Origin of the sequence: Halorubrum vacuolatum, assembly GCF_900188065.1 — an archaeon.
In the GTDB taxonomy this organism is placed as follows: domain Archaea; phylum Halobacteriota; class Halobacteria; order Halobacteriales; family Haloferacaceae; genus Halorubrum; species Halorubrum vacuolatum.
On sequence record NZ_FZNQ01000014.1, the window covers coordinates 1 to 54,762 of the forward strand.

Annotated in this window: 60 protein-coding genes and 2 tRNA genes; 39 read left to right on the top strand and 23 right to left on the bottom strand. The window is 65.8% G+C overall.

All coding sequences use genetic code 11. The annotated features are described in order from the left end of the window. Positions 1-223 precede the first annotated feature (223 nt). The 4 genes from CHB65_RS12045 (at position 224) to CHB65_RS12060 (ending at position 3,406) form a co-directional block, all read left to right on the top strand. The gene (locus CHB65_RS12045) at positions 224-883 is read left to right on the top strand and encodes a universal stress protein (protein WP_089385325.1); all 660 of its coding nucleotides are present in this window, start codon (positions 224-226) and stop codon (positions 881-883) included. Between the two features lie 224 nt (positions 884-1,107). Then, positions 1,108-1,932: an NAD(+)/NADH kinase gene (locus CHB65_RS12050; protein WP_089385396.1), complete on the top strand. Its 825-nt coding sequence runs from the start codon at positions 1,108-1,110 to the stop codon at positions 1,930-1,932. A 46-nt stretch (positions 1,933-1,978) separates the two neighbouring features. Further along, the gene (locus CHB65_RS12055) at positions 1,979-2,557 is read left to right on the top strand and encodes a hypothetical protein (RefSeq protein ID WP_089385326.1); all 579 of its coding nucleotides are present in this window, start codon (positions 1,979-1,981) and stop codon (positions 2,555-2,557) included. 30 nt (positions 2,558-2,587) lie between these two features. Beyond that, positions 2,588-3,406 carry a hypothetical protein gene (locus tag CHB65_RS12060; protein WP_394335416.1) on the top strand — a complete coding sequence of 273 codons (819 nt, stop codon included), beginning with the start codon at positions 2,588-2,590 and terminating at the stop codon, positions 3,404-3,406. A gap of 17 nt (positions 3,407-3,423) precedes the next feature. On the opposite strand, the gene CHB65_RS12065 is transcribed toward CHB65_RS12060, so the two are convergent. The 5 genes from CHB65_RS12065 to CHB65_RS12085 form a co-directional block, all read right to left on the bottom strand. Further along, positions 3,424-4,320 (bottom strand): DMT family transporter, encoded by an 897-nt coding sequence (locus tag CHB65_RS12065; protein ID WP_089385327.1) that lies wholly within the window; start codon positions 4,318-4,320, stop codon positions 3,424-3,426. After that, complete coding sequence (gene larC, locus CHB65_RS12070; protein ID WP_089385328.1) at positions 4,317-5,666, bottom strand: nickel pincer cofactor biosynthesis protein LarC; 1,350 nt, start codon at positions 5,664-5,666, stop codon at positions 4,317-4,319. Before larC ends, CHB65_RS12065 begins: the two co-directional genes overlap by 4 nt. A gap of 59 nt (positions 5,667-5,725) precedes the next feature. Next, positions 5,726-5,998, bottom strand: a complete 273-nt coding sequence (locus CHB65_RS12075; protein WP_089385329.1) for a ubiquitin-like small modifier protein 1 — start codon at positions 5,996-5,998, stop codon at positions 5,726-5,728. Positions 5,999-6,107: 109 nt separating this feature from the next. Further along, positions 6,108-7,508, bottom strand: a complete 1,401-nt coding sequence (locus CHB65_RS12080; protein ID WP_089385330.1) for a TrkA C-terminal domain-containing protein — start codon at positions 7,506-7,508, stop codon at positions 6,108-6,110. Beyond that, a complete protein-coding gene (locus tag CHB65_RS12085) occupies positions 7,505-8,746 on the bottom strand; it encodes a potassium channel family protein (protein ID WP_089385331.1) in 1,242 nt (413 codons plus the stop codon). The genes CHB65_RS12080 and CHB65_RS12085 overlap by 4 nt, the downstream gene beginning before the upstream one ends. Positions 8,747-8,887: 141 nt before the next feature. Here CHB65_RS12085 and CHB65_RS12090 point away from each other — a divergent pair, with 141 nt between their 5' ends. Beyond that, on the top strand, positions 8,888-10,060 hold the full coding sequence (locus CHB65_RS12090; RefSeq protein WP_089385332.1) for an NAD-binding protein: 1,173 nt from the start codon (positions 8,888-8,890) through the stop codon (positions 10,058-10,060). 90 nt (positions 10,061-10,150) lie between these two features. Here the strand turns inward: CHB65_RS12090 and CHB65_RS17470 are convergent. Beyond that, a tRNA-Met gene (locus tag CHB65_RS17470) sits at positions 10,151-10,306 on the bottom strand. Positions 10,307-10,529: 223 nt separating this feature from the next. On the opposite strand from CHB65_RS17470, the gene CHB65_RS12100 reads away from it, so the two are divergent. Beyond that, complete coding sequence (locus CHB65_RS12100) at positions 10,530-11,711, top strand: DUF7115 domain-containing protein (RefSeq protein WP_089385333.1); 1,182 nt, start codon at positions 10,530-10,532, stop codon at positions 11,709-11,711. A gap of 211 nt (positions 11,712-11,922) precedes the next feature. Here the strand turns inward: CHB65_RS12100 and CHB65_RS12105 are convergent, their stop codons facing one another. Then, complete coding sequence (locus tag CHB65_RS12105) at positions 11,923-12,342, bottom strand: DUF5830 family protein (RefSeq protein ID WP_089385334.1); 420 nt, start codon at positions 12,340-12,342, stop codon at positions 11,923-11,925. Positions 12,343-12,437: 95 nt separating this feature from the next. On the opposite strand from CHB65_RS12105, the gene CHB65_RS12110 reads away from it, so the two are divergent. From CHB65_RS12110 to CHB65_RS12125, 4 genes are all read left to right on the top strand, one after another. Further along, the gene (locus CHB65_RS12110; RefSeq protein ID WP_089385335.1) at positions 12,438-13,199 is read left to right on the top strand and encodes a TVP38/TMEM64 family protein; all 762 of its coding nucleotides are present in this window, start codon (positions 12,438-12,440) and stop codon (positions 13,197-13,199) included. A 95-nt stretch (positions 13,200-13,294) separates the two neighbouring features. Next, positions 13,295-14,815 (top strand): heme-binding protein, encoded by a 1,521-nt coding sequence (locus CHB65_RS12115; protein ID WP_089385336.1) that lies wholly within the window; start codon positions 13,295-13,297, stop codon positions 14,813-14,815. 51 nt (positions 14,816-14,866) lie between these two features. Continuing rightward, on the top strand, positions 14,867-15,325 hold the full coding sequence (locus CHB65_RS12120) for a universal stress protein (protein WP_089385337.1): 459 nt from the start codon (positions 14,867-14,869) through the stop codon (positions 15,323-15,325). A 169-nt stretch (positions 15,326-15,494) separates the two neighbouring features. Next, positions 15,495-16,775: a DHH family phosphoesterase gene (locus CHB65_RS12125; protein WP_089385338.1), complete on the top strand. Its 1,281-nt coding sequence runs from the start codon at positions 15,495-15,497 to the stop codon at positions 16,773-16,775. A gap of 45 nt (positions 16,776-16,820) precedes the next feature. On the opposite strand, the gene CHB65_RS12130 is transcribed toward CHB65_RS12125, so the two are convergent. Beyond that, positions 16,821-17,999, bottom strand: a complete 1,179-nt coding sequence (locus CHB65_RS12130; protein ID WP_089385339.1) for a M24 family metallopeptidase — start codon at positions 17,997-17,999, stop codon at positions 16,821-16,823. Between the two features lie 157 nt (positions 18,000-18,156). On the opposite strand from CHB65_RS12130, the gene CHB65_RS12135 reads away from it, so the two are divergent. The 9 genes from CHB65_RS12135 to CHB65_RS12175 all read left to right on the top strand — a co-directional run bounded on the left by CHB65_RS12135 (position 18,157) and on the right by CHB65_RS12175 (position 25,208). After that, positions 18,157-18,558 (top strand): acyl-CoA thioesterase, encoded by a 402-nt coding sequence (locus tag CHB65_RS12135; protein WP_089385398.1) that lies wholly within the window; start codon positions 18,157-18,159, stop codon positions 18,556-18,558. A 145-nt stretch (positions 18,559-18,703) separates the two neighbouring features. Continuing rightward, a complete protein-coding gene (locus CHB65_RS12140) occupies positions 18,704-18,943 on the top strand; it encodes a glutaredoxin family protein (RefSeq protein WP_089385340.1) in 240 nt (79 codons plus the stop codon). Continuing rightward, positions 18,940-19,473: a cob(I)yrinic acid a,c-diamide adenosyltransferase gene (locus CHB65_RS12145; RefSeq protein WP_089385341.1), complete on the top strand. Its 534-nt coding sequence runs from the start codon at positions 18,940-18,942 to the stop codon at positions 19,471-19,473. The genes CHB65_RS12140 and CHB65_RS12145 overlap by 4 nt, the downstream gene beginning before the upstream one ends. A 128-nt stretch (positions 19,474-19,601) precedes the next feature. Next, on the top strand, positions 19,602-19,880 hold the full coding sequence (locus CHB65_RS12150; protein ID WP_089385342.1) for a DUF7553 family protein: 279 nt from the start codon (positions 19,602-19,604) through the stop codon (positions 19,878-19,880). A gap of 101 nt (positions 19,881-19,981) precedes the next feature. After that, positions 19,982-20,056, top strand: a tRNA-Val gene (locus tag CHB65_RS12155). Positions 20,057-20,298: 242 nt separating this feature from the next. Beyond that, positions 20,299-21,402: an ABC transporter substrate-binding protein gene (locus CHB65_RS12160; RefSeq protein ID WP_089385343.1), complete on the top strand. Its 1,104-nt coding sequence runs from the start codon at positions 20,299-20,301 to the stop codon at positions 21,400-21,402. A 6-nt stretch (positions 21,403-21,408) separates the two neighbouring features. Further along, the gene (locus tag CHB65_RS12165; protein WP_089385344.1) at positions 21,409-22,491 is read left to right on the top strand and encodes an ABC transporter ATP-binding protein; all 1,083 of its coding nucleotides are present in this window, start codon (positions 21,409-21,411) and stop codon (positions 22,489-22,491) included. Further along, positions 22,492-24,384 (top strand): ABC transporter permease subunit, encoded by a 1,893-nt coding sequence (locus tag CHB65_RS12170; protein ID WP_089385345.1) that lies wholly within the window; start codon positions 22,492-22,494, stop codon positions 24,382-24,384. Further along, on the top strand, positions 24,381-25,208 hold the full coding sequence (locus tag CHB65_RS12175) for a nitrilase family protein (RefSeq protein ID WP_089385346.1): 828 nt from the start codon (positions 24,381-24,383) through the stop codon (positions 25,206-25,208). The genes CHB65_RS12170 and CHB65_RS12175 overlap by 4 nt, the downstream gene beginning before the upstream one ends. Positions 25,209-25,223: 15 nt before the next feature. Here CHB65_RS12175 and CHB65_RS12180 read toward each other — a convergent pair whose 3' ends face one another. Next, positions 25,224-26,249, bottom strand: coding sequence for an NrpR regulatory domain-containing protein (locus CHB65_RS12180; protein ID WP_089385347.1), 1,026 nt, complete (start codon positions 26,247-26,249; stop codon positions 25,224-25,226). 220 nt (positions 26,250-26,469) lie between these two features. Between CHB65_RS12180 and CHB65_RS12185 the strand changes: the two genes are divergently transcribed. From CHB65_RS12185 to CHB65_RS12200, 4 genes are all read left to right on the top strand, one after another. Next, a complete protein-coding gene (locus tag CHB65_RS12185; protein ID WP_089385399.1) occupies positions 26,470-27,474 on the top strand; it encodes an agmatinase family protein in 1,005 nt (334 codons plus the stop codon). Between the two features lie 22 nt (positions 27,475-27,496). Further along, complete coding sequence (locus CHB65_RS12190; protein WP_089385348.1) at positions 27,497-28,663, top strand: pyridoxal phosphate-dependent aminotransferase; 1,167 nt, start codon at positions 27,497-27,499, stop codon at positions 28,661-28,663. A gap of 61 nt (positions 28,664-28,724) precedes the next feature. Beyond that, positions 28,725-29,330, top strand: a complete 606-nt coding sequence (locus tag CHB65_RS12195; RefSeq protein WP_089385349.1) for a LysE family translocator — start codon at positions 28,725-28,727, stop codon at positions 29,328-29,330. 49 nt (positions 29,331-29,379) lie between these two features. Further along, the gene (locus CHB65_RS12200) at positions 29,380-30,453 is read left to right on the top strand and encodes an aminopeptidase (RefSeq protein ID WP_089385350.1); all 1,074 of its coding nucleotides are present in this window, start codon (positions 29,380-29,382) and stop codon (positions 30,451-30,453) included. 24 nt (positions 30,454-30,477) lie between these two features. On the opposite strand, the gene CHB65_RS12205 is transcribed toward CHB65_RS12200, so the two are convergent. After that, a complete protein-coding gene (locus CHB65_RS12205; protein WP_089385351.1) occupies positions 30,478-30,822 on the bottom strand; it encodes a DUF5802 family protein in 345 nt (114 codons plus the stop codon). 140 nt (positions 30,823-30,962) lie between these two features. On the opposite strand from CHB65_RS12205, the gene CHB65_RS12210 reads away from it, so the two are divergent. Continuing rightward, positions 30,963-31,763, top strand: a complete 801-nt coding sequence (locus CHB65_RS12210) for a class I SAM-dependent methyltransferase (RefSeq protein WP_089385352.1) — start codon at positions 30,963-30,965, stop codon at positions 31,761-31,763. A gap of 48 nt (positions 31,764-31,811) precedes the next feature. On the opposite strand, the gene CHB65_RS12215 is transcribed toward CHB65_RS12210, so the two are convergent. Further along, positions 31,812-32,531, bottom strand: coding sequence for a 6-hydroxymethylpterin diphosphokinase MptE-like protein (locus tag CHB65_RS12215; protein WP_089385353.1), 720 nt, complete (start codon positions 32,529-32,531; stop codon positions 31,812-31,814). A 159-nt stretch (positions 32,532-32,690) separates the two neighbouring features. Then, positions 32,691-33,887 (bottom strand): dihydropteroate synthase, encoded by a 1,197-nt coding sequence (locus CHB65_RS12220; protein ID WP_089385354.1) that lies wholly within the window; start codon positions 33,885-33,887, stop codon positions 32,691-32,693. A gap of 126 nt (positions 33,888-34,013) precedes the next feature. Here CHB65_RS12220 and CHB65_RS12225 point away from each other — a divergent pair, with 126 nt between their 5' ends. Genes CHB65_RS12225 through CHB65_RS12250 form a run of 6 tightly spaced genes read left to right on the top strand, consistent with a single transcriptional unit; the run spans position 34,014 to position 39,828 of the window. Beyond that, complete coding sequence (locus CHB65_RS12225; protein WP_089385355.1) at positions 34,014-34,607, top strand: hypothetical protein; 594 nt, start codon at positions 34,014-34,016, stop codon at positions 34,605-34,607. Beyond that, positions 34,604-35,440: an RNA methyltransferase gene (locus CHB65_RS12230; RefSeq protein WP_089385356.1), complete on the top strand. Its 837-nt coding sequence runs from the start codon at positions 34,604-34,606 to the stop codon at positions 35,438-35,440. The genes CHB65_RS12225 and CHB65_RS12230 overlap by 4 nt, the downstream gene beginning before the upstream one ends. A gap of 55 nt (positions 35,441-35,495) precedes the next feature. Further along, entirely contained in the window at positions 35,496-36,170 is a 675-nt protein-coding gene (locus CHB65_RS12235; RefSeq protein ID WP_089385357.1) for an AzlC family ABC transporter permease, read from the top strand. 53 nt (positions 36,171-36,223) lie between these two features. Beyond that, a complete protein-coding gene (locus CHB65_RS12240) occupies positions 36,224-36,556 on the top strand; it encodes an AzlD domain-containing protein (protein ID WP_089385400.1) in 333 nt (110 codons plus the stop codon). Between the two features lie 42 nt (positions 36,557-36,598). After that, positions 36,599-37,873 (top strand): molybdopterin molybdotransferase MoeA, encoded by a 1,275-nt coding sequence (locus CHB65_RS12245; RefSeq protein WP_089385358.1) that lies wholly within the window; start codon positions 36,599-36,601, stop codon positions 37,871-37,873. Beyond that, positions 37,870-39,828 carry a molybdopterin biosynthesis protein gene (locus tag CHB65_RS12250; protein ID WP_089385359.1) on the top strand — a complete coding sequence of 653 codons (1,959 nt, stop codon included), beginning with the start codon at positions 37,870-37,872 and terminating at the stop codon, positions 39,826-39,828. Before CHB65_RS12245 ends, CHB65_RS12250 begins: the two co-directional genes overlap by 4 nt. A 20-nt stretch (positions 39,829-39,848) precedes the next feature. On the opposite strand, the gene CHB65_RS12255 is transcribed toward CHB65_RS12250, so the two are convergent. The 6 genes from CHB65_RS12255 to sdhC all read right to left on the bottom strand — a co-directional run bounded on the left by CHB65_RS12255 (position 39,849) and on the right by sdhC (position 44,620). Continuing rightward, entirely contained in the window at positions 39,849-40,484 is a 636-nt protein-coding gene (locus CHB65_RS12255) for a uracil-DNA glycosylase (RefSeq protein ID WP_089385360.1), read from the bottom strand. 44 nt (positions 40,485-40,528) lie between these two features. Beyond that, positions 40,529-40,756 (bottom strand): helix-turn-helix domain-containing protein, encoded by a 228-nt coding sequence (locus CHB65_RS12260; protein ID WP_089385401.1) that lies wholly within the window; start codon positions 40,754-40,756, stop codon positions 40,529-40,531. A 260-nt stretch (positions 40,757-41,016) separates the two neighbouring features. Further along, positions 41,017-42,846: an FAD-binding protein gene (locus CHB65_RS12265; protein ID WP_089385361.1), complete on the bottom strand. Its 1,830-nt coding sequence runs from the start codon at positions 42,844-42,846 to the stop codon at positions 41,017-41,019. A gap of 53 nt (positions 42,847-42,899) precedes the next feature. Then, a complete protein-coding gene (locus CHB65_RS12270) occupies positions 42,900-43,796 on the bottom strand; it encodes a succinate dehydrogenase/fumarate reductase iron-sulfur subunit (RefSeq protein ID WP_089385362.1) in 897 nt (298 codons plus the stop codon). 25 nt (positions 43,797-43,821) lie between these two features. Next, positions 43,822-44,193 carry a succinate dehydrogenase gene (locus CHB65_RS12275; protein WP_089385363.1) on the bottom strand — a complete coding sequence of 124 codons (372 nt, stop codon included), beginning with the start codon at positions 44,191-44,193 and terminating at the stop codon, positions 43,822-43,824. Position 44,194: 1 nt separating this feature from the next. Continuing rightward, entirely contained in the window at positions 44,195-44,620 is a 426-nt protein-coding gene (gene sdhC, locus CHB65_RS12280) for a succinate dehydrogenase, cytochrome b556 subunit (protein WP_089385364.1), read from the bottom strand. 187 nt (positions 44,621-44,807) lie between these two features. Here sdhC and CHB65_RS12285 point away from each other — a divergent pair, with 187 nt between their 5' ends. The 3 genes from CHB65_RS12285 to CHB65_RS12295 all read left to right on the top strand — a co-directional run bounded on the left by CHB65_RS12285 (position 44,808) and on the right by CHB65_RS12295 (position 47,258). Continuing rightward, positions 44,808-45,002 carry a cold-shock protein gene (locus CHB65_RS12285; RefSeq protein WP_089385365.1) on the top strand — a complete coding sequence of 65 codons (195 nt, stop codon included), beginning with the start codon at positions 44,808-44,810 and terminating at the stop codon, positions 45,000-45,002. 129 nt (positions 45,003-45,131) lie between these two features. Next, positions 45,132-45,899 (top strand): TetR/AcrR family transcriptional regulator, encoded by a 768-nt coding sequence (locus CHB65_RS12290; RefSeq protein ID WP_089385366.1) that lies wholly within the window; start codon positions 45,132-45,134, stop codon positions 45,897-45,899. Between the two features lie 15 nt (positions 45,900-45,914). Continuing rightward, positions 45,915-47,258 (top strand): MFS transporter, encoded by a 1,344-nt coding sequence (locus CHB65_RS12295; RefSeq protein ID WP_089385402.1) that lies wholly within the window; start codon positions 45,915-45,917, stop codon positions 47,256-47,258. Between the two features lie 53 nt (positions 47,259-47,311). Here the strand turns inward: CHB65_RS12295 and CHB65_RS12300 are convergent, their stop codons facing one another. Beyond that, positions 47,312-48,394 carry a type I restriction enzyme HsdR N-terminal domain-containing protein gene (locus CHB65_RS12300; protein ID WP_179213654.1) on the bottom strand — a complete coding sequence of 361 codons (1,083 nt, stop codon included), beginning with the start codon at positions 48,392-48,394 and terminating at the stop codon, positions 47,312-47,314. Between the two features lie 314 nt (positions 48,395-48,708). Between CHB65_RS12300 and CHB65_RS12305 the strand changes: the two genes are divergently transcribed. The 3 genes from CHB65_RS12305 (at position 48,709) to CHB65_RS12310 (ending at position 50,908) form a co-directional block, all read left to right on the top strand. After that, the gene (locus tag CHB65_RS12305; protein ID WP_089385368.1) at positions 48,709-49,185 is read left to right on the top strand and encodes a 50S ribosomal protein L11; all 477 of its coding nucleotides are present in this window, start codon (positions 48,709-48,711) and stop codon (positions 49,183-49,185) included. A gap of 349 nt (positions 49,186-49,534) precedes the next feature. Further along, a complete protein-coding gene (locus CHB65_RS16960; RefSeq protein WP_015320457.1) occupies positions 49,535-49,678 on the top strand; it encodes a DUF2080 family transposase-associated protein in 144 nt (47 codons plus the stop codon). Beyond that, complete coding sequence (locus tag CHB65_RS12310; RefSeq protein ID WP_179213655.1) at positions 49,679-50,908, top strand: RNA-guided endonuclease InsQ/TnpB family protein; 1,230 nt, start codon at positions 49,679-49,681, stop codon at positions 50,906-50,908. Positions 50,909-50,948: 40 nt separating this feature from the next. On the opposite strand, the gene CHB65_RS12315 is transcribed toward CHB65_RS12310, so the two are convergent. Next, positions 50,949-51,296: a carboxymuconolactone decarboxylase family protein gene (locus CHB65_RS12315; protein WP_089385369.1), complete on the bottom strand. Its 348-nt coding sequence runs from the start codon at positions 51,294-51,296 to the stop codon at positions 50,949-50,951. 183 nt (positions 51,297-51,479) lie between these two features. Here CHB65_RS12315 and CHB65_RS12320 point away from each other — a divergent pair, with 183 nt between their 5' ends. Continuing rightward, positions 51,480-51,896, top strand: coding sequence for a hypothetical protein (locus CHB65_RS12320; protein ID WP_089385370.1), 417 nt, complete (start codon positions 51,480-51,482; stop codon positions 51,894-51,896). Positions 51,897-51,915: 19 nt separating this feature from the next. On the opposite strand, the gene CHB65_RS12325 is transcribed toward CHB65_RS12320, so the two are convergent. Together CHB65_RS12325 and CHB65_RS17920 are read right to left on the bottom strand one after the other, a co-directional pair. Beyond that, positions 51,916-52,608 carry a carbonic anhydrase gene (locus CHB65_RS12325; protein WP_089385371.1) on the bottom strand — a complete coding sequence of 231 codons (693 nt, stop codon included), beginning with the start codon at positions 52,606-52,608 and terminating at the stop codon, positions 51,916-51,918. Positions 52,609-52,670: 62 nt separating this feature from the next. Further along, the gene (locus CHB65_RS17920; RefSeq protein ID WP_281251568.1) at positions 52,671-52,796 is read right to left on the bottom strand and encodes a hypothetical protein; all 126 of its coding nucleotides are present in this window, start codon (positions 52,794-52,796) and stop codon (positions 52,671-52,673) included. Between the two features lie 102 nt (positions 52,797-52,898). Between CHB65_RS17920 and CHB65_RS12335 the strand changes: the two genes are divergently transcribed. Next, a complete protein-coding gene (locus tag CHB65_RS12335) occupies positions 52,899-53,513 on the top strand; it encodes an AAA family ATPase (RefSeq protein WP_089385373.1) in 615 nt (204 codons plus the stop codon). Between the two features lie 110 nt (positions 53,514-53,623). Then, complete coding sequence (gene eif1A / locus CHB65_RS12340) at positions 53,624-53,908, top strand: translation initiation factor eIF-1A (RefSeq protein WP_089385374.1); 285 nt, start codon at positions 53,624-53,626, stop codon at positions 53,906-53,908. 40 nt (positions 53,909-53,948) lie between these two features. Here eif1A and CHB65_RS12345 read toward each other — a convergent pair whose 3' ends face one another. Next, entirely contained in the window at positions 53,949-54,554 is a 606-nt protein-coding gene (locus CHB65_RS12345) for a hypothetical protein (RefSeq protein WP_089385375.1), read from the bottom strand. Positions 54,555-54,762: the final 208 nt, after the last annotated feature.

Genomic DNA, 54,762 nt, shown 5'->3' on the forward strand with positions numbered 1-54,762 from the left:
TCCCGCCGTGCAGTCATCGGTGGTTTGCGTCATCTAGTGACGGCGCGTATCCCCGCCGTAAACGGCGAGGTTTTGCGCCTGCTCATCCGATAAACTCGATCGGGTGTGAGAGCGATATCCGGAACCAGTACGTCCCGCGCCGGGCAGGAACCTCGCGGAGAAACCCGGCGAGGATTTCGTTGGATCGATCACTATATACGGCGTCCGGACCGAGTGCATCTACATGGACACGAGCGACGTCGATGCCGCCGAGGCGGAAGACGGCGCAGGCAATCAGGAACGTGCCGGGGCAGCGGCGGTCCGGACGTTCGAGCTGTCGGATGTGGCCGTCACGGAGGTCGCCTCGTCGGTGCCGACCGTCTCGGAGGCGACCCTTAAACACCGAGCGGGCAGGGAGGCGTCCGAGACGCTCTCGTCGATCCTCGTCGGCGTCGGCGGCGGTCCCCACTCGGGGGCGACCGTCGACTTCGCGAGGGGACTCGCGGCGGAGGCGGACGCGTGGCTCGAGCTGTTTCACGTCGTCCCGGCGAGCGAAGGGAACGCCGAGACGTCGACCGCCGATGCCGACGAGGGGCGTGAAGCGACCGACGGCGACGCTCGCCGACCGATAGACGAACGGGGCGAACGTCTGCTCTCGGCCGCGGGAGATCGGCTCGACGAGTTCGACTGCGTCGACCGATGGATGGTCGAGGGCGAGTCGCCCGCGGACGCCATCGTCGAACAGTCGGCGTACTACGATGCGGTCGTCGTCGGCGCGTCGACGACCGGGGCGGTGGGCCGGTTCGTGTTCAGCTGCACGACCGACGTCGTCGTCGATAATGCCGCCGCCCCCGTGATCGTCGTCGAGGCCGACGGATCGACCGATCTCGTGGGAGATACATGATCGCCAGCCACATCGCTGTCGGGTCAAATATCGCCTGAGGACGAACTCCTCAGTTATATAATGACGGCGACGCGACCGGCTAGCATATAAAAAGCGACGGCGACGCGGTCGTCCGTATATAACTCAGATACATGAAAAGCGACGGCGACGCGGTCGGCGGTGACCGGGCGCGTCCGTCGACGACGATCGCACCCTTTTATTCACCGGCGGAGAACCGTTCCACCATGGAGGTCGGCATCGTCGCTCGAAAGGGAAATCCGCGTGCCGCGTCGCTCGCGAACGACGTCCACGACGCGGTCACTGAGCGCGGCGCCACGGCCTGGATCGACGAGGTGACCGCCGAGTCGCTCGGGATCGAGCCCGGTCGACCGGTCTCGGCGCTCTCCGGGTGTGATCTCGCCGTGGCGGTCGGCGGCGACGGGACGTTCCTGTTCGCCGCGCGCAACGCGGACGGCACGCCCGTCCTCGGGATCAACCTCGGCGAGGTCGGGTTTTTAAACGCGGTGCCGCCCGAGGAGGGAAAAGCGGCGGTGCTGACGGAGGTCGAACGCTTCCGCGACGGCGGGATGAACGTCCGCGAGACCCCCCGGCTCGCCGCGAGCGTCGGCGACTGGCGGTCGGTTCCGGCCGCCAACGAGGTCGTCGTCACGGGACATCGTCGCGGTCCCGGCGGCGGGATCGACTACGAGTTGCGCGTCGACGGGTCGCTTTACTCCGGTGGACACGCCGACGGCGTGCTGGTCGCGACGCCGGGCGGATCGACGGCATACAACCTCGCCGAGCGCGGCCCGCTCGTCCATCCCGCCGTCGACGGCCTCATCGTGAACGAGATGTGCGCATCGGGCGGGATGCCCCCGCTCGCCGTCGGACTCGACGCGACGGTGACGGTGACCGTTCCGGATCCGGCCGGCGCGGTCGTCGTGAGCGACGGCCGAAACCCCCACGAGGTCGACGGACCGGTGACGGTGGAGATACGCCGGACGGAACCGCCGATGCGGATCGCCGGACCCGCAGCCGACTTCTTCGAGGCGCTCGGCAAGCTCTCGTGATCCGAACGCCATCCGGGTTCGTGGTCGCCTTCGAGGTGATCGACCCGTGACGGAGGCGAACGGTCTCGAACCGTTCGCCGACCAGTCGCGCGGCGAACACGTGCTCACGGTTCTCGGTGGGGTCGTCGTGTGTCTCGTCGCCTACGTCGGGACCGCATCGCTCCTGTTCGGGCTCTCTGTCCTCGATCACGGCGCGCCGTTCGGCCCACGCGGTGCCGTCACCGCGATCGCCTCGCTCGCCGTGTGGGGGTACTACACCGGCGCGTTCATCCGTGGGAAGGGTGGTCCCCTGACGGACGTGCTCATCTATCCGACCGTGACGATCGCGCTCGTTCCCGTCGCGTTTCGGTGGCTCGTCTTCGGCCCCGATTGGGTGGGGCTCCGCGAGCGGTTCGCCTTCGTTATCTTCCGCCCGGGATTCATCCTCGATATCGTGATTCACGTCCTGCCCGGCGTGCTCTTTTCTGGACTCCTGTTGGCTCTCTGGGCATCAATGCTCGGTGAGGAGCGGATAGCGGCGTGGCAACGACGGCACCTCACGCCGGCGTTTCGGGCGGCCTTCGTCGAGAAAGAAGGTGACAATGGGAACGAGGACGGGGATCCGAACGATGATCGCGGCGGATGATCGAATAGCAGGGGATCGACCGACGAACGTATGCGGAACGGGGACCGACTCACGGACGTGATCGTCGTCGCGACCGCGGACTTCGAGCTCTATCACGAGGCCGTCCGGGAGCTTCGCGAGCGGGGCCTGCGGATCACGACGATGGAACCGGCAGAGATCGGCCCGAACGGCGGGGGGCTCCCGGCCGAGACGACGGTCGTGATCGCGACCGCCGACGATCGGGTCGACCTCGGCGCTCGGGGAGAGGTCAGCTTCGTCGCCGCGGATCCGTCGGACCCCCGTGCGGCGATCGACGAGGCGCTCGCGACCCTCCGCGGCGACGAGGGACGGACGGTCGTCGAGATCGACCCCGGACCGCAGCCGGGGATCGCGGTCCTCGTCGACGACGTCGTGATCGCCGCGTTTCAGGTGCCCTTACCCGAGGTTTCGGCGGTCGTCGCCGAGGAGGTCGCGGACGCCGCTGACCCGCTCGTTCGCGTCGGCGACGGCGATCGACTGAAGGGGACGCGGATCATCGCCGACCTCGAAGACGTGGGCGGACGCGACGGCGCCCTGACCGTCGAGTTGGTCGATGAGACCGGCACGACGCCGTACCTCGGGAGGGGTGCTCGGGGCGCGAGCGACCTGCTCGCCGCCGTCAACGTGGCCCGGATCGAGGGCGAGCGGGTCGAGCGCCGGGAGATCGATCCCACCGAGGGCGAGATCCGGCGGATACAGGACGAGTCCCGGCGGCGCTCGAACGGGGAACTCACCGTCGGCGAGCCGCTCGCACGGCGCGTCGCCGCCGGCGAGCTGACGGTCGAGGAGGCGGTCGCCGTAAAGCGTGGGGACGGCGAGTCCGATCGGTGAGAGTCCGCGCCGAACGCTCATCGACGGTTGAGGAGCACGACCGCGAGCAGGATGCAGACGCCGCCGGCGACGGTGACGCCAGTGACCGGCTCCGCAAAGAGGATCGCGCCGAGCGCGACCGTCACGACCGGTTCGATGGTGCTCGCGATCCCCGCCCTGCTCGCGCCGATCCGCTCGATCCCCGCAAAGAACAACAACACGGGGACGGCGGTCGCGACCGTCGCAACGCCGATCAGGACGGCCCACGCGTCGAGCGTGGTCGGCACGACGACACCACCGGTCAAAACCGAAATGAAGACGAACGTCAGTCCCCCGGCGGGCAACACGTACGCCGTCAACACGAGGGGGTCGACCGTCCGCAGCACCGTTCGCGAGGTGATGATATAGGCGGCGTACGCGCTCGCCGCCCCGAGGACGATGAGCACCCCGGTCACCGAGGCGCCGGCCGGGTCGGCTCCGACGACGAGCACGATGCCCCCGATCGCAAGCGCGAGGGCGACGACGATCCGCCGGGTGAGCCGTTCACCGAGCACTACGGCCGCGAGAACGACGACGAACGCGGGGTAGGTGTACAACACGATCGCCACCATGCCGGCGGTCATGAACTCCAATCCCAGAAAGTAGAGCCCGCTCATCGTGGCATAGCCGAACGCCCCGAGCGCGAACGCGACCCCGAGCGTCCGTCCACGGAGCGGTCGAAACCTGTCGCTCGCCGCGAGCACGATCCAGACGATCGCCGCGCCGACGAGGAACCGATAGGTCAACACGGTCGGGATCGACAGCCCGACGCGCTGGGCGTAGATGCCGAAGATCCCGAGCGTGCCGAATCCGACGGCGGAGACGAGCACGAAGACGATCCCCACGCGGTCGGTCCGTGGTTTCGAGGACGGCGTCGCGGTCGGTCGATCGGTCACGGATCGATCGCCGCCTCCGCGCGGCGGAGCACCTCACGGATCGGCAGGTCGGTCTCGGCGGCGACGGCCGCGGCGTCATCGTACTCGGCGCTTACGTCGTAGACGTCGCCGTCGGCGGTCGACGCGAGTTTCACCGTGACGTCGTACTCGCGGCCGTCGACCGATATCGTCGCGGTCTCGAAGGTGCGCTCGGCGACCCAGCGGGTGGTCGCATTCGACCGCCGGATCCCGAGCGTCCCCGTCTCGCGCGCGAGGCGCTCGGCGAGCCGCGACGCAGCTACAGGCTTGCAGATCACCGTCACGTGGTGGCCCGGACGGGACTTCTTCATCGTCGTGGGAACAACCGTCACGTCGAGCGCGCCGGCCGATGCGAGCCGATCGTGTAACCCGCCGAGCACCTCCGGCGTGGCGTCATCGAGGGTCGTTTCGAGGACCGCAACGTCGTCGTGGACGAGCCCCGTCTCGTCCGCGCCAGCGCCTTCAGTGGATCCCGCAGCCGTTGGATCCGCGGCGACCTCGCCGACGAGCGACCGAAGCACGTTCGGACGGTCCGGAAGGTTCGTCCGTCCCGCGCCGTAGCCCGAGCCAGTCACGTCGAGGGCCGGAATCCCGTCGACGGACTCGGCGATCGCGCCGAGGATCGCGGCGCCGGTCGGGGTACACAGTTCGCGGTCGACGGGTCCGCCGACGAGGGTGAGCGCGGTCCGTTCGGCGATCTCGACGACCGCCGGTGCAGGGATCGGATAGGTCCCGTGGCTCATTCGGACCTCGCCGCCACCGACCGCGATCGGGGTCGTCACGACGCGGTCGACGTCGAGGTCGGCGAGCAGCAGTGCCGCGCCGACGACGTCGGCGATCGCATCGTCCGCGCCGACCTCGTGAAAGTGGACGCCCTCAAGGGTCGTGCCGTGAACCGCCGCCTCCGCGCGACCGAGCAGTTCGAAGGCGTCGAACACGACGCGCGACGTTTCAGGGTCGAGATCCATCGACTCGACGATCGCGACGACCTCCTCGTAGTGGCGATGGGTACCCGCGTGTTCCGCGTGGTCGTCGTGGTGGTTGGGTTGGTCGTGGTCGTCGTGGTGGTTGGGTTGGTCGTGGTCGTCGTGACCGCGACCATGATCGCCGGGCGACCCGGAATCGTGACCCCTCGCCCCGTCCGTGAGGAGGACATCGACGGTCGTCGCGCTTATGCCGTTTTTCAGGGTATCGTCGACGACGTATCGGATCGGAAGCCGATCCTCGACGGGGTCGAGGACGGCCGGATCGGCGCCGGCGGCGATGAGCGCGGCACAGATCATGTCGCCGGCCGCGCCGGTTCGGCCGTCAAACGCGAGCGTTCGCATTGGCGAACACACCACGGCGATGGCTAAAGAGTCTCCCGACTGCTCCGCTCGCTCGCCGCTTATCCCCCGCTTACCGGTGGGAAAAGCGCCAGCTCGTCGCCCGCCGCGAGCGTCGTCTCCATGCCCTCCTCGTGGTAAACGTTCTGTCCGTTCCGCAGGAGGTTGATGTGGTCGGCGATCTCGTCGCCATCGAGGACGCGCTCGCGAAGCGCCGGGCGTGACGCAAGCAGCGCCTCGAAGGCGTCACCGACGGTGTCACCGGGCTCCACGTCGACCGCGATGGTTCGATCGCCGGCGATCTCAGCGAGGTCGGCGAACAGCTTCCACTCCATACGTGAACGCCGTCGTCCCCATCCAAGAGCGTTGCGCCCGCGACCTGCGTCCTCAAAGACCGTGACCTCGGAGTCCCAGGACTTCCACCCAAGGCGGCCGACCGGCAGATCAGCGGGAATCAGGCCCGGAGCGGTCGCCATCGGACGGCTCATCGCCAGCACGGGTCGGCCCGGGATCGGCCGCGGCAGCACCGTCCGTCGCACGCCCGTCGGGTTCGGCGGTGTTGCTCCCCTCGTCGTCACCTATCCCGTCGGTGTCACCCCCCTCATCGGTCGGCGTGTCCGCGCCATCGACGGCCTCCGCGGCCGAGACTTCCTCACTGTCCGTCGTCTCGGCGTCGGGCGCGGTTCCAGCCGCAGCGTCGGCCTCGAACCGCCGGATCGCGTCGGGGCGGCCCACCAAGTAGGCCGTGTCGGTCGGGGCGAACCGGTACGCCCGCGGCGGGATCGGCTGGACCTCCCCATCGGCCGATTTGACCGCCGCGACCACCGCGGTGACGTCGCCAACGGCGGTGTCGACCAGGACGCTGTCTGGCTGGACGGTGACGGTCGCCAGCGTCTCGTCGGCGTTTCGAAGGAGCGAGGCGAACTCCCGATCGGCCTGCGGTTCGGCGGGTAGCGTCACGAGCCGGTAGCCACCCTCCACGGAGAACTTCGTGGCGTCGGCCTCGTCGACGGCGAGCGTGGCGACGTCCTCGGCCACGCCACGAAGCTCGCCGGTGGCCACCCGCTTCGGTTCCGGATCGGTGCGCCACACCTGTACCATGTCGCCGGGCGTCGCGTTGTTCGGTGGGTCCGCGGAGAGCGCGACCGCGACCCGTCCGGGCGCCAGCGTCGGACCGATCCCCGTCGCCCTGGAGCCGACCGCGAAGTACTCGAGCGTCCCGTCCGCCGCGAGGTCGACGTCGACGTAGCCCACGCCGTAGTCGGTCTTGATCCGATCGACGAGCTGGGCACGGAGCTCCTCGACCGTGAGCCGTCGCGGAAACAGCAACGTTTTGCCGGCCAGCTCGGCCTTTTTCTCCGAGGAAACCGGCTCGTAGGTGTCCACGTCGCCGATCTCCTCGGCCGACGGGATCGTCACGGCCGTGTGCCGGCCGACGGTGCGAACGACCCGGCTCAACTCGCCGTCGAAGTCCTTCAACCCGGTGAGCGCGAAGACGTCGACGGCGACGCGGTCGCCCGCATACCGCCCGACCGGCGTCACCGCCGCCGCGACCCCGAGCGCGACGACGTTGAAAAAGACCCCCTCGGGCGTCAACAGCGCGGCATCGGCACCGCCCGCGAGCTCGCCGAGCGAGGCCGTGTTGAGATAGAGCGCGACGATGGCGATCCCGAGCAACCCCGCGACCCCCTCCGGAATCTCCGCGCGGAAGTACCAGCGGTACGTCACCGCGCCGGCGCCCGAAACGAGCAGCGAGAGGGCCCCGAAGGTGACGAGCGTCACCGCTGCCGCATACGGATCCGCGAACGTGACACCCGTCACCGTGGACGGCACCGGGGGGATCATTTCGCCACCTCCGTGAACCGGTCGAGCGCCTCACGCGTCCCGACGACGAAGAGTTCGTCGCCGGCGGACAGCTGCTGAGTGCCCCGTGGGGCGATCGTCCACGACTCGTGTCTCGCTGCGAGGATCGAGACCTCGTAGGCCTCGCGAACGCCGACCTCGCCGATCGTGTGCCCGTCGAGCGCCCCGCCGGAAACCACCGTCACCCGCCGGAACCGCTTGCCGGCCCGCCGAAGCAGCGTCGTGAGCTCGTACTCGCGTCTGGTTCCCCGGGAGAGGACGAGCACCCGACCCCGTTCGGCACGCAAAAGCGGGACGGCTTCCGAGCGGTCGACCGCCACCGTGACCCGTCCCTCCCCGCCGGTCGTCGCGGGCGTTGCGGGGGTTGCGGACGTCGACGGCGAGGTTGGTTTCTTCTCTCCGCCGTCCGTCACGAGCGACTCGGTCGACTTCGCGTCCTTTTTGTCGTCTTTTTTTCCGCCCGACTTCGCCGCGAGCAGCGTCCCCTCGACGGTCACCTCGGGTGTGATCACGCGGACTACATCGCCGCGTGCGAGCCCCGTCGGGACGAGCGCGGGGACCGACACGGCCCGTTTGCCGGCCGGAACGCGCTTCGAGAGCCCGGCCGATGGCGGCGCGGCGGACACCGTCGCACGCGCCTTCTCGTCGATAGAAACGACGACGTCGGCGACGTCGAGCTCCGTTTTGAGCCGCTCGGCGAACCGGCTCTCCAACTCCGTCAGGGGGACGTCGGCCGGGAAGGTCCACTCGCCGTCGGCGATCGCCTGACGGGTCTCTGCCGGCAGCGGCGGGTAGCCCTCCATGTCGCCGACCTCACCGACGACGGCCACCCGTACGCGTCCCCGGCCGCCGACGAGTTCGACGACGTCCGTCGAGAGCGTGCGGTCGCGGAGCCCTTTTAACGACATTCGCTTCGGGACGTTCGCGCCGAGCTTGTCGCCCTGGGCGTGTGCATACAGCGAGAGCATGAGGACGATGATGATCGCGGTGAGGATCGCGGGTGCTCGCTCGGCGGAGCGGATCGTCTCGTCGTTGAGCGCGAGCAACCCGCCGTTTATCCCCGCGATCGCCAGCGCGAGGACGACCACCCCGAGTCCGGGGATGGTCACGCCGGTAAAATATTTAAATACGAACCCCAGGACCCCGGCGACGAGCGCGGGAATGATCCCGGTGATGATCCCCAGATAGATACCGAAGAGGATCTCGATAGGGAGCGTCATATCCGCTGCAGAACGGGGGACGTTAAACCATTGTCGCACGCAGATTCATATTAGCGAAACAACATGAATCGTCATACATGTGTGCCTCGCCGACGGGCTTCCCTCGCGAGATTTAAGTCTCACCTCGGTCACCGGAGCCCTATGGAGCGGAATCGTGAGTGGGTGACCGTCCGGGTGTCGGTGGTGTTGACGTTCGCGGTCGCGTTGCTTTCGATCCTCGTCGGGCTCCTGCATATCGCCGGGTTCGGCGTCGAGGGACCGCTCGCGCCGTTCGTTCCCGACGTGATCCTTCGAACCGTCGGCTTCACCGGGACGATCACCGGCTTCGCGATGTTCGGGAGCGGGTTTGCGTTAAAAAGGCGGTATCGGATCGGCTGGTACACCACGGGGCTGTTGCTCCCGTTGACGGCGTTTCAGGGGCTGTTGCAGGCGTCGGTGTTCGCATATCCGCTGGTGGTCCTTTCGATCCTTTCGATGCTCGCGCTCATCGTGAACCGCGGCCGGTTCGATCGGCCGTTTAGCCCGTCGCCGACGCAGCTCGCGGCGGCGGCGGCGCTCGTGACTGCCATCGCCTACGGAACGGTCGGGTCGTACGCGTTGCGCGACGAGTTCGAGGGGATCGAAACCATCGTCGACGCCTTTTATTTCACCGTCGTCACCGCCTCGACGGTCGGATACGGCGACATCACCCCACAGACGGGGGCGGCCTCCGATATCGCCCAGCTGTTCGTGCTCTCCTCGCTCATCATGAACGTCGCGGCCTTCGCGGTCGCGCTCGGTGTCCTGCTCACGCCCGCCATCGAGGCACAGCTCTCCAAGGCGCTCGGAAAAATGACAGAGAAACAGTTCGACCTCCTCGACGACCACATCCTCGTGTTAGGCTACGGGGAACTGACCGAACCGATACTCGAAGAACTCAACGGACGGAACGTGGAGTACGCGGTCGTCTCGACGAACGAGACGGCCGCGAGGACGCTCGGCGAGCGCGGGATCGCCGTGTTGACCGCGGACCCGAGCGACGTTGAACCGCTCGAACGCGCCCACATCACGGACGCGCGGGCGGTCGTCGTCGCCACGAACGACGACGCGCGTGACGCGTTGGCGATCCTTACGGCGAGACAGCTCAACCCCGACGTGCGGATCGTCGCGGCCGCAACGCAGCGCGAGAACGTCAACAAGCTCCGTCGGGCCGGCGCCGATCAGGTCATCTCCCCGGCGACGCTCGGCGGGCACCTCATCGTCGGCTGCGCCTTCGGCGCGGACAGTCACGACATTACGGGGCGAATCCTCGGGGAGGATCCGGAGGACGTGTAGGCTGAAGGAGCGCGAGTTTCGTCAGCTAACGCGAGTTTCGTCAGCTAGCTTGATACAGACGTGAGCGGGCGCTCACACGGTCCTGAAGCATGGCCGGGGTGGGCTCCGAACCCACGATCTCCGCATGTCCCAGGTCCGAGGCTCGGCGGAGCCACGGGAAGGACGCGGACGCTTCCAAGGCAGCGTACCGCACCGAATCTCTGAACCCTATGAGTGCGGCGCTATGTCCAGCTAAGCCACCCGGCCTCACCGTACCGTACCGCGATAACGCTCTTTAACCTTCGCATCCGCGCCGAATGTGGGATCGAGTCACATACCGCAACGTACCCGCTTCGAGTCGTGGGCCGTGTCCGTGTCTCGTCCCGTCCCGAAGGGACCCACGGAACGGCTTATCGAGCACCCACGCCGAATATCAATCCATACAGCCGGACCCCGCGGATTTAAGCCGCGGCGGGCGTACCGTCGCCGTATGACCCTGCCCGACCGACTCGCCGGGGCCGTCGACGACGAGAGCGTCGTCGCCGAGGTCCCGCTCGGCGGTGACGACCGCCTCGTCGTCACGCCGACACGAACGCTCGTCTATCGCGCCGACGGGCTGTTGTCCGATGAGACCGTGGAGACGTACGGCCACGACGTCGAGCGTGTCAACGTTTCCACAGGTCGCCGGAAGGCGAAGCTCACGCTCGGTTACGGCCTCGACGGCGAGAAGACGATCTCGCTGCCCGCCTCCAAACTGGAGGACGCCCTTCACCCGGTGCTCGCGGGGATCCTCTCGGGCACCGGCGTCACGGAGTCCGGCGAGTCCGTGATCCGGACGTTCCGATTCTCGGAGCTCACCCTCGTGATCACGAGCCACCGCGTCGTGAAACACGTCGGCGCCGCGGTCTGGGACGAGGAGTTCGAGGAGTTCCCCTACGACGAACTCACCGGCCTCGATTTCGAGGAGGGGACCGTCGCCACCTCCGTCGTGTTGACACACGGCGGCCGCTCGGAGCGGTTCAAAGCGCCGAACGAGTCCGCGCGGGCCGTCCGGGAGACCCTCACCGACGCGGTCTGTGAGTTCTACGAGGTCAGCGACCTCGCGGCGTTCCGCCAGCTCGTCGCGGAGACGGAGGAGGAGTCCGAAAACGACGGTCCGACGACCGACTTCGGGGCCGGTCCCGACCCGCTCTCGGCGAGTCCCTCGGCGGACAGCGACACGACGATCCAGGACGCCGACGGGTCGTTCGCGGGGATCGGAGCGCCCGGCGAGGGTGGAGCGGACGACGCTGGGACCACGGACGGGATGACCGTCGCCGAGGCCGCCACGACGGAATCGACGGAATCGACGGAGTCGACGGATCCGCTCGCGGTTGACGCACTCGAATCCGCACCGAACGAACCGGCGGGAACGGGCGGCGAGGGCGCCTTCGAGGCCGGATCCGCCGGGGGTCACGAATCCGGAACGGGGCCGGGGGAACCCTCCGCCGTCGACGACGAGGGCGACGCCTTCGAGGGATCTCCGTTTGAACCCACCGAGGTCCGTGAGGAGTCCGCCCTGAAGACGGAGGTCGCCGCGCTGCGCGAGGCCGTCGAGGCGCAGTCTGACCGGTTGGATCGGCAGGCGGAACTGATCGAGACGCTCATCGAGGAGCTTCGACGCGGCCGATAGCGGTCGTCGGGACACTCACTCCCGGTCGACTCGACGCCAGCACTCACTCCCGGTCGACTCGACGCCAGCACTCACTCCCGGTCGACTCGACGCCAGCACTCACTCCCGGTCGACTCGACGCCAGCACTCACTCCCGGTCGACTCGACGCCAGCACTCACTCCCGGTCGACTCGACGCCAGCACTCACTCCCGGTCGACTCGACGCCAGCACTCACTCCCGGCCGGTCACCTTCCGAACGCACGAGGAGCCGAACGGCCCGAGCTCCCCGGCCTCGAAACACACGAAGTGTCCGGTGGTTATCCCGGCCCCACATCGGCGGCACTCGAAGTGACCGTCACGGGCGATGACTTGGCTGTCGAAGTTCACGTACGTGCCGCCGCGACGGATCCGCAGGCGGACGTTCTCGCGGTCGATCACTCCCCGTTTCTCCGCGGCGTCGAGGATCTCGCGGGTCACAGACGGGCTCGTCGTCACCGTCTCGATCCGGTCGATCGCCTCCGGCAGTGGGAGCGTCTCGTGTTCGAGATGGGCCAACAGTTCGACCCCGAGCTCGACGGTTTCCTCGCGCGTCGGTTTGCGATCCGGATCCGCGGATCGTCTCCGAGTGGCATCGTTCCGCTCCCGTGTCACGTACGGTGCCACCCGCCGAATCGACTTAAATCGACGGGACGGGCCGATCGCGAGGGACCCACAAGGCGTTTATCGGTCGCCGCCGCAGTTGGTGCGTGAACCGTCGGCACGTCGTCATCGGGACCGCCATCGCCGCGGTGGTGATCCTCGCGGCCGCCGTCTCCCCGGACCGGGCGCTCGGCCTCTTGGAGTGGCTCTCGGCGGAGCCGGTCCGATTCGCGCTGGCGCTGTTCGCACTCGCCGCGATCCGGCCGTTCCTCGCGTGGCCCACGACGCTGCTTGCCGTCGCGGTCGGGTTCGGCTACGGATGGATCGGCGTCCCGTTTGCCGCCCTGTTATTGACGCTGACCGCGCTCCCGCCGTATGCCCTCGCGCGTGCCGGCAGAACGGGGATCGTCGGCCGTGGGGACGACGTCGACCGGAGGAAGGACATCGATCGTGAAGGCGATGTTGACCGGGGAAACGACGTCGACCGCGGGAGCGACGGCGCGAGCGACGATGGCCTTCCGGGGAGGTCGGTGCTCACGGCGGGCGAGCGGTTCGTCGACGTCGCCGGCGGCGTCCGGACGATCGCGGCGACGCGATTTCTGCCGCTGCCCGCGGACGTGATCTCGATCGCCGCGGGGGCCGCAAACGTCCGGCTCCGGCCGTTCCTGATCGGGACCGCCATCGGGGAGTTCCCGTGGGTGATCGCGGGGGTCGCCATCGGCGTTTCGACGGATCGGTTGGTCGCCGGCGACCTCTCCGTGGTCGATCCGACGCTGTTTCTCGCCATGGCCGCCGCGGCCGTCATCCTCCTCGCCGGGCCGCTCTATCGGGCCTATTACGATCGGGCGACGCAGCGTCGTAGCGCGTAGCGGCCGTTAGCACACCGGGAACCCACCTGCCGCCGATAGGACCTCCATCCGATCGAAGTCGGGAACGTCTAAGTCGTGGGGGCCCAAGCGGGCGTATGGTCGAGCCACCGGCAACCGACGAGGGATGGTTCGTGTTACACGAGTTTCGGTCGATCGACTGGGACGCGTGGCGCGAGGCACCCGAACGCGAGCGCGAGCGGGCGATAGAGGAGGGCGAGTCGTTCCTGCGACACCGCGAACTCGTCGCGGACGCCGAGGAGGGCGACTCCGCGGTTTTCTCCGTACTCGGGCACAAAGCGGATCTGCTCAGCGTTCACTTCCGACCGACCCTCGATGACCTCTCGGCGATCGAGCGGCGCTTCGAGGAGACGGCGCTCGCGGCGTTCACAGACGTCGAGCGATCGTACGTCTCGGTCACCGAGGTCTCGGGCTACGTCTCGGATGAGTACTTCACGGGCGACAAAGCGGACGTCGACGCGGGGCTGCGAAACTACATCGAGGGGAAACTGAAGCCGTCGATCCCCGACGACGAGTACGTCTCGTTTTATCCGATGAGCAAGCGGCGCGGCGAGACGGACAACTGGTATGACCTCCCGTTCGACGAGCGGGCCGACCTGATGGCCGAACACGGCGAGACCGGGAAGGAGTTCGCCGGACGGATCTCACAGGTGATCGCCTCCTCAGTCGGCTTCGATGACCACGAGTGGGGCGTCACGCTCTTCGGGAGCGATCCGACGGATATCAAGGACATCGTCTACGAGATGCGCTTCGATGAGGTCTCCTCGCGATACGGCGAGTTCGGCACGTTCTACGTCGGCCGCCGGTTCCCCGCGAGCGACCTCGGGGCCTACCTGAACGGCGCGAAGGTTCCCACGAGCGCACACGACGAGGAACCTGCCGGACACGACGGGCACGACTCGGAACACGGGCACGACTCGGAACACGGGGACGCACACGCTCATGGGGAGCGTGGGGACGCCCACGGCCACGGTGGCGATGGAGACGACGACGCGGACGACGCACACGGCGGCGACGACGACATCCGCGGCGAGCTCGCCGACCTCGACATCTACGCCGGAAAGCCGCACGGCGAGGACGTCTACGCGACGGTCCTCTACAGCGAGGTCGACGCCGACGACCTCTTCGAGGAGGTCGAAGGGCTCCGAGGCAACTTCGAACATTACGGGTCACACGTGAAGACGGCCGTCTACGCGGGTCGCGCGACCGACCGGGCGGCCGTCGTCTCCATCTGGGAGACCGCAAGCGCGGCTGAGACCGCCGCCGGCTTCCTCTCCGAGCTTCCCGGGATCGTCGCCCGCGCGGGCGAGGAGTCCGGCTTCGGTACGATGGGGATGTTCTACACCGTCAAGACCGAACACCGCGAGGACTTCACCGGGACCTTCGACGACGTCGGCGAGCTGCTCGCGGAGATGGACGGGCACGTCGAGACCGACCTCATGGTGAACGTCGAGAACGCCGACGACATGTTCATCGCCAGCCAGTGGGAGGCGAAGGAGGACGCGATGGCGTTCTTCCGCTCGGACGCGTTCAGCGAGACCGTCCGCTGGGGCCGTGAGGTGCTCGCGGACCGGCCGCGACACGTCTTTTTGGCCTGAAGGCGATCCATCATCGGCCGTTTTTAAGTCCCCGGTGATCCAACGTCGGGTATGTTCGACAGCATCGTGGTCGCGACCGATGGCTCCGAGAGCGTCCGCCGGGCCGTCGACGTCGCGGTCGACATCGCGGCGCGGTTCGACGCCGAGGTCCACGCGCTGTACGTCGTCGACGCCGGGGAGGTCGAGTCCTCGCCCGATGAGGTACGCGATGATCTCCGGGCCGCGCTCGACGAATATGGGGACGAGGCGCTGGCGACCGTCGTCGACACGGCCGACGGACGGGGCGTTCCCGTTCGGACCGCGGTCCGTGAGGGTCGCCCGGCCGCGGAGATCTGTACGTACGCGCGGGAGGTCGACGCCGACCTCGTCGCGACCGGCACGCGCGGACGACACGGCGAGAACCGGTTCCTCATCGGCTCGGTCGCCGAACGCGTCGTGCGGACCTGCCCGGTCTCGGTGTTGACCGTCCGGCAGCTCACCGACGAGAGCCCACGGCGGACGACCGTCTGATCGACGTGCGCCTCACGGCGGCGGGGAGGCCATCGTCGTACGGCTTATAAGGGACAACACTGAGCGAGCCTGACGTGCTCGGAGGACGGAACGCCCAAGGCGTCCGTGCAACCGGGAAGCGAGCGCCGGAGAACGGCGGAGTTTTCCCCCTGCCGACCACGGTACGGATATGGACGAGACACTCATCGACGAGTCGGACATCCCCCGGTCCCGGTATTCGAGGCTGCCCGGGAAGGGATTCTTCTATCCCGATTCGTTGGACGAGGAGCGCGCGGAGACCCGCGCCGCCGAGACGATCGAGGGCAGCGAGGCGGTCGTGATCGCCGACGGCGACGCCGATGGCCTCGCCTGTGCGGCGATGATCCGTGAGACCTACGACGCCGCGCTCGACGTCGCCGACTTCGAGGCCGCCATCGAGAAGCGGTTTGACCGGGAAGCAAGCGATACGGACGACACGCCGGAACAGGAGACTGAGGAGGACGGGACGGGGACGGCGGATCCGCTCGAGAACGTTCATGCGGAGTCGCCCGTCGGCCTCATCGCCGCCGGTCCGTACTCGCTCGACACCGCCCTCGAACGGGTGGAACGGTACGCCGACGAGGGGATCGACCTGTACGTCTGTGACCTGTGTCCCGACCGGTTCGAGCCGATCGCGGAACCGCTCACGTCGCTCGCGAGGTCGTGTGAGGCGATCCGCTGGTTCGATCACCACCAGTGGGACGAAGGGGTGGCCGCGTCGGTCCGCGAGACGGGCGTCGACCTCGTCGTCGGCGACTCCGAGGAGGAGTGTACCGCGGACGTGACGCTCCGCTCGCTCGATCACGCGTTCGATGCACGCTGGGAGGAGCTCGCGACCGTGACGCGGGATCACGACCTCTGGATCAAGGAGGACCCACGCTCGGACGACCTCGCCGACTACTCCTACTGGAGCGGGGCGGAGGAGTACGCGACGGTGATCGGCGCATACGGCGCCGACCTTCCGGAGGCGGTGCGGGCGTATATCGACCATCGCCGCGAGGAGAAGGCCGCGCGGATCGACCTCGCGGTCGCGCGCGCGGTGACCCACGAGGTCGGCGACTGGACCGTCGGCGTGACCTACGGCCGCTGTTCACAGAACGAGGCCGCGGACCGGCTCCGCGAGGAGGGCGCGGACGCGGCCGTGATCGTGAAGCCCGCGGGCTCCGCGTCGATCCGCGGCTCCGAGGGCTTCGAGTTCGCCCACGAGGTCGCCGGCCGGGTCAACGGCGGCGGCCACCCACGTGCGGCGGGCTGTAAACCCGACATCTACGACGACATGCTCGATTACGCCCAGCACTGGACGACGGAGGGACAAGCGTGCAAGCGGGTGATCCTCTCGGCGTTCGAGGCGGTCGCGGAGGAGGTTTCCGTAGCGACGGAGGCGACGGAGGCAGCGGAGGCGGCGGACACCGCCGACGGCGACGAGGCGTGATCAACGCCGGCGGTGTAGAGTGACGAACGAGATCAGCGTTCCTTTTTAAGCGGTGAACAGCCGCCGGGGGAAGTCCGCGAGCGTCTCCGCGCCGTTCGGGGTGACGGTGAACGTCTCGCTCAACTCGACGCCGAACTCGTCCTCCCAGAGGCCCGGGATCACGTGGAAGGTCATCCCCTCCTCTAAGACCGTCTCGTCGCCGGGGCGAATGCTCGCGGTGTGTTCACCCCAGTCCGGCGGGTAGCCGAGCCCCATCGAGTAGCCGATCCGGTCCTCCTTTTCGACGCCGTATTTCGCGATCGTCTCGCGCCACGCCGCCTCGACGGCCTCGCAGGTGACACCCGGTTCGACGGTATCGAGCGCGGCCTCCATTCCCTCGATGACGATCCCGGCGGTCTCCTCGATGGCGGCGGGCGGGTCGCCGACGAACGTGGTCCGCGCGAGCGGTGAGTGGTAGCGATGGCGACAGCCGGAGAGCTCGATCAGGACGGGGTCACCCTCCTCGAACTCGCGGTCCGTCCACGTGAGGTGGGGGGTTCCGGTGTGGTCGCCTGAGGGCATGAGCGGGACGATGGCGGGATAGTCGCCGCCGTATTCCTCGGTGCCGCGGATCAGCCGCTCGTAGATGGCGGCGGCCGCCTCGTACTCGGGGACGCCCGCCTCGATGGCGTCGAGTCCGGCGCGCATCGCCGCCTCGGAGATACGCGCGGCCTCCCGCATGTATGCGATCTCGCGGTCCGACTTGCGGATGCGCAACCAGTTCACGAGCAGGTCGGCATCGACGAGGTCGGCGTCGGGGAGGTTCGAATCGAGCCGGAGGTAGGATTTCGCCGTGAAGTAGGAGGCGTCGGTCTCGACGCCGATCCGGCCGTCCGCCACGTCGAGGTCGGCGAGGACCCCCGCGAGGTAGTCCATCGGGTGGAGGTCATACGGCGAGTGGACGTGATCGTCGCTGTAGGCGCGGATGTTCGGCTCCGAGAGCCACGTCGTCGCGCGCGCGCCGTTCGCGTCCATGTCGCGGCCGACCCAGACGGGCTCGTCGTGTTCGCGGGTGAGCACGACCGCCTGATGGACGTAAAACGACCAGCCGTCGTAGCCGGCGAGGTAGTTCATGTTCGCCGGATCCGAGACCACGATCGCGTCGAGGTCGCGTTCCGCGAGCGCCGCCTGGGTTCGTTCGACCCGCGTTTCGTACTCGGTCGTCGGGAAGACGTTGCGTGACATGGTGGCAACTATCACTCGATCCGTCGAGCAGGGCCGACTAAAACATTGTGTGTATCACGGCTACGAAATTCGGTTATCGAGAGGCCCTCGTGGGGGTGCATGCGGGCGTCGACACGAAGCCGGAGGCTACATGACCACCCTCGTCGTCCCCCGAACCATGGGCGAGTACGCCGTCGAACTCGAGGTCCGGTTCAGGGACATCGACGCGATGGGACACGTGAACAACGCGGTGTATGCGACCTACATCGAGCAGGCGCGGACGCGGTACGTCCGGGACGTCTTGGAGACGGACCTCGCGTCGATCCCCACGGTGCTCGCGTCGCTGTCGATCGACTATCGCCGGCCGGTGTTGCTCTCGGACGGGGCGGTGACGGTTACGATCGAGGTCCCCAAGGTCGGGACCTCAAGTCTCCCGATGCGATACACGATCGCGACCGCCGACGGCGACGTGGCCGCCGAGGCGGAGTCGACGCAGGTGTTTCTCGATCCGGAAACCGAGCGTCCGACACCGATCCCCGAGCGGTATCGGGAAGCGATCGTCGAGCGACACGGGTTATAACTGGAGGCGGGCGGACGGATCGCTGACTGGGGGGTGGCGGCCATGAACGCGTGAGTGGCGACCGCGAAGGCGGGTGAGTGGCGACCGCGAAGGCGGGTGAGTGGCGACCACACCTTTTTTCGAGCGCGCACGCCTGAGTGGTGACATGGCGATCACGCTGTATTCGTTGGACGGCTGCCCGTGGTGTGAGAAGGTTCACGACGCCCTCGACGCCGAGGGGATCGACTACGAAACCGAGTGGGTCGAGCCGTTACACTCCGATCGAAACGAGGTGCGACGGGTGAGCGGTCAACGTGAGGTCCCGGTGCTCGTCGATACCGAGCGGGGTGTGACGATGGCCGAAAGCGCGAAGATCCTCGAATACATCGAGCGGAGCCTCCAATGACGATCTACACGGGTCGCGGCGATGCGGGCGAGACGGACCTCCGGGACATGACCCGGGTCTCGAAGACCGCGCCCCGTATCGAGGCGTATGGCACCGTCGACGAGGCGAACGCACTCATCGGGACGGCGTCTCCGACCGGCTACGACGACCTCGACGACGTGCTCGAGCGGATCCAGAACCACCTCCATATCGTACAGGCTGACCTCGCGAACCCCGACCCGGATCCGGACGACCCTCGAGTTCGACCGGCTCATGTCGAGGAGTTGGAAGAACGGATCGACGAGTTCGACGCGGAACTCGATCCGTTGCGGTCGTTCATCCTGCCGGGTGGCGGCGAGACCGGTGCGGCCCTCCATCACGCCCGGGCGGTGGTCCGGCGATCCGAACGGCGGACCGTCGCGCTCGCCCGTGGGGAGGAGACGAACGAGGTCGTGATCACATATTTGAACCGACTCTCCGATATGCTGTTCACGCTCGGCCGGGTCGCGAACGCCCGCGATGACGTCCCTGAACGGTCGCCGTCGTACTGATCGGCCGACTCCCGGTGATCGGCCGACTCCCGGTGATCGACTGTTCCCTGCCGGTCGACCGATTCCCGTCTCGGATGAAAAGACGATCGGCCGCAAGGCATATATCCGTCGTCCGCCAAAGGACAGATATGAGCAAGCACTTTGAGGACGCGAAGTACTACCTCGGACGAGCGGCAGAACACGCCAAAGCGGGCGTAAAAGAGGAGCTGGAGCCGCTCGAGACCCGCGTGCGCGACCTGATCGGTCAGGAGGAGGAAGAGGAGCCGGAGTCCTCGCGCCTCGAGAAGTTGCAGGCGGATCTGAAGGCGCTGGAGGAGCGTGCCGAGGGTGAGGCCCGCGAGGCGGTTGCCGCCGCACGGGAAAAAGTCGAGGCGTATCGGAACCGCGAAGAGCCCGTCGAGAAGTAACCGTTCACGTCGGTCCCGTTCGCCATGAGGTCGCCTCCGACGGTTCGAACCGACCGACACAGCAACCCTTAAGTCCCGGAATCGGGTAGATGAGAACGGAAGGGTTGGTGGTCTAGTCCGGTTATGACGCCGCCTTCACACGGCGGAGATCGGCGGTTCAACTCCGCCCCGACCCATTTTCCGAGTAAAACACCGAGCGACAGGAGGCGCAGGGAGACGAAATCGACCACGTTGGTTCGAGCGGTCTGTTAGGGCATCGCCCTCACGGCTCGACGGATGCGGCTCGCCGAACTTTCAACCGGTCTCTTCACCCTTCTTTTGGTACGCGTTGCATTTCCACCCTCATCCCTTTTCGTTGCGCGCCGTAGGAATGTTTATACGTGAGACCAAATAACACACCACGAAAGGTGGCAGTATAATGCCGGGACATCAGACCAACGGACGACGCACATTTCTTCGATCAGCGGCAGCAGCGGGGAGCGCTGTCGCGCTCGGGGGGCTAGCCGGCTGTACGGATCTCCTCGATGAGGATCAGACGCTGACGGTTGCCGTGTACGGCGGCATCTTCCAGGAGGTCATGGACGAACATCTCTTCGAGCCGTTCAACGAGGAGGTCGACTTCGAGGTCGAATCCGAAGAACAGCCGACGGCCGAGGAGGCGCTTGCACAGTACGATAGCGCCGTGGGCGCCGGGGAGGCCCCGGTCGACGTCGCGATCATGTCGACCATCGGGGTTCTCCGCGGGGTGAACGGCGAGTTGTGGCACCTCTGGGATGGCGAGGACGAGTTCGACAACATCCAGTACATCAGCGACGACCTGATCGAGGAGCGTGACGGCGGCATCGCCAGCATCGGGGCGCTCTCGTGGTACATCAACCTCGTACAGAACACCGACGTGTACGAGGACCCCATCGAGTCCTGGGAGGCGCTCTGGGACGACGAGTACGACGACTCGCTGGGCCTGCTCGGGCTCGCGTCGAACTCGTTCCTCCTCGATGTGACCGCCGAGCTATATTTCGGCGGGCAGGAGGTCCTCAAGGAACGCGACGGCGTCGAGGAGGTCTTCGAGGAGCTCGAAGGCGTCACCGATCAGGTGAACTTCTGGTACGAGAACGAGGCCGAATTCCAACAGCGGCTCCGGGACGCCGAGGTCCCCGCGGGCATGCTGTATAGTGACATCACGAACGTGATGCAGGCCGACGGCGCGCCGGTCAGATCGAACTTCCCCGAGGAAGGGTCGATCATCGATTCGGGCTCTTGGGTCGTCCTCGATACGTCCGATCTCACCGAGGAGGCACGCCAGTTCATCGACTACGCGAGCCGTCCGGACGTACAGGATACGCTCGCCGAGAACCTCTTTACGGCGCCGGTGATCGACTTGGAGCACTCCGAACTCGACGATGAGACCTACGAACGGGTCGCCGGCCCGGGCCCCGAGGAGGCGATCGTTCCCTACTACGACCTCTACGTCGAGGAGGAAGACTGGGTCAACGAGCGCTGGGAGGAGTTCATCATCGGCTGATACCCGATGAGTGGTATCTCCCTCTCCGGCGTAACGAAGCGATATCCCGGCGGGGTCCTCGCGGTGAAAGGCGTCGATATCGACATCGAAAGCGGCGAGTTCGTGACGCTTGTCGGGCCGTCCGGCTGTGGCAAGACGACGACTCTGCGGACCATCGCCGGTTTCGAGCGGCCGACCGAGGGAACGGTCTCCATCGCCGACAGGGACGTCACCGACGCGCCACCGTACGAGCGAAACACGGGGATGGTGTTTCAGGACTTCGCGCTCTTTCCGCACATGAGCATCCACGAGAACGTCGCCTACGGGATGGAGGTCGACGGCGATCACACGACCGAGGAGATCGACGCTCGAGTCGCCGAAATGCTCGAACTCGTCGAACTCCCCGGCGTCGGCGATCGGACTCCGGACCAGCTCTCCGGCGGTCAACAACAACGGATCGCGCTCGCGCGGGCGCTTGCCCCGCAGCCCGACGCGCTCTTGCTTGACGAGCCGCTCGCGAGCCTCGATAAGAAGCTTCGCGAACAGATGCAGGTGGAGCTACGGCGGATCCAAGAGGAAGTCGGGATCACGACCGTCTTCGTCACCCACAACCAGGAGGAGGCGTTGACCATGTCCGACCGGATCGCCGTCATGAACGACGGGCAGTTCGAGCAGGTCGGCGCGCCCGGCGAGGTCTATAACGAGCCCGCGACGCGGTTCGTCGCCGACTTCCTCGGCACGGCGAACCTGTTCGACGGATCGGTGACGGGTGTCGAGAACGGCTATGCGACCGTCGACTGCGGTGACATTGTGATCCGGGCGCAAAACGACGGTGTCGGGACGGGACGCTCCGTCTCCGTCGTCATCAGGCCCGAACGACTCACCATCGACGACGGGTCCGCGGCGGTCGACGGAGCCGGTATCGCGAACACCTTCGAGGGGATCGTCCAGTTCAAGCGTCACCTCGGCAGCAGCGTGGAGTACCACCTCGAGACCGAGGAGGGTCGGAAGCTCATCTTCGTCCGGCGGAGCGGGACCGACGAGCGATCGGCTGGCGATCAGCTCTCGGTCCGGGTGAACGCCGCGGACTGCCGAATCGTGGAGGCGTAGGTGGGGGCGAAATCGTCGGCGGCTGACGACGGCCGTGCCGGGGTACGAGCCAACGCGAAGTGGTATGCGATCTCGTATCCGTTGTTCTGGCTCGTGGCGGTCTTTCTGGTTCCGCTCACGATGCTCGTCGTCTTCAGCTTCTACGTCAACATTCCCGGGGGATCATATCGCGCCGGTTTTACCCTTGAGAACTACGCACGCTTTCTCGATGTCTCCCTGACGGCGGGATGGCCACCGATCGAGACGAACCTCTATCTTCGTCAAACGTGGTTAACCGTCGAAATCTCCCTCGTGACGGCGTTCGCCAGCCTGGTGCTCGGCTACCCGATCGCGTACTATCTCGCCCGCATGCGTCGACCGTGGCTTCGAAGCCTACTTCTGATCACGATCATCTCCTCGCTGTGGGTAACGTACGTGATCCGTGCGTACGCCTGGCAGGTCATCCTCGCATCCGGCGGCGTCCTGAGTTCGACCGCGGTCAGGCTCGGTATCATCGCCGAACCGCAGTCGTTTTATCCCGGGTACTGGGGGCTCGTCGTCGGGATGGTGTACGTGTTCTTGCCGTTCATGATCCTGACGCTGTACAGCAGCATCCGCAACATCGATGACGAGCTGCTCGAGGCGTCGAAGAACCTCGGTGCGGGACCGAGCACGACCTTCCGGCGGGTGACCCTCCCGCTCTCGAAGAACGGGATTTTGAGCGGTCTCGCGCTGGTTTTCATTCTCGCACTCGGCGCCTACGTCATGCCGCGGCTGCTCGGGAGTTCTGCCGAACGCACCCTTCCCGTCCTGATCGAAGCGCAGATCATGGGCGAGCAGAACTACCCGTTCGGCGCGGCGATGAGCATCGGGCTGATCGTCGTCGTGCTCGCGTTCCTCTGGGTGATGGTTCGGTTCACGAACCTCACCACCGCCAGCCTCGGCGGCAGCGAGGTCGCCGAACCTGACGGGGGCCGAACGAGCGTAGCCGCGTCGCCATCCCGCTCCGGCATCGGTTCGAGAGTCCAAGCCGGTCTCGGAAGGCTCGCCTCGACGATAGGCGTGATCCGAGTCGTCGCTGGCATCGCTCGACGAACCGACGCCGTCATCACGCGAGTCGATGCGCGCACCCGTGAGCGGATTATCGCGCTCGTAAACCGAATAACCGTCGCGGCCATCGTCACGTTCATCGCGGCCCCGTTGGCGATCATCATCGCGGTCTCGTTCACGCCCGAACAGTTCCTCACGTTCCCGCCGGGTGGATTCTCGCTGCAGTGGTACGTCGAGTTCTTCACGGACGCCTCGTGGCTCATCGCGCTTTTGAGCAGCCTCGGGATCGCCGGCGCTGCCGCGCTGTTGAGCACGACGATCGGCGGGACGCTGGCGTTCGCGCTCGACCGATACGGCTACCGCTGGGGGACCATCTTCGGTACCTTCGGCGTGTTGCCGATCCTGGTGCCGCCGGTCATCGTCGGGGTGGCGTTTCTCGTCTTCTTCCTCGAGGTCGGACTTGCCGGCTCGCGGCTGGGAATCATCGTCGCACACGGGATCTTCTACGCCCCGTTCCCGTTCATTCTGATCGCACAGGGGCTCGATGAGATCGATCGGACCTACGAGGAGGCAGCGATGAACCTCGGCGCCTCGCCGATGCGGACGCTCCGGACGATCACGTTCCCGCTGCTGCGGGCGAACGTGGTCTCCGGCGCGCTGTTCGCGTTCATCCTCTCGTTGAACGAGTACATCATCGCGTGGCTGCTGTCGCTGTTTCTCGTCGATACGATCCCGATCCAGATCTTCAACTCGCTTCGGTACGGCTACTCGCCGACGATCGCGGCCGCGAGCGTGGTCTTCATCGCGCTTACCGTCGTCGTGATGGTGGCGATCGACCGGATGTCTGGGGGGATCTGGGAGTGACCGACGGGCGCGAAGTTACGGTCGCGGTGGCGCAGACGGTACCCGAATTCGGCGCCGTCGAACGGAATCGGGACCGAACCGTCGAGATCGTCCGCGACTGTGCGGACGCCGACCTTGTGGTCCTTCCGGAGCTGTCCACGACCGGATACGTCTTCCAATCACGGGAGGAACTCACGTCGCTCGCGGAGTCGAGCGACGGCGCGACCGCGATCGCGTGGGAGCGGATCGCAGCCGAGACCGGAACGTGGATCGTAGGTGGGTTCGCAGAACGTGATGGCGAGGCGCTGTACAACAGCGCGCTCGTCGTGTCACCGGACGGCATTGTTGGACGGTATCGAAAGCTTCACCTCTGGAACGAGGAGAAGCGCTGGTTCGAAGCCGGTGAGCGGGTGACGACGTTCGAGACCCCGTTCGGAACGCTCGGCGTCCAGATCTGCAACGACCTCTGGTTCTCCGAGCTGTCGATCACGCAGGCGGAGCGGGGCGTGGATCTCGTCGCCGTGCCGACGAACTGGGTACCGGGTCCGAGCGAGGGTGCCCGTCCCGCCGGCTGGACGATGGGCGTCCATCGAGCCGTCGCCTGTGCGAACGAGAACCGCCTCTTCATTGCCTGTGCGGATCGAGCGGGGGGCGAGCGAGGACTCACGTTCGAGGGACAGAGCGTGATCGTCGATCCGAACGGGCTCCCCATCGCGGGGCCGGCCCCGACGGCGGGCGAGCACGTGTACAGTGCGACCTGTGCGATCGATCGAGCCCGGGACAAATCCCTGACGCCCCGGGACGACGCGCTCGCGGATCGCCGGCCAGACATCTACCGACTCTGAGGAGCCGTGGGACGGTCAGTCCTCAAGCACCGCCTGCTCGGGTAGGGTCCCGTCCAGCCCTTCGCGTTCGCGGATCCCATAGAGCGTCTCCCATCTCGCGGCCAGTTCGTACTCTGCGAGCGCGGCCAACAGGAGTTCGCCCGGACCCGCATACGTGATGGTCCCGAAGGCCCACGTCGAGGTGCCGCTCGGGAGGGGTTTCTGTTCACGCGGTCGCCGGAAGGAAAGCGCACCGCCCAACGACTGTTGGGTGGCGATCGAGACGTCCCGGGCCTCCTCGAAGCGGTTGAGCGGAAATTCACGGCTGTCACCCACGAGCAGGCCACGATCACCACCCTCGAGAACGCGTTTCACGTCCGTTCGTCCCGCCTCGATCAGAAGCGAGATGACGTCGATGGAGGAGCCCTCGCCGTTGATGATGTCCACGTAGCGAACGATGCGGCCGCCATGGTCCGGAAACGGCTCGTTTCCGGCGGGTTCCGTCGGTTCGTACTCAAGCACGCCGGAGGTGGAGATGGTCGCGTCGACACCTTGGGCGAGAAGGACGCCGTCCAGCGTGATGCTGGAGGCGGTCACCAACCTGACGTCACCGGGTTCGTTCGCATCGCTCGCCTCAAGGGCGATAGGTATCGGGCCGAAGGGACGTTCGGCGATGGCGGCGACGACTGCAAGGGCGTCATCGACACGTTCGTCGGCGAGAAACGCCGCCGAGGCGACGAGCGTCCCCGTGTCTTCGGTGGGGTCGTAGCCGACGCGGCTGGTCAGCGTGGCGATTCGGGCGCGGATCTGCTCAAGCCGTGTATCGACATCGCCCCGCTCGAGTTCGGCTTTCCCCGTCGGTGTCAGCCGTCGCCCCTGTCCGGGCACCTTCTCGGTCAGCCCGAGCTCATCGAGGTTCGAGAGCGACAGCCTGATCGTCCGATCCTTGATATCGTACCCGTGGAGCTGCAACAGCTCGAACAGCTGGATGCTCCCGATCGGCCCGTGTCGATCGACCAATCGAAGGAGGTCATACGTTCGCCTGTCGAGATCCGGCGCCATCGATATCGTACTACTGGGGAAGCAGTGTAACCAAGGTTTGGTTTCGGTCGTTCGTGGTCCACGGTCACGGGATACGCTTTTATACGCTGGAACGGATAGTGAGGTGGCAACGTATTGCCGGCATAACAAACGATGACACTAACACCACCACCGACCGATACCGGAGCTAGGACGCGTCAGCGGGAACGGACCGCAGCGTCGATCCGTGGAGGCGAACGGGATGGCTGAGCCGTCACGGGCGGCCGCGTTCCGAAACGCGACGACGGGTGCGTCCGTCGAGCTCTCTTACGCGGGGATCTCGACGTTTCTCAAGGGAGCGCCACGGGACGTGGAGGACGTGAGCGATGTCGACGCCGCAGCCCTCGGGATCCCGTACGACGGGGCGGTTTCGAATCGTCCGGGAGCGCGCTACGGGCCCGAAGCGATCCGCCGGGCAAGCGGCTGGTGGGCGTATCTCTCCGATTACAAGGGCGGGCTCACGAACATGTGGACGGGGAAGCAGGTGAACTTCGATGACCTCACCGTCGCCGACTGCGGCGACGTGCCCGTCTTCCCGATGGACGAGGAGCTGACCGCGGAGAGCATCCGGGCCCACGTGGCGACCGTCGCCGAACGGACGTTTCCGGTGATACTCGGCGGCGATCACTACTGCACGTTCCCGGCGGTGAACGGGTTCGCCGAGGGCGCCGGCCACGACCGTGTCGGATTCGTCCAGATAGACGCACACACCGATACCGTCTCCGAGAGCCCGGTCTTCGGAACCGACTTCCACGGGTCGAGCACGGCGCTGATCGCCGACTCGCCACACACCGAGTTCGCGGACGTCTCCCAGGTCGGGATCCGTGGCTATGAGAGCCCCGACTTCTTCGAGTTCGCCGACGAGACGGGGCTCAACCTCTACACGATGCGCGAGGTCGACGAGCGGGGGATCGAAGCGGTCGTGGCGGACGCCGTCGCGGCGGCCGCCGCGGACACCGATGCGGTTTACGTTTCCTTCGACATCGACGGGATCGATCCGAGCGTCGCCCCCGGAACCGGAACGCCGGTCCCCGGGGGGCTCACCGCCAGACAGGCGCTGCAGACGATGGAGGTGCTCGGGGCATCAGAGGACGTCGGGGCCGTTGACCTGATGGAGGTCGCACCGCAATATGATCCCACTGGTGGAACACCGCGGCTCGCGTCGTACCTTCTCGTCACGCTGTTGGAACGGCAGTTCGCGGAATGATCCGTGCCACGGTGAGCAAATCATGAACGACCAACCGAACCGAAACGCGACGATCGGTGCCGAGCGGACGAGCGGCGTGGCGGAATCGGTCATCCGGGAGATGACCCGCGAGGCGATCCGGAACGACGCGATCAACCTCTCACAGGGTATTCCGGACGAAGACGAGACGCCTCCCGAGATCAAAGCCGCCGCCAAGGAGGCGATCGACACCGACAGCCAGTATACGATCACGTGGGGATATCCGGCGCTCCGTGAGGCCGTCTCCGAGCGCTACGCCGAGTGGAAAGGGGTCACCTACGATCCCGAAACCGAGGTCACGGTCACGACCGGAACCAGCGAGGCGATCATGTCGACGCTGCTCTCGCTGGCCGGGCCCGGGGACGGGGTGATCTACTTCGAGCCCGTGTATGAAAGCTACATCCCGGCGAGTCAGTTCGCCGGCGCGACGCCCATCCCGATCGACATCACCGACGGGCTCGAGATCGACGCCGACGAACTCGTCGAGGCGGCCAAACGGGCACGGATCCTGGTGTTGAACACGCCGATGAACCCGACCGGGAAGGTGTTCAGCCGCGAGGAACTCGAACTGATCGAGACGGTCGCGGTCGAACACGACCTGATCGTCTTGACCGACGAGATCTACGAGCATATCGTCTATGACGAGTTCGTGAGCCCGGTCGAGATCGGTGACCTCGCCGAGCGAACGGTGGTCTGTACCGGCATGTCGAAGACGTTCAGCGTCACCGGGTGGCGGATCGGCTTCTGTCTGGCGCCGGAACACCTCTCCGCGGAGCTCCGGAAGGTCCACGACTACACGAGCGTCTGCGCGCCGACACCGTTTCAGCGGGCCGGCGTCGAGGCGTTAATGCTTCCCGACAGCTACTACACGGAGCTCGCGGCCTCCTACGAGCGGCGACGGGACCTGCTGTATGACGGACTCCGGCGGGTCGGCCTCGATCCGGTGAAACCGAACGGAGCCTACTATCTCCTGACGCGGTATCCGACCGACGAGACGGATCGGGAGTTCTGTTATCGACTGATCCGCGAGGCGGGCGTGGCGGCCGTGCCGGGGCGCAGCTTCTACACCGATCCGGACGCGACCGCGGACTGGGTTCGGTTTACCTTCTCTCGGAATCGAGAGACGCTGGAGGAGGCGATAGACCGGCTCCGAAAGAACCGCTGGTGGTAAGACGACCCGACCCCGGACGGGATGCGTCACGTTTTACCGCGCAACCGCGCTACCGACTGATATGCCCGTTCCGGCCGTGGTGTCGCTCGATCCGACGACGTACGCGCTGTTCGTGCTGGCGGCCGTAACGTTGATCGTAACCCCCGGGCCGGACACGCTCTTCGTGCTCTCACGCGGCCTTGAGGACCGTGGGCTCGGCCTCCGTGCTGCCGGCGGCGTAACGCTCGGGATCCTCTTTCACACCGCGCTCGTCGTCGCGGGGCTCGCCGCGCTCTACCGTCGCGTCCCCGGCGCGGAGCGAGCGGTGACGCTCGTCGGCGGGCTCTACCTCTGTTATCTCGGGCTTGCGTCCCTTCGATCCGCTGGCGGCGACGAAACCCCCGAGGAGGGCGGCCTCAGACAGGGCTTCCTCGTCAACGCGCTGAACCCGCAGGTCGCGCTCTTTTTTCTCGCCTTCCTGCCCGGCTTCGCCGCGGGCGGAGGGGGGTCAGCAATCGCGGCACTCGGCGGGACCTACGCCGCGCTCACCGCCGTCTATCTCGGCTTAGTCGCGCTCGCGGCGAACGCCGCTGCACGCCTGCTCACGGCCGATTCGACACAGATCTGGCTGGACCGAGTCGCCGGCGGGGTGCTCCTCGCGCTCGGGGGCTGGTTACTGCTGACGTGAGCGGTTCCGCCTCCGAAAGCCGTAATCCAGCGGGCCGTGAGGATCGGGTATGGACGCGCGAATCAGGGAACACGCGGAGATAATCGCGGACCACTCCACGGGGATCGAAGCCGGCGACAACGTCGTCATCCAGCTGCCGAAGGAAGCGGAGGAACTCGCGGTCGCGTTACACGAGATCTGTGGGGATCGCGGGGCGAACCCCATCTACCTCAACTACTCCGCTCGCGCCCAGCGAGCATATAAACGGGCCGCCGACGCGTTCGAGGAGCCCGGTCACCGTCACGCGCTGTACGCGGAGACGGACGTCTTCATCATCGCCCGCGGCGGCGAGAACGTGACCGAGGACGCCGACGTCGACCCCGGGACGAACGCCGCGTACAACCGCGCGATGGAGGAGGTGAAACGCGAGCGGCTCTCGAAGACCTGGTGTCTCACCCAGTTTCCGACCGCGAGCCACGCCCAACTGGCCGGGATGAGCACCGAGGCGTACGAGAACTTCGTCTGGGACGCCGTCTCGCTCGATTGGGACGCCCAGCGCGAACTGCAGGCGGAAATGGTCGAGATCCTCAACGAGGCTGACGAGGTCCGGATCCGCTCAGGGGAAGGGACAGACCTGCGGATGCGGCTGTCGGGTAACGAGGCGCTCAACGACTACGGCGAGGCGAACCTCCCCGGTGGCGAGGTGTTTACCGCCCCGGTCCGCGACAGCGTCGAGGGGGAGGTCCACTTCGACCTTCCGTTATATCGATACGGCCGTGAGATCGACGGTGTCCGTCTCCGATTTGAGGAAGGAAGGGTCGTCTCACACGCCGCCGAGCGCAACGAGGAGCTGTTGACGGGGATCCTCGACACCGACGAGGGGTCGCGGTATCTCGGCGAACTCGGGATCGGCATGAACCGACAGATCGACCGGTTCACGTATAACATGCTCTTCGATGAGAAGATGGGCGACACCGTTCACATGGCCGTCGGGTCCGCCTACCCGGAGACCGTCGGCGAGGGGAACGAGTTGAACGAGTCCGGGGAGCACGTGGACATGATCGTCGACATGAGCGAGGACTCCGTCATCGAGGTCGATGGGGAAGTCGTCCAGCGCGACGGGACGTTCGTCTTCGAGGAGTGAGGGACCAACGGGCCGGTGCGCGATTCAGGCGTTTACAAACGGCCGCCAGCCCTCCCACCTGAGGATCCGCTCCGCACGGTCGGCGTCCGCGAGCAGGACGTTCTTTTTTCCGGGCAGATCATCGCTTGCGAGGGATCGAGGGATCGCGAGCGTGCCGCTCGGCACGCCGTCGTCGCCGGATACCGGGATGTGTCCCTGCCCGAGTTTCATCACGAGCGGGGCGTCGAGCCGTTCGACCCCCTCGCCGTCCGCGTAGAGCTGTTCGTTGACGTGTTCGTGGTCGGCCCGCTGAATGACGGCCCGGTCGCCGTCGTGGGGTTCCACGTACAGTTCCCCCAGGTAGTAGCCGCTTGAGAAGCGTTCGAACATTCTGTGCGTGTCATGCTCTGACATAGAGAGGGATAAGCGTTGCCGGGAACGTTTATATCGGCGTGCAAATCCGCCGCTGCGCGACTACCCGGGAGCGACATCGGGTGAGTATTTAATAACAGGACGGCCGTTCCGCCTCCATGACCCAACCCGCGGACGAGGACCGAAACCGGTGGGATGCCGCGGCGTACGATACGGACGTGTCGTTCGTCACCGAGTACGGTGGCGATCTTCTCCCGCTTTTGGATCCGGCCCCCGGGGAGCGAATCCTCGATGTCGGCTGTGGAACCGGCCACCTCACCGCGGAGATCGCGGATGCCGGTGCGGCGGTGGTCGGGGTCGACGCGGCAGCGGACATGATCGCGGCGGCCCGCCGGGAGTATCCCGACCTGTCGTTTCGACAAGTCGACGCACGCGAACTCGATCGCGCCACGGAGACGGTGCTCGCAGAGCCGTTTGACGCCGTCTTCTCGAACGCGGCGTTACACTGGATCCGCGAACAGGACCGCGCGCTGTCGGCGATCGCCGCCGTGCTCCGACCGGGCGGACGGTTCGTCGCCGAGTTCGGGGGCGCCGGCAACGTGGCTGCCATCGTTGAGGCGACACGGGCCGAACTCGCCGCGCGCGGCTACGACGGGGAAAACCCGTGGTACTTTCCGACGATCGGCGAACACGCGAGTCGGCTCGAATCGGCGGGATTCGAGGTGCGGCACGCGACGCTTTTCGACCGTCCAACCCCCCTCGACGGCGGTCCGGACGGCCTCGTCAACTGGCTCGCAGCCTTCGGTGACGGATTACTCTCGCCCGCACCGGCGGAGCAGCGGGAGGCCATCATGGACGCCGTCGCCGATCGGCTCCGTGAGGAACGGTTCGACGAGGAGGATCGGATGTGGACGGCAGACTATCGGCGTCTCAGGTTCCTCGCGGTAAGATCGGAGTGATCGATCAGGCCGGAGTCAACGGGGGCCGAGACGTGAAGGACGGAGGGATCACCGTGAGGATCCGGCCCCCCATCGACCGACGGCGACCTCGGAGCCATCGTCGAGGCCGTCGCGTCGCCCGTCGAGCACGTCGAAGCGGTCCCCACGCCGACGTTCGAGCCACCGGAGCAGCCGCGCGGCCCACCGCAGCTTTTTGACCTTCATCGCGTCAACCGTCGGATCGTCGAACGACCAGCCGGGAAAGACGAGCCGTTCGGCACCGACGTGGTCGGCGAGGAAGGCCGCACGGTCGCCGTCGGTGAACCCTCCGAAGTTGCGTACGGGGCCACGCGGGGCGACCTGCGTCGTTACGAGGGTCGACGTCGCGTCGTATTCGGGGAGCCATTCCCGAACCGTCGGGATGTTGTCGCCATGCGCATGGGCGACCACCGGCACGCCCTGTGCGGTCAGTTCGGCACCCGTCTCCGGGTTCTTATCCAGGTCGGTGACCATGCAGTCCACGTCGACCCCGGCATCGATCAGCACGTCCGCGGCCGTCGAGGCGGCGACGACGACGTCCGCTGAACGGGCGAGCCCCAACTCGTCGGGAAGGGTGGGCGCGGCGCCCGTGATCGCCACCGTCACCCCTTGCCAGTCGGCGAACCGGTCGAGGACGAACGGGGTCGCGAACTCGACGGCGACGTCGCGAGCGCGTTCGTCGGCCGCCCGCCCGAAGCCGAAGTCGGCGATGATCGTCTCATAGACCGGTTCGAACTCCTCGAAGTTCATCTGCCGGTCACCGTCAGCCTCCCCGGGCGACGCGCTCGTGAGTGCTGCCGCTCCCGGGCGAAAATATTGTATGGGCCGGAGTGGCACAGAGTACCCCTACCCGCGTGCCCCTCCAGCGTCCAGTCGAATGATTGTCCACACTGTGGCATAAACTTTCTCTTACTTGAGGGCGTCCCCGACGTCGTCCAAAACGTCTCCGAGGGGCGTTGAAACGTCCAAAGCAACGGATTTCGACGTTTCGATCGCTGCCGGCGTCCCGATGAGGAGTCCACGGCGACCCGTATTGCCCTCGGAGGCGGCCTCACCGCTCCCCTCGGGCGGCCCTCCGACCCCGGCGGCCGGGACGAACTGTGCGCCGCCTTCGGTCATCGCTGCACGTAATGCGCCTGCTTCCTCCGCGCTCAAGCCAGCGAGCTCGTAGACGCCGACGACGGCGTGGTCGACCTCGGCCGGGTCGGCCCCGAGACGGTCGAAATGGCGTGCCGCCTCCCGGGTCGTCGTCACGTCAAGCGCCTCGACCGACGGCTCGCCGGGGCGTTTGAAACGGTCACGGGCGAACTCCGCCCCGATGATCGCCGCATCGCGGGTCTCCGCCACGTCGTGGGTGCGGATCACGTGTGCGCCGCGCTCGACGGCCATCGATGTCGCCGCCAGCGAGACGGGTAAGGCCTCGTCGGTGTCGCGTCCAGCGAGCGTGCGGAGGAACGTCTTGCGGTTGATCGAGACGAGGATCGGCCGCCCGTAGCCACGGAACTCCCGGAGCCGTCTGAAGGTGTCGCGGTCGTCCTCGAGCGTCGCCGTCTCCGACCAGCGCCCGAACGCCGGGTCGAGGATCGTCTTGTCGGTGAACCCGCCGTTCGAGAGCGCCTCGTAGACCGCGTCGACGCCGTCGACCGCACCGGGTCGTTCGAGATCGGGCGGGGAGGCCATCTTGGCGACGGCGACGTCGTGTGCGTCACAGACGCGGGCCATCTCGGGATCGGCGAAGCCGCAGACGTCGTTGACCATGTCGAACCCGCGGGCGAGCGCCTCGTCGGCGACCTCGTGATAGCGGGTCTCGATGGACCAGACGGCGTCGCCGGAGACGGATTCCATCGTCTCGATCGCGACGTCAAGTCGTTCCAGTTCCTCGTCGGCGCTGAGCACGTCGAGCTCCTTGTTCGCCGATTCGAGGCCGACGTCGACGATATCGGCCCCCTCGCCGATCAGCTCCTCGTCGACGTAGGCGGCCGCCTCGTCGGGCTCGTCGTAGACGCTCGGGTCGTACGGCGACTCCTCGGAGACGTTCAACACGCCCATGATCCGTGGTGGGTAGTCGTCGCCGATCCCGAGGCCTGCGGCGTCCACGTTTCGCATATCCGTATCACGGGTGGAAGGCGTATAGCACCCTCGAAAGCGGCGGTCGAACGGGTTGGCTTCTGCCTGAAAAACCCGCCGATCGGGAGGGACGCCCTTTTATTCGCGCCCGGCGGATCCTCGGGTATGGCGAAAGTGAGCGTCGGACTCCGCGGCTGGCGGTTCGACGAGGAGGAGATCTTCACCGAGGAGGGCGAGCTGAAGCCGCTCGATGAGATCCCCGAGGACCCTCGTGAGCGGCTCGTCCGTCTGACCCGGCTCGTCGAGGAGCCGTGTGACGTCTGTTATCTCGATTTCGGCGAGGCGGAGATCCACCGCTGTAATCAGGCACGGATCGTCTACGGCGAGCCCCGCGGCGAGGTGCTGTTGTGCCCCGCCCACGAGCCGTCGTTTATTTACTGGTTCCATGAGGACGGTGGGAGTGAATATAAAGGAACGCGGACGCTCGCCGATCGGTTCCATGCATGGGTCGCCGCAGGCAACGAAGCTCCCGAGGGGTACGGCTCGGTCGAACACGTCGATGAGGACCCCGACGCGCTTCCGGACCCGCCGGATGAGCGCGAGATCCAGGAGCGGCTGGCCGAGGAGACCGGCTTCGAACGCGAGCGGATCGATATCCGGAAGCTCGCCGGACAGGACGAACCGGACGAGGACGAACGGCTCACCGAGGAGGACCTCGCCGACCTCGACCTCTCGACGGAGTATCCGTCCGATCGATGACCGACGACGTGGATGAGGGTGGCGAGGCCGGATCGGTCGACCACACCGACCGCCCAGCCCCTTCCACCCCGAAGCCGGTCGTCGTCGTGGTCGAGCCGGAGACGCCGGGGAACATCGGCACGATCGCCCGGGCGATGAAGAACTTCGGGCTCTCGGAGCTCAAGTTGGTGAACCCCCCCGATCTGGACCCCGACGGCGAGGCGTACGGCTTCGCCGGCCACGCCCGCGAGGACGTCCTCCCCAACGCCGAGGAGGTCACCTTCGAGGAGGTCGTCGAGAACTACTACACCGTGGGGACGACGGCGATCACCGGCGAGGACGACCGCCGCCATGAGCGCTTTCCGTTTAAAACGCCCGTCGAGCTTCGCGAGTCGTTGCGGACGGTCGCCGCGCCGACGGCGCTCGTCTTCGGCCGCGAGGGACGCGGGCTCAACAACGACGAGCTCTCCCGGATCGACGAGGTCTGTTCGATCCCCGCCGCGGACGACTATCCCGTCTTAAACCTCGGGCAGGCGGCGACCGTGTTGCTCTATGAGCTCCGTGAGCTGACCGTGTCCGAGACCCAACTGCCCGACGTGTCGGTCACTCGTGCGGAGGAGGCCGATATCGAGCAGTTTCACGAGTTCTTCGAGGCGTTCCTCGCGGCGACGGGGGAGCGGTCACATCGTCGCGAACGGAACGCGCTGTTGATGCGCCGGCTGCTCGGCCGTGCCCATCCGACGGATCGGGAGATCCACTCGCTTTTAGGGACCTTCCGGAAGGCGAACGCCAAACTCGAACACGCCGACTTCCTCGCGGCGAAGTACGACGAGCCGCTCTACTCGAGAGACTAGCGGTTCGCCCCCGTTTCGACACCGACTTCATCTCCCGGTTCGCCCAACCGAACGTATGCATGCGGACATTCGGGCCGGTGTGCGAGACGTCTCGCCGTTGCTTTTGGGGATCGCGCCGTTCGGGCTCGTCGCCGGGATCGCCTCCGTCGAGGCCGGCCTCGACTTCGCGCAGGCGGTCGGGATGTCCATCATCGTCTTCGCGGGGGCCTCCCAACTCGCAGCACTCGAACTTATCGGCGCGAACGCCCCCTTCGCGGTCGTCGTTGCAACCGCGGTCGTGATCAACCTCCGCGTGGTGATGTACTCGGCGTCCATCGCGCCATATTTCGCTGACTACGGCGAGCGGTTGAGAGCGGGACTCGCCTATGTCCTCACCGATCAGGCGTACGCGCTCTCGATCGCTGAGTTCACCACCGCCGAGACGGAGCGCAGTCGCTTTCGGTACTATCTCGGCGTTGCGACGCCACTCTGGATCGTCTGGCAAATCTCGACCGTTATCGGCTTCGTTCTCGGTGCTGGCGTCCCGGAGGAGTGGGGGCTCACCTTTGCGGTCCCACTCGTTTTTCTCGCGCTGCTCGTCCCGGCGATGAAAGATCGCCCGACGACGGTTGCCGGCGCGGTCGGCGGCGTCGCCGCGCTGCTGGCCGTCGGCGTCCCGTTTAACCTCGGATTGCTCGTCGGCGCGACCGCGGGGATCGTCGCCGGCCTGATCGTGGAGGGGGTGACGTGATCGTGGCGTCCCCGATGGCGGATGCGGCGGTGATCGCGACCGGAACGACCGCGATGAGCGACCGGCGGATCTGGCTCGCGATCGTTCTCATCGGGGTCGCAACGTACGGCTTCCGCTACTCGTTCATCCACCTCTTCGGACGGATCGACGAGGTGCCGCCCACGGTAAAACGGGTACTTCGATACGTCCCGGCGGCGGTGCTCGCGGCGCTCGTCGTCCCCGACCTCGTCACCCTTCGGCCGACCGTGACGGCGACGCTGCTCGATGAACGACTGATCGCCGGCGCCGTCGCCGGCGTGGTGGCCTGGCGGACGGAGAACGTCTTCGCGACCATCGGTGTGGGGATGCTCACGCTCTGGGTCGTCCGGTTCATCGTTTTCGCGTGAGCCGAGAGCGGGGTTTTTGCTCCCGGAACCGAAACAGGGTTCATGAGCAACGACAGACGCCAAGCTGGATTTAAACGCCGGACACGCGTCGCCGAGGCACGCTCGACGCTCCTTGCGGCCGTGTCGTCACACGAGCGGACGGAGACGGTTCCGCTCGCGGATGCCGACGGTCGCGTCCTCGCGGAGCCGATCGATTCGCCCGTTCCCGTGCCGAGCTATGACCGAGCCGCGATGGACGGCTACGCCGTCCGCGCGGCGGACACCTTCGGGGCCTCCGACCGTTCGCCAGCTGTCCTGCGGGCGACCGAGCGGGACGGGCCGGTCGGTCCGGGCGAGGCCGCCCGCGTCCACACCGGGAGCGACCTACCGGCGGGCGCCGACGCGGTCGTCATGATCGAACACGTCGAGGAGGTCGGCGACGAGGTGGAGACGTTCGACGCGGTCGCCGCCGGCGAGAACGTCGGGGAGGCCGGCGAGGACGTCCCCGAGGGAAAACGGCTCTACGAGCCCGGGGAGGTCCTTCGTCCCTCGGATCTCGGGTTGTGCAAATCGGTCGGGATCGAGTCGGTGACCGTCCACGAGCGACCCGAGGTGGCCGTGATCCCGACCGGCGAGGAGCTGGTCCAGTCGGACCCCGAACCGGGACAAGTGATCGAGACGAACGGGCTCACCGTCTCCCGGCTGGTCGAACGTTGGGGCGGTGTGTCGCGCTATCGGTCGATCGTCACCGACGACGAGTCGTCGCTCGCGGCGGCGATCGAGCGTGATCTCGACGCCGACGTCATCGTCACGACCGGCGGCTCCTCCGTCGGCGAACGCGACCTGATCCCGGAGGTCGTCGACGACCTCGGCGAGGTGCTCGTCCACGGCGTCGCGCTCAAGCCCGGCCACCCGGTCTGTCTCGGCGTCGTCGAGGGAACGCCCGTCATCTGCCTGCCGGGATATCCGGTCGCCTGCATCGTCAACGCGGTGCAGTTTCTCCGCCCGGTGCAGAAACGGACGGGCGGAACCGACGCCGAGCCGTTTCCGACGCGACGCGCGCGGCTGGACCGGAAGATCCCGAGCGAACCCGGTACCCGGACGTTCGCGCGGGTTCGCCTGCACGCCGATGGCGACGGTGATGACCGCACGGACGCCGACAACGCGGACGACGAGGTCGGCGACACCCTCCCCACCGCCACGCCGACCCGTGCGAGCGGCTCCGGCGTCCTGTCGAGCGTCGCGCTCGCGACGGGGTGGGTCGTCGTGCCCGAGCCGCGGGAGGGACTCGACGCCGGTGAACTCGTCGACGTGGAGCTGTGGGAGGTGAACGTATGAGCGACCGACGGGAGTTTCACGACCTCGTGTCGCCTGAAACCGCCCACGAGGCGATCGCGTCGCTCGATCTCGCGCCGGAACCGGAGTCAGTCCCGCTTTCGGACGCGCGTGGCCGCACCCTCGCCGAGCGGGTCGACGCCGACATCGACGTCCCGGGGTTCGACCGGGCGTCGATGGACGGCTATGCGGTCCGCGCCCGCGACACCTTCGGAGCCGACGAGGCGGACCCCGTCGAACTGGATCGGATCGGGGCCGTCCACGCGGGCGAGACGCCGACGGTGACCGTCGAGCACGGCACCTGTGCCGAGATCTCGACCGGCGCCGTGATGCCCGACGGTGCGGACGCGGTCGTGATGGTCGAGCGCACGGACGAGGTTGGTGACGGAACCACTGACACGACCACGATCGCGATCCGAACCGCCGTCGCGCCCGGCGATCACGTCATGACCGCCGGTGCGGATGTGGCCGCCGGCGCTCGGGCGCTCGGTCCCGGTACGCGATTGACCGCCCGCGAGATCGGGCTCCTCTCTGCACTCGGCGTGGATCGGGTTCCAGTCCGCGGGAAACCGACCGTCGGGATCGTCTCGACGGGTGACGAGTTGGTCCGTCCCGGTGAGCCGCTCGATCCCACACGCGGGGAGATCTACGACGTCAACTCGACGACGATCGCCGCAGGGGTTGCCGAGGCGGGTGGCGAACCGATCCTCTACCCGCATGCCGGCGACGACTACGACGAAATGGAGCGGCTTCTCCGACGGGCCGCCGACGAGTGTGACCTCGTCTGTTCCTCCGGGTCGACCTCGGCGAGCGCGGTCGACGTGATCTATCGTGTCATCGAGGAACGCGGCGATCTGCTCGTCCACGGGGTCGCTGTCAAACCCGGCAAGCCGATGCTCATCGGGCGGCTCGACCGCGCTGACGGCGGCGAGTCAGCCTATGTCGGGCTCCCCGGCTACCCCGTCTCGGCGCTCACGATCTTTCGGACGTTCGTCGCGCCCGCGATCCGTCGAGCGGCCGGGCGTCCCGAGCCGCCGACCGCGACGATCGAGGGACGGATGGCGCTCCGTGAGCGGTACGGCGAGGGGCGGCTTCGGCTGATGCCCGTCGGTGTGCTTGCTGCCGCGGAACCGTCCGACGGCGACGCGGACGATCCGAGCGATGAACCCGAAGCCGCCCCGCTCGTCTATCCGGTTGATAAGGGCTCGGGCGCGACGACGAGCCTCGTCGAGGCCGACGGCATCGTCGCCGTCGACCCCGACACCGAGTACCTCGATTCGGGCGAGCGGGTGACGGTGCAGCTCTTCTCACCGGACGTCCGCCCGCCGACGCTGCTCGGCGTCGGCGAGGACGACCCCGCGCTCAACCGACTACTCGATCGACTCGACAACCCAAGATACCTGCCAGTCGGCTCTCGGGAGGGCTTCCGGCGGCTCCGTGACGGCGTGCCCGATGTCGCCGTTACCGCCGGACCGCTCGCCCGCGAGGTCGAACACGTCGAACTCGGCGGCTGGACCCGCGAGTGGGGCCTCGTCGTTCCCGCGGGGAACCCGGCGAACGTGGATGGGCTCGCCGACCTCATCGACCGAGACCTCCGGTTCGTTAACCGACCGACCGACTCGGGACTTCGGCGAAGCTTGGACGATTCCCTCGACGAACTCGCCGGCGACCGGGACGTCGCCCGCAGGTCGCTCACGGAGACGATCGACGGATACGGGTTAACCGTGCGCGCCTTCGAGAGTCCCGTTCGACGGGTCCTCGCAGGCGATGCCGACGTCGGACTCGGGCTCCGGGCGACAGCCAGCAGGCTCGGCGCCGCGTTCGTCCCGCTCGGCGAGCAGCGCGTCGTCGTCCGCGCCGCGCCCGATCGGGCTGAACGGGACGCGGTGCAGGAATTGGGGACGACGCTCACGGATATCGACGACATCGTCCGTGGGCTCGCCGGCTACTCGACGTAGCGCCGCGTCCACCGGTGCGATCACCGACTCCGCCGTCCCTTCGTCTGGCGGTAGTCCCGGCTTAAGACCTCCTCTTGGAGGTGGTCGATGAAGGCGTCAGCCTGTGCGTCGGTCATCGTCGCCGGGTCGACCATGGGGACGATCTCGAAGCCGCGCCCGCGGATCGTCGTCGCGTGCTCGGCGTCGATGTCGAAGGAGTCTGGTCGACGGGTGGTGTACTCGATCGCGAGCGCACGTAACGCCCGCTCGCCGACCGGCACGATGATCTGCGGATTGATCATCCGGATCTCCGCGTTGAGAAACGGTTCACACGTCTCTACCTCCAGATCGCTCGGGTCGCGCTCGGGATGTCGACAGCGCGTGAGGTTCGTAAAGAAGACGTTCTGCACGTCCGGCTCCGTCGCCGACGGCGGCGAACGGACGAAGCCGAACTCGCCGAAGATCGCCTGTACCCGTTCGCCGCCACCGGCGCCCGTGAACGGCACGCCGTTCGCCTCGGCGGCGGCGGTCGGCGCCTCGCCGACGACGAGGAACTCCGCGCCGACGTCGCCGTAGCCGTGGACGACGCGCTCTCGCGGGCCGCACAGCTCGGGACAGTTCTCGCATGCTTCGTCCATCCCGAACGGGTTCTCGAACTCGCGTTGGTGAGCGTCCACGCGTTAAAATGGAAGCGAACGACCCTAAATCGCTCGTCCGCCCGTCAGGTGAGCGGCGTGTACGTTTCCTTTTCGGCGTCGACGAGGTTCTGCTGACGAAGGGTCTTCAAGACGCCGTACAGCGCGATCTTTTTCATTCCGAGGTCATCGGCCAGCTCGCCGACGGTTGCCTCGCCGTTCGTCGTCAGGTACAGATAAACGAGTTTCGCCCGCGGTGATTGCAGCTCCGGCGGCAGCGGTCGCGTCGCCGGCGCCGTCTCCATGCGTAGCATCTTGTCCATCACAAGTAGTTCGACGATAATAAACCCCCCATTCAACGATCGTCGAAATCCGTCATGTGGCCCTGTACGCGTCGAAATAGCCGGTACAGGTCGGATCTGACTGCGGGAGTCGGTCACGATCGACGGGATCATCGGTCCATCGACCCCCCGATTTCGACCCATGACGGATACACGACCGTGAGGGATCCGGATCGACGATGATGGATCGGCCGGGACCGACGGCGAGCGATCAGCAGGGCCGGGCTGCCGGATCAGTAGGACCGGACCTTCGGCTCGTACGTCTTGTTCTCGCCTTCGAGGATGACGGGTTTATACCACAGCTCCGGTTCGCCATCGTTCCACGAGACCATCGTGTGTTTGAGCCACTCCTCGTCGTCGCGAACCTGGTTCTCCTTGCGCCAGTGGGCGCCACGGAACTCCTTGCGCGCGAGCGCACCCATCGTCAGTGCCTCCGCGATGTCAAGGAGGTTGCGCGTCTCCATCGTGTGGATCAGGTCGGTGTTGTACGTCCGGGAGGGATCCGCAACGGCCACGTCCTTGTACGCCTCGCGGGCACGCTGGATGTCCTCCAACGCCTGTTTGAGTCCCGACTCCTCACGGAAGACGTTGACGTGTTGGGTCATCGTCTCCTGGACGGCCGAGCGGATCTCCGCGTGGTTGCGCCCCCGCCGATCCATCAACTCCTCGACACGCGCTTCCGCCCGCTGGACCGCGGCCGAGAGGACGGTTTCCGGATCCGTAACGACCGCACCACCGTCGGCGGCCGCGGGGCTCGTTCCCCCGGATTCGCCGAGTTCGGTTTCGAACTCGTAGTCGGCCATCTCGTACTCGCCGGTTTTGCCGGTCGGGATCTCCGCCTCGCCGAGATCGTCGCCGGCGGCGTGGCGGCCCGCCAACTTGCCGAAGACGATGAGCTCGGGCAGGGCGTTCCCGCCCAGTCGATTCGCGCCGTGAACCGACGCACAGGCACACTCGCCGACCGCATAGAGGCCGCTGATGCAGGTCTCTCCGTGTTCGTTCGTCTCGACGCCGCCCATCCCGTAGTGCTGGCCGGGCTTGACGGGCATCGGCTCGGTGAGCCCGTCGGCACCCTCGAAGTCCTCCGCGAGGTGCAGGATGTTCTCCAACCGGTCGAGAATGCGCTCCTCGCCGAGGTGACGCATGTCGAGGTGGACGTACTCGTCCTCGATCCCCCGGCCCTCGTTGACCTCCGTCAGCTCCGCGCGGGAGACGACGTCGCGGGAGGCGAGCTCGCCGGCGTTGTTCGCGTAGCCGTGTTCGAACATGAACCGCTCGCCCTCGGCGTTATACAGGATCCCTCCCTCGCCGCGGACCCCCTCGGAGATGAGGACGCCCGTGGAGGGAAGCGTCGTCGGGTGGAACTGGATGAACTCCATGTCCTCCATCGGCACGCCCGCGCGGTAGGCCATCGCCACACCGTCGCCGGTGTTCGCGACCGCGTTCGTGGTGTGGTCATAGACCTGTCCCATCCCGCCCGTCGCGAGGATGACCCCGTCGTTCGCGCGGAAGCCGCTGATCTCGCCGCTCGCGATGTCGTAGGCGACGACCCCGTAACAGGTTCGATCCTCCGGATCCTCCTCGTCGGTGACCGCGAGGTCCATCACGTGCCACTCGTCATAGACCGTGATCCCCCGCTTGACGACCTGCTCGTACATCGCGTGGAGCATCTGGTGGCCGGTCTCCGCACCCGCGTAGGTCGTCCGCGGGAACGAGAGGCCGCCGAACGGCCGCTGGGAGACGCGACCGTCCTCCTCGCGTGAGAAGGGCATCCCCCAATGTTCGAGGGTGATGACCTCCTCGGGGCTGCCCTTACAGAGCGCCTCGACGGCGGGGGCGTCCCCGAGATAGTCGGAGCCCTTCATGGTGTCGTAGGCGTGATCCTCCCAGGAGTCGGCCTCGCGGAGGGCCGCGTTGATCCCGCCCTCGGCAGCGCCGGTGTGTGATCGAACCGGGTGCAACTTCGAGACGATCGCCGCGTCGGCGCCCGCCTCCTGTGCCGCGATCGCCGCCCGAAGGCCCGCCCCTCCGGCGCCGACCACGATGACGTCGTGTTCGTACATGGGTTGTATGATGAGTGATTAGGTCTGGATGCTCTTGAACGTGTTTGCGACGCTCACCAGAACTTGAGGTTGTTTTTGACCGCTTCGCGCTTCAGCTCCTGGATGTGCTCGGTCAGTGGAATGTCCTTCGGACAGACCTCCGTACAGGAGAACTGGGTCTGACAGCGCCAGACGCCGTGTTCCTGTTCGATGATCTCCAACCGCTTCTGTTTGATGTCCTCGCCCTCGCGTTCGTCCATCGCGAACCGGTAGGCTTTGTTGATCGCGGCCGGCCCGAGATACTCGTTGTCGCCGGCGGCGATGTTACACGAGGACATGCAGGCGCTACACCAGATACAGCGCGTGGACATCTTGATCTTCTCGCGGTTCTCCCGCGACTGCCGCTGCTCCTCCAACTCGCCGTCGGGGAGCTCGTTCGTCTGGAAGTAGGGTTCGACCGCGTGCATCTGCTCGTAGAAGTGCTCCATCTCGATGACGAGGTCCTTCGTCACCTCGGCGTGTGGGAGCGGCTCGACGCGGATCGGCTCCTGTAGTTCGGAGATCTGGGTCTTACACGCGAGCTTCTGGGTGCCGTTGACGAACATCGCGTCCGACCCACAGATCGCCTGCCGACAGGAGTGCCGGAAGGTGAGCGAGGAGTCGTAGGTGTCGCGGGCGTACATCAACGCGTCGAGGACGGTCATTCCCTTCGTGAAGGGGACGTGGAACGTGTCGAACCGGGGTTCCTGTTTGCCCTCGACCTCGGGGTCATACCGGAAGACCTTCAACTCGATCGTGTCCTCGTCGGCGGCCGCCCGCTCGGCCTCCTCGGCCTGCTTCTGGGCCCGCCGTTCGGCCGCCCGCCGTCGCTTCTCCGCACGCCGCGCGTCCCCCTTCGAGGGGATCTGGGTCTCGGTCTCGGCGGCGGCCTCGGTCGGTTCCTCCTGTTGTTCGGGAACTTGCGTGCTCATGGGTGGTGTTGTGATGCCAGCATAATCAGTAGAGCGGGATCCCCGCCCACGCGTTCGCGGTGCGGAACCCCTGGACGATGAGGATGATGCTCGCGAGGATCAGCGTCCACTTGATCACGGTCCGCTTCGTGCCGCTCAGACCCTGGTTAATGAGGGCGTTGTAGACGCCGTTCACGCCGTGGAACGTCGCCGTCAATAAGAACAGGATCATGAGCGAGTAGTAGGTCCACGTCTCCATCCGACCCGAACTCATGAGGAACGAGACCTCGTCGGCGTGGTGGACGAAGTGGAGCAAGAAGAAATGGAACGCAAGGACCACGATGAGGAACGCTGCCGTGATCCGTTGGAGGAGCCACATCGTTCCGCCCTGCTGGAACGAGGAGTAGCGTTCGGCCATGTTAGAACGCCCCCGCGATGAACGTCGGCACGGACGCGACGGTGATCGCCCCCGTGAGGATGAGCGACGCGTAGAAGCTCTTGTCCTGTGATTCCAGCCCGATTCCGAGATCGATCAAGAGGAGCCGGGTTCCGTTGAGGATGTGAAAGACCGCCACCGCGAGCAGGCCGACCTCCAGGATGCGGACGAGAAGCAGCTCCTCGAGCGTGACGATCGTCTGGGTGTAGATGTCGTCACCGGCCTGTAGGACGGCTGCCTCCTGGCCCGCCGCCGGGATCGCGGTGCTCAACACGGCGATGTGCGTGAAGAGGTATCCCACCAGCACCCAGCCGGTGAACTTGTGGAATATCCACGCCCACATCCCCGCCGAGAACTCCCGCCACCTGCCGAAGTCCTCGATGAGGCCCCGATTGTACGACTGACTCATACGTATGTCGTTCAGAAGCGGGGTCGTATAGTAGTTTCTAACGCGGTGGGTTCGGTGGGATCGACGATGGACGTGCATGCATCGGGTGAGCGTTTCACTCTCTCCCACAGTCGCCGTGTGAACAGCTCACACCCTATCGAGCGTGGACGGAACCCTTATACGTCGTTGGCGTCCCCGTACAGTTGCAATGGCGAAAGGGAAGGTTGATTTCTTCAACGACACTGGCGGCTACGGTTTCATCGACACTGACGACGCGGACGAGGACGTGTTCTTCCACATGGAAGACGTCGGCGGCCCGGATCTCGAGGAGGGACAGGAGGTCGAGTTCGACATCGAGGAGGCCGAAAAAGGCCCCCGCGCGACCAACGTCACCCGTCTGTAAGGTCGACTGACACGGATGTATCGGCTTTTTAGAACGCTTATCGTCGTGAGCGACGGTCATCCCGGTGGATCCGGCAGTTCCGACGCTCACCGATAGGATTTTACATCTTGCTGACTGACCAGTCAGTCAATGAGCGAGGAGCGGCGCACGACCGACGAGATCATGGACGGCGTCTATCGGGCGCTCTGTGCACACGGCTATGGTGGGCTCACGATGCAGAAGGTCGCCGATGAGTGTGCAAAGAGCAAGTCGCTGCTCCACTATCACTACGACACGAAAGAGGACCTCCTCGTCACGTTCCTCGAACGGGCGATCTCGGATTTCGAGCGGCGCGTGGCGGCGCGTGCGGACCGTCCGCCGGCGGCACAGCTCATGGAGATCGTCTGTTGGTTCGTCTTCGAGAGCGACGAGACGGACCGGGAGTCGTTTCATATCGGACTCTTGGAGCTCCGCTCGCAGGGGCCGTTCAACGAGCGGATACACGAACAGCTCGTGCGAAGCGACCAGCTCCTCCGCGGGACGATCGCCGATATCCTTACCGACGGTATCGCCGCCGGGGTCTTTCGCGAGGTCGACGTCGAACGGACCGCCGCATTGCTCGTGGCAACCCTCGATGGCGCGCGTACCAGACAGATCACCATGACCGGCGTCCAGCCCGGCGAGACCGCCTACACCCGGGCGGTCGCCGAGGCGACGGTGGCGCGCATCCTCGAACCGCTGCTCGCCGAGGGGGTCGAACTTCCGACGATCGACGAGACGATCGCCTCGATGCCCGCCCGCACCGGCGGCGGTCCGCGCGAGAGTGCGATCGATGAGGAAGCCACAGCCGAGGACGACCGCGCTGGCGGTGCAGACGAGGCTGCAGCCGAGGACGAGAACGACCACGCCGACGGGTGAACCGGCGTGGGACGCCTGCCGACGCTCGGGTTCGATCGGCCGCCGACGGTGTTGCTCGCCGTCATCGCCAGCACCTTCTTCGTCGGCTTCGGCGGCGGCGTCGTCTTTCCGATCCTCCCGAACCTCGGTGCCGTGTTGGGGATTTCGGCATTCATGGTCGGGGTTATCCTCTCGGCGAACCGCTGGGTTCGGCTCGTCGCCAACGCGCCGGCGGGGGCGCTCGTCGACCGGTACGGGACCCGTAAACCGTTCGTCTACGGCCTCCTCATTGAGGGGATCGCGACGCTCGGCTACGTCGTCGCGCTGCTCATGCCGCCGGCGGAGTCGCTTCGATGGGTCGCGGAGGCGCTGCCGACCGTCGCGATCGGCTCGGTTGCGCTCGGGGCGGACCAGTGGTTCTCGCCCATCGCCTTCGTCGTCGCCCCGGAGACGTGGTTCCTTCTCGCGCGGATCCTCTGGGGACTCGGCTCCGCCGCGGTGTTCGCCACCGCCTACACCATCGCGGCTGACGTCTCCGACGGCAGCGATCGCGGAACGAACATGGGCGTCGTCCGCGGTGGCATCACGCTCGGGTTCCCGGCGGGGCTCGTGCTTGGCGGGGTCGTCTCCTCCATCGCCGGCAACGTCGCGGCGTTCGTCGCCGCCGCCGCGTTCGCGCTGCTCGCGAGCGTCGTCGCCTATAAACTCGTCCCGGAAACGCACGTGACGAGCGACACGAAGAAGTCGTCGGTGAAACCGTGGGACATCGAGACGTCGATCCCGGCGCTCACCGTCGGCCTCGTCAACTTCGGGCTCATGTTCGCGTACATCGGCGCGCTGTTCGCCACCCTCGTGTTGTTCCTCGGGGAGAACGATATCTCGTTGCTCGGGCTCGACGCGCAGGGGACCTCCGGTGTGTTCATGGCGGGGACGGTGATCTCGGCGTCGATATTTATGCTCGCTGGCGGCCGGATCTCCGACTCCCGTGACTCCCGCACGCCCATTCTGCTCGTCTTCCTTGTCGTCTCCTTTGCCGGATTCCTCCTCCTCGCGCGGGCCGGGTCCACACTCGATCTCGCGTTGGCCTGTCTCTTTATCGGTGCGGGTCAGGGGGGAACGAGCGGCCCGATGATGGCGCTTTTAGCTGACCTCACCCCTGATGAACGGATGGGTCGAGCGTCGGGGACGAACAACGTCCTCGGCGATATCGGCGGCGGATTGGGGCCGATGATCTCGCTGCCGCTTATCGAGTGGGTCGGCTTCGCGCCGATCTATGCGGCCTGTGCGATCATCCCGCTGGTCGCGGGGCTGGTGTTACTCGTCGGTGTTCGCCAAGAAACAGGGACGTATCTCCCTGGGCGAGTCGCTACGGAGGTGTGAGCGTTTTTTCGTGGCGGAGGAAGAGAGCATCGCATGTCGGCTAGAATGATCGTCTACCAAGCACCCTTGAATTCACACTGTAATTCAACTAGCTCACACAGTTCAGAAGCGTATCGGATCTTAGATTTGGCATTTAATGAGGTATAGAGATAGTAGCCCTGAGTGAGTTCTTCATACAGACGCATCTCATCTCCATCGAGATGGACTGGCTCAGTGTTTAGCAACGCTCGAGTGCCCCTACCTGTTCCCGGAACGTATGGAAGATCGATCGCCTCCAATAGCTGTTCCTCCTCAACGAGGTATTCAACCAACGCGGCGAAGACTTCCGACTGAGTCTCACCGGAGACCGATATGGAATTGTTGCCATTGCGGCTGAGAGCAATGATGTACGAACTCGAATCGATGACAGACATAGCCGAAGAACCAGAATCCGTCTGCACAGGCTCTTTTGATGTCTCTATAGGACGCCCCTGGAGTTCCAGTTTCTCGATGAGACTATCGACAAAAGCTTTCGCTTCATCCTCAACGTACTGTGAAACCGACTCTCCGATATCTGTTGTCACGCGTTGTGTGATGTCCTCAGCGATGGTCTCTTTATTTTCACGAAGCGTCTGTATGGCCCGCTGAGTCGATCGAATGTTTTCGGCGATTATCGTATCCTGTCCGGTGGTGATTGAATCACGTGCAAGCGCTGTTAGCGGTTGTACGTTTGATTCGATGTCAGTCAGCGCAAAATCTGCGAGGAGGATTTCGTTCGGTCGAGAGGAGGAGCTGTCTCGACGATAGATCTTGAACTGTCTTCCATTAGACAATAATCCCCAATCGACGCCGACCTGTCTCATATAGCTCTTGAGTTGATTCTCATGATCCTCATTGAGAACGGTATCGGCTCCCTTCGCTTCGATGAATACGACAGGTACGTCGTTAATTTTTAACGCGTAGTCGACTTTCTTTGTGCCACGGCCCATCTGGACGGAGTATTCGAGTTCAACATCAGTCGACAGAATGTCCCATCCAAGGAGCGTGGTGAGAGGCTCAATGAGCTTGCGTTTCGTGTTCTCTTCGTCCATCTGAGGAGAATCTTCAATGAGCTTCGAGGAACGTTCGGCGTACTCAGACAGCCCCTCAAGTGCCATAATAAATGCGTATCTACTGGGCGGTTGATAAACGTTAACGGTGAGTGGGTGAGGGCATCTGGCGAGCGGCGATTCGCTCTGCATCCGGATCGCACAACAGCAGAAACGGACGTTAAGGCCCGGTGATGATTGGAACGGTGATCGGATCGGGAACGGTCTACGGATTCGGTTCCGGCGGCGACTATGAACCGTTTCTCGAGCTGTGAGCGTCCGGCTCGTGTCCGTGGACGCACCGACTCCGCTGCCGTGTGAACGCCTCGCTTCCGGCGGATGAAAGAACAACCGTTAAAAGTCGTCACCGGGTCCGTACAGACATGGCTGGAACTATCGAAGCGCTCGTCCCCGGCGGGCAGGCCAACCCCGGACCGCCACTCGGTCCGGAACTCGGCCCGACGCCCGTGGACGTGCAGGACGTCGTCAATCAGATCAACGAGGAGACCGCCGCCTTCGACGGCATGGAGGTCCCGGTCACCGTCGAGTACGAGGACGACGGCTCGTTCACCATCGAGGTCGGTGTGCCGCCGACGGCCGAACTCATCAAGGACGAGGTCGGCTTCGAGACCGGCTCCGGCGAGCCACAGAAGGACTTCGTCGCCGACATGTCGATCGAACAGGTGAAGAAGGTCGCCGAGCAGAAGTCCACGGACCTGCTCGCGTACGACACGAAGAACGCCGCCAAGGAGATCGGCGGCACCTGCGCCTCCCTCGGCGTCACCATCGAGGGTGAGGACGCCCGGACGTTCGACGACCGCGTCGACGCCGGCGAGTTCGACGACGTCCTCGACGCGTAAGCCGGACGTTCGCGCTACAACCGGGACGCGTCGGATTTCGGCGACGTCCTGCAGGCTTGGTAATTTATATACCCTCTCTCGCTGACGGCTGAGTATCTTTTATATTGGTTCATCTCATCGATTCTGGAACGATCGGGTCACCGGTGACAACCGGCTCGACACCGTTCGCAGTTTACCTAAAATCAGGCGCTAAGGCTCCGTCCTCAAGGAGAACGCAGGGAGCGAAGCGACCGAGTAGCGCAGTAGGGCGGGGATACAGCGCCGTCATCGTCTCACATATACCCTGCAACGACCGGCCCACAGGCCCACCGACACGTTTATCAGTCCAGACATTGTATATACATCGTACATGGAGCAGTTCACAATCAACGGCCACGAAGTCGTGGACGGCGACGTGAAAGCCACCGGCAACGGCGCTCACGTCTACGTCCCGAAACGCTGGCGTGGCGCGGACGTCAAAGTCGTCCGTACTTCTGACCCCGACGACGAATAAATGAACTACAACTACAGGTATCGGCTAAACCCGTCTGACAACCTCCGCGAGCGATTAGCGTGGACTGTCGATACCTGTAGGCAGGTCTACAACCATTTTCTCCACCGCCTCAACCGCCACGACGATACGTCGTCGTACTCCGAGCAGAAGCGTCTGCCAGACCTGAAAGACTGGTGGACTGACCTGCAGGACGTTCACTCGAAGGTGTTGCAGAAAGTCGTCCAGCGGTTGTACGACAACCTCTCAACGCTCAAGGGACGGAAGCAGAACGGTTACAGCGTCGGGGAGTTGAAGTGGAAACCACCGGGAGAGTACCAATCGTTCACCTACAGTCAGTCCGGCTTCAAACTCAAAAACACGAGTGGTCGGACCCGACTGTGGCTCTCGAAGATTGGTGACATTCCCATCACGTTCCACCGCGACCTGCCCGACGACGCCTCCATCAAGACCGTCACGGTCAAACGCGAACCCACCGGCAAGTGGTACGCCATTCTCGGCGTCGAAACCCCTAACGACCCACCCGAGAAACCCGACGAAGTGACCAACGCGGTTGGCATCGACGTGGGTATCCTAAAATACGTCCACGACAGCGACGGGACTGCCGTCGAGTCGCCCGACCTTTCCGACGAACGCGAGCGATTAGAACGCGCTCAACGTAACCTCTCGCGGAAGGAACACGGCTCGAACAATTGGGAGCAACAGCGCAAGACGGTCGCTCGACGCCACGCTGATCTGAAGCGCAAGCGACGTGACTTCTTGCACAAACTCTCGGGGTACTACGCCAGCGAATACGATCTTGTAGCGGTCGAGGACTTGGACGCGAAGGGACTGGTCGAACTTCCGGGCAACTCTCGGAACCGCGCTGGGGCCTCATGGGGGACGTTCCTGCGAATGCTCGAATACAAGTGCGAGCGGGAAGGGACGCACTTCGTCGCCGTGGACCCCCGAGGCACGACCAAAGAGTGCGCGTCATGTGGGGTCGAGACGGACAAGCCGTTGTGGGTACGCGAGCATTCGTGTCCGTCGTGTGGGTTCGAGGCAGACAGAGACGCGAATGCGTCGTGGAACATCCTTTCTCGCGGTCTCGAACAAGTAGGGACGGGCTGTTCCGAATCAACGCCTGTGGAGACTGCGCTCCCTACGGACACCGCTTCGGTGTCTGCAAAGCGCGTCGTGGAAGCAGGAAGCCCCACCCTCAAGGAGCGAACCGCGTCAGCGGTGAGCGAGTAGGGTGGGGAGAAAGTCACCGCGACAACCCCCACACGGGGATTCAGCCCGATTCCTCGTCGGTTACATCCTCTATCCAACTCAGTGCAGCCATCGCCTTTGGAAACCCGATCGTGGGGATAGAGAGGGCCGCGACGTGTTTGAGCGCCTCCGGCGGAATATCCTGATCGAGCGCCCGCTGGACATGCGAATGGGTTGCCCCCTCCGATTCGCTGGCGATCGCCAACGCCAGTTTCACGAGCCGCTGTGTGTCCCGATCGAGCGGGCCGGCATCGCTGCAGGCGCTTCCCAGCTCGGCGTAGGCGTTCCAGACCTCCGGGTTGGCGTTGGCGAAGTTCGTCGGCTGCTCGGACATCTCTTCGGGGAGTTCCAGATCCGTGTCTCGGCTCATACGCTCCCGTCTCGCCCGCGTGTAATAATACCGTGTCTCGACAGTCCGGGAATACGGCGGACTGTTCTGCAATAGGGTCCGAGACGGCTGCACTCGGACGCCTCCGGTCGGCGTCCTCGTCGAACCAGTGTCAGGGTGGTTACATTGGGCACGCTTTTATCCAGGGGCCACGCCCCAACGCATGTGTCCCTCCATACGACCCTGACGGATCTCCTCCGTCGCAGAGACACGACCGATAAGGGCCTTGACCCCCCAGAACGGGCCCTCTACGGAACGCTCTGTACGATCTTCGGCGTATTTCTCGGCCTTGTCGCAGGGGCGACGATGCTCTCGGGCCCGGTCGTTGAGGAGTCAGCCGGCCTCCAACTGGGCACCACGCTGCTCTATGGGAGTCTCGGAATCGCCGCGATCGGAAGCGGTGTCGCGCTGTATCAAAACCGCCCGATCGGTTGGGTCGGGACCGTCCTCTCGTTGTCGGCAGCGGGTCTCTGGGGGCTGGTGATCGCGTCCACAGGAAGCCCGCTCGGCCTTTTGATCTCGCTCGCCACGGTCAGCGTCTTGTGGCGGCTTCTCACACGACGGCCCCCCGTGCGCTCATGACTCGCTCCGGTTACGGGAGCTACGCCAACAACGTCTTCACGTGGTCCTCCTGTTCGTCATCGACGAGTTCCCGCAGAACCCCGGGGTCGCGCTCGCCGTTAGCGTTCACGAGGTAGACGGCCCCGTCGCGCTCGCCGTAGGCCCGATGGAAGTCGTAGACGAAGCCGTAGACGTCGGCGTCTGCGGCCTCGTCGCTGCCGAGGGTGAACGAGACCTGCTCGTGGACGTTGTGTTCGACGAGCTGGTTGTGGACGCTCGTCGCTCCGTCCGTGACGTCGACGGCGGGATGTTCGAGCCCCTCCTCGACGATGGGGACGAGTTCGGCCACGTCGGCACGCACGCCGGGCTCCGCCGGGTACGTCCCCTCCTGTGCGGCCATCATGGCAGCCCCGACCGCGCCACAGCCCGTGTGTCCGACGACGGCGACGACCTCGGTGTCGGCGTGGGCGAGCGGGTACGCGACGCTGCCATCGAGAACGGCCTCTCCGTCAACGCGGTCCCGCACGCGGTTGCCGATGTTGCCGGCCGTAAAGAGGAATCCCGGTCCTGTGGCGGTGAACATCCCCTCCTGTGGAACGCGGGAGTCCGAACAACAGACGGAGACGACGGGCGGGTGCTGTTCCTCACGACAGTCGGTGAACGCCTCCGCCGCCAGCGCGGCGACGTGGTCGTCGTTGCCGGACAACAGGGAGCTGAGCAGGCGACGGCTCATGTGCGTTCATGTCCGCTGCCGCCGGAAAAACGTTCACATCCACATCGGTCGGTCCCCACCGACTAGATGACGGCGGTGATCGCGGTGAACACCAGCCCGACGGCGAAGACCCCGATGAGCGCGATCGTCGCGACGACGACCGCCGGCGCGAGCATCTCGTCGTCCTCATCGAGAATGATCTCTTCCATAAGGCGGCGTTCGTCACCACGAGATTTGAAGGCTTCGCTCGTCCCCCGATGCCACCCGTCGAGGGGAATGTTCATGTGGTTTTCGAGAGAGAATTACACCGTATGACCGATGCCGGGCGGCAGGGTGCTGGAGTGCGGTGTGACGATGGGACATCCCGCGTGGCGCGGGACGCTCACACGGGTGGCCCGGAGGCGACCGATGGGGCCACCGCGGACGCAGACGTCGCCGCGCTCGTCGTGGTCTGCGGGCTACCGGGGGTCGGTAAATCGACCGTCGCAAAGCGGATCGCCGATCACGTTGACGGGACGGTGCTTCGCACGGATGTGATCCGTAAGGAGCTTTTCACGGAGCCGACCTACACCGAGACGGAGACCGAACGGGTCTATGGGGAGTTGTTGGACCGCGCCCGCTCCCGCGTCGCCGACGGCGACAGCGTGGTGCTCGATGCGACCTTCGCGGATCGGCGGTTTCGGACGGGCGTCGCGGAGGCGGCCGCGACCGTCGCGGACCGGTTCGAACTCGTGAAAGTCGAATGTGACGAAGCCGTCGTCCGGCGACGGATCGAGCGCCGCGACGGGATCAGCGACGCCGATTTCGACGTGTACCTTCGATTTAAGGAAGCGTTCGAGCCGCTCGACCGTGACCACGTCGTCATCGACAACTCCGGCGCGCGTGCGACGACTCACGAGCGGGTGGATACAACCCTCTTCAGCTAAGACGGCCCCATGACGGGTCGGCGAAGACACCGGAAAAGAGGCCATCGACGTGCGCACGACGCTACCACGGATCTCCCATGAGTTATAAAGCGTGCGGTGTTACTACCCCTGTGAGCGAAGAATCCGGGCGGCGGAACCTCCGTATGCCCTCAAGCGACGAAGTGTTCGCCGTCGTCACCGATCATCTCGGCGGCAATCACGTCCGCCTCCGCTGTGTGGACGGAAAGGAACGGCTCGGCCGGATCCCCGGCCGCATGAAGTACCGAACGTGGATCAACGAGGGCGACGTGGTTATCGCGGAGCCCTGGGATTGGCAGGACGAGAAGGCGAACGTCGAGTGGCGCTACACCGACGAGGACGCCGATCAGCTCCGCCGCGAAGGCCATATCGAGTAGCGATCCACGATTTTCGAGCGCACCGATCGTGAGCGGCCGCTCAGGCGAAAAGGAGGATCAACACCACGATGAGCAGCAGCTCGAACCCGACGACGAGGATCACGATCAGCCAGTCCCGGTAGGTTCGGAGCCACTCGACGGTCCGCTCCCACCTCGCCGAGCGGGTGTGCTCGGCCGTGCCGGCTTCCGTCTCGCCGCCCGGCCGCGTGGATCCCTCGGGCGACACATAGGCCGGATCGACCCGCCAGCCGGTCTCGGGGTCGAACGAGGCCGGAACCCGGGTCCCGACGAGCGCGTCGAGGTCGAGCGGCGAGACGCCCGCGGCGTTTAAAAAGGCGAGCAGGTCAGTACACTCCGCGAGCGAGCCGTGTTTCGGCGCCGTGAACCGTTCGGTATGGGTTACGTCCCCGTGTGGTGGTCGGAGGTCGACGTGGACCTCGTCGCCGTCGGCGGCCGACCGAACCGCGCACACGACGAGGACGTCCTCCTCGTCGTTTAAATAGGCCTGCTCCAGCCGGCGTTTCACGTCGTCATCGACCGCGTTTCCCGCAGCAGCATCATTCACCCCCGCATCATCGCCGCGGACCACGCGCTCGCGGGCGGCGGATTCATCCGAAGGGGGCTCACGGGACGGCTGCTCGCTCATCCGCTCGAAGGGAGGGTCCGCGTCCGCTTAAGCGCGCGGACCGGGTGGGGAATCACGGAGGGCGATCCAGCCGTGTCGCCGTCGTGAGCTTTATTTCACCCGCCGCGACAGAGTGGATCGATGATCGTCTCCCGTTTTTCACCGACGATGACCGGCCACCAACGCCCGCACGGGGGTCTCCCGTGACGACGACCGATCGGATCGACGG

What these genes read in the sequence shown, in the direction of transcription:
- CHB65_RS12250 (WP_089385359.1), top strand. Translation starts at nt 37,870, where the DNA reads ATGAGCGACCGACGGGAGTTTCACGACCTCGTGTCGCCTGAAACCGCC.
- CHB65_RS12205 (WP_089385351.1), bottom strand. Translation starts at nt 30,822, where the DNA reads ATGTTCGAACGCTTCTCAAGCGGCTACTACCTGGGGGAACTGTACGTG.
- CHB65_RS12240 (WP_089385400.1), top strand. Translation starts at nt 36,224, where the DNA reads ATGAGCGACCGGCGGATCTGGCTCGCGATCGTTCTCATCGGGGTCGCA.
- CHB65_RS12220 (WP_089385354.1), bottom strand. Translation starts at nt 33,887, where the DNA reads ATGCGAAACGTGGACGCCGCAGGCCTCGGGATCGGCGACGACTACCCA.
- CHB65_RS12235 (WP_089385357.1), top strand. Translation starts at nt 35,496, where the DNA reads ATGCATGCGGACATTCGGGCCGGTGTGCGAGACGTCTCGCCGTTGCTT.
- CHB65_RS12100 (WP_089385333.1), top strand. Translation starts at nt 10,530, where the DNA reads ATGACCCTGCCCGACCGACTCGCCGGGGCCGTCGACGACGAGAGCGTC.
- CHB65_RS12150 (WP_089385342.1), top strand. Translation starts at nt 19,602, where the DNA reads ATGAGCAAGCACTTTGAGGACGCGAAGTACTACCTCGGACGAGCGGCA.
- CHB65_RS12325 (WP_089385371.1), bottom strand. Translation starts at nt 52,608, where the DNA reads ATGAGCCGTCGCCTGCTCAGCTCCCTGTTGTCCGGCAACGACGACCAC.
- CHB65_RS12140 (WP_089385340.1), top strand. Translation starts at nt 18,704, where the DNA reads ATGGCGATCACGCTGTATTCGTTGGACGGCTGCCCGTGGTGTGAGAAG.
- CHB65_RS12285 (WP_089385365.1), top strand. Translation starts at nt 44,808, where the DNA reads ATGGCGAAAGGGAAGGTTGATTTCTTCAACGACACTGGCGGCTACGGT.
- CHB65_RS12215 (WP_089385353.1), bottom strand. Translation starts at nt 32,531, where the DNA reads ATGAACTTCGAGGAGTTCGAACCGGTCTATGAGACGATCATCGCCGAC.
- CHB65_RS12075 (WP_089385329.1), bottom strand. Translation starts at nt 5,998, where the DNA reads ATGGAGTGGAAGCTGTTCGCCGACCTCGCTGAGATCGCCGGCGATCGA.
- CHB65_RS12275 (WP_089385363.1), bottom strand. Translation starts at nt 44,193, where the DNA reads ATGGCCGAACGCTACTCCTCGTTCCAGCAGGGCGGAACGATGTGGCTC.
- CHB65_RS12050 (WP_089385396.1), top strand. Translation starts at nt 1,108, where the DNA reads ATGGAGGTCGGCATCGTCGCTCGAAAGGGAAATCCGCGTGCCGCGTCG.
- CHB65_RS12305 (WP_089385368.1), top strand. Translation starts at nt 48,709, where the DNA reads ATGGCTGGAACTATCGAAGCGCTCGTCCCCGGCGGGCAGGCCAACCCC.
- CHB65_RS12265 (WP_089385361.1), bottom strand. Translation starts at nt 42,846, where the DNA reads ATGTACGAACACGACGTCATCGTGGTCGGCGCCGGAGGGGCGGGCCTT.
- CHB65_RS12190 (WP_089385348.1), top strand. Translation starts at nt 27,497, where the DNA reads ATGAACGACCAACCGAACCGAAACGCGACGATCGGTGCCGAGCGGACG.
- larC (WP_089385328.1), bottom strand. Translation starts at nt 5,666, where the DNA reads ATGCGAACGCTCGCGTTTGACGGCCGAACCGGCGCGGCCGGCGACATG.
- CHB65_RS12335 (WP_089385373.1), top strand. Translation starts at nt 52,899, where the DNA reads ATGACCGATGCCGGGCGGCAGGGTGCTGGAGTGCGGTGTGACGATGGG.
- CHB65_RS17920 (WP_281251568.1), bottom strand. Translation starts at nt 52,796, where the DNA reads ATGGAAGAGATCATTCTCGATGAGGACGACGAGATGCTCGCGCCGGCG.
- CHB65_RS12270 (WP_089385362.1), bottom strand. Translation starts at nt 43,796, where the DNA reads ATGAGCACGCAAGTTCCCGAACAACAGGAGGAACCGACCGAGGCCGCC.
- CHB65_RS12060 (WP_394335416.1), top strand. Translation starts at nt 2,588, where the DNA reads ATGCGGAACGGGGACCGACTCACGGACGTGATCGTCGTCGCGACCGCG.
- CHB65_RS12160 (WP_089385343.1), top strand. Translation starts at nt 20,299, where the DNA reads ATGCCGGGACATCAGACCAACGGACGACGCACATTTCTTCGATCAGCG.
- CHB65_RS12225 (WP_089385355.1), top strand. Translation starts at nt 34,014, where the DNA reads ATGGCGAAAGTGAGCGTCGGACTCCGCGGCTGGCGGTTCGACGAGGAG.
- CHB65_RS12345 (WP_089385375.1), bottom strand. Translation starts at nt 54,554, where the DNA reads ATGAGCGAGCAGCCGTCCCGTGAGCCCCCTTCGGATGAATCCGCCGCC.
- CHB65_RS12080 (WP_089385330.1), bottom strand. Translation starts at nt 7,508, where the DNA reads ATGATCCCCCCGGTGCCGTCCACGGTGACGGGTGTCACGTTCGCGGAT.
- CHB65_RS16960 (WP_015320457.1), top strand. Translation starts at nt 49,535, where the DNA reads ATGGAGCAGTTCACAATCAACGGCCACGAAGTCGTGGACGGCGACGTG.
- CHB65_RS12090 (WP_089385332.1), top strand. Translation starts at nt 8,888, where the DNA reads ATGGAGCGGAATCGTGAGTGGGTGACCGTCCGGGTGTCGGTGGTGTTG.
- CHB65_RS12290 (WP_089385366.1), top strand. Translation starts at nt 45,132, where the DNA reads ATGAGCGAGGAGCGGCGCACGACCGACGAGATCATGGACGGCGTCTAT.
- CHB65_RS12195 (WP_089385349.1), top strand. Translation starts at nt 28,725, where the DNA reads ATGCCCGTTCCGGCCGTGGTGTCGCTCGATCCGACGACGTACGCGCTG.
- CHB65_RS12310 (WP_179213655.1), top strand. Translation starts at nt 49,679, where the DNA reads ATGAACTACAACTACAGGTATCGGCTAAACCCGTCTGACAACCTCCGC.
- CHB65_RS12130 (WP_089385339.1), bottom strand. Translation starts at nt 17,999, where the DNA reads ATGTCACGCAACGTCTTCCCGACGACCGAGTACGAAACGCGGGTCGAA.
- CHB65_RS12245 (WP_089385358.1), top strand. Translation starts at nt 36,599, where the DNA reads ATGAGCAACGACAGACGCCAAGCTGGATTTAAACGCCGGACACGCGTC.
- CHB65_RS12165 (WP_089385344.1), top strand. Translation starts at nt 21,409, where the DNA reads ATGAGTGGTATCTCCCTCTCCGGCGTAACGAAGCGATATCCCGGCGGG.
- CHB65_RS12145 (WP_089385341.1), top strand. Translation starts at nt 18,940, where the DNA reads ATGACGATCTACACGGGTCGCGGCGATGCGGGCGAGACGGACCTCCGG.
- CHB65_RS12260 (WP_089385401.1), bottom strand. Translation starts at nt 40,756, where the DNA reads ATGCTACGCATGGAGACGGCGCCGGCGACGCGACCGCTGCCGCCGGAG.
- CHB65_RS12185 (WP_089385399.1), top strand. Translation starts at nt 26,470, where the DNA reads ATGGCTGAGCCGTCACGGGCGGCCGCGTTCCGAAACGCGACGACGGGT.
- CHB65_RS12180 (WP_089385347.1), bottom strand. Translation starts at nt 26,249, where the DNA reads ATGGCGCCGGATCTCGACAGGCGAACGTATGACCTCCTTCGATTGGTC.
- CHB65_RS12315 (WP_089385369.1), bottom strand. Translation starts at nt 51,296, where the DNA reads ATGAGCCGAGACACGGATCTGGAACTCCCCGAAGAGATGTCCGAGCAG.
- CHB65_RS12125 (WP_089385338.1), top strand. Translation starts at nt 15,495, where the DNA reads ATGGACGAGACACTCATCGACGAGTCGGACATCCCCCGGTCCCGGTAT.
- sdhC (WP_089385364.1), bottom strand. Translation starts at nt 44,620, where the DNA reads ATGAGTCAGTCGTACAATCGGGGCCTCATCGAGGACTTCGGCAGGTGG.
- CHB65_RS12300 (WP_179213654.1), bottom strand. Translation starts at nt 48,394, where the DNA reads ATGGCACTTGAGGGGCTGTCTGAGTACGCCGAACGTTCCTCGAAGCTC.
- CHB65_RS12210 (WP_089385352.1), top strand. Translation starts at nt 30,963, where the DNA reads ATGACCCAACCCGCGGACGAGGACCGAAACCGGTGGGATGCCGCGGCG.
- CHB65_RS12230 (WP_089385356.1), top strand. Translation starts at nt 34,604, where the DNA reads ATGACCGACGACGTGGATGAGGGTGGCGAGGCCGGATCGGTCGACCAC.
- CHB65_RS12085 (WP_089385331.1), bottom strand. Translation starts at nt 8,746, where the DNA reads ATGACGCTCCCTATCGAGATCCTCTTCGGTATCTATCTGGGGATCATC.
- CHB65_RS12120 (WP_089385337.1), top strand. Translation starts at nt 14,867, where the DNA reads ATGTTCGACAGCATCGTGGTCGCGACCGATGGCTCCGAGAGCGTCCGC.
- CHB65_RS12200 (WP_089385350.1), top strand. Translation starts at nt 29,380, where the DNA reads ATGGACGCGCGAATCAGGGAACACGCGGAGATAATCGCGGACCACTCC.
- CHB65_RS12045 (WP_089385325.1), top strand. Translation starts at nt 224, where the DNA reads ATGGACACGAGCGACGTCGATGCCGCCGAGGCGGAAGACGGCGCAGGC.
- CHB65_RS12115 (WP_089385336.1), top strand. Translation starts at nt 13,295, where the DNA reads ATGGTCGAGCCACCGGCAACCGACGAGGGATGGTTCGTGTTACACGAG.
- CHB65_RS12135 (WP_089385398.1), top strand. Translation starts at nt 18,157, where the DNA reads ATGGGCGAGTACGCCGTCGAACTCGAGGTCCGGTTCAGGGACATCGAC.